At 62.6% G+C, this 57671-nt stretch carries 54 protein-coding genes, 1 tRNA gene and 1 riboswitch (2 of these 56 only partly in view); of the genes, 30 read left to right on the top strand and 25 right to left on the bottom strand.

The window, feature by feature from the left end:
- From P0R31_RS15310 to P0R31_RS15280, 7 genes are all read right to left on the bottom strand, one after another.
- On the bottom strand, positions 1-119 hold the beginning of the coding sequence (locus tag P0R31_RS15310) for a nuclear transport factor 2 family protein (protein ID WP_275496855.1). 397 nt of this gene lie to the left of the window's left edge; only the first 119 of its 516 coding nucleotides appear in the window; it begins with the start codon at positions 117-119; its stop codon lies beyond the left edge, outside the window.
- A 65-nt stretch (positions 120-184) separates the two neighbouring features.
- Positions 185-622: an OsmC family protein gene (locus tag P0R31_RS15305; RefSeq protein ID WP_275514761.1), complete on the bottom strand. Its 438-nt coding sequence runs from the start codon at positions 620-622 to the stop codon at positions 185-187.
- A 50-nt stretch (positions 623-672) separates the two neighbouring features.
- Positions 673-1566: a pirin family protein gene (locus P0R31_RS15300; protein ID WP_275508785.1), complete on the bottom strand. Its 894-nt coding sequence runs from the start codon at positions 1564-1566 to the stop codon at positions 673-675.
- Complete coding sequence (locus P0R31_RS15295; protein WP_275508784.1) at positions 1563-1865, bottom strand: GNAT family N-acetyltransferase; 303 nt, start codon at positions 1863-1865, stop codon at positions 1563-1565. Before P0R31_RS15295 ends, P0R31_RS15300 begins: the two co-directional genes overlap by 4 nt.
- Positions 1862-1996 carry a hypothetical protein gene (locus tag P0R31_RS15290; protein ID WP_275508783.1) on the bottom strand — a complete coding sequence of 45 codons (135 nt, stop codon included), beginning with the start codon at positions 1994-1996 and terminating at the stop codon, positions 1862-1864. The genes P0R31_RS15295 and P0R31_RS15290 overlap by 4 nt, the downstream gene beginning before the upstream one ends.
- Before the next feature lie 226 nt (positions 1997-2222).
- Positions 2223-3803: a Na+/H+ antiporter gene (locus tag P0R31_RS15285; protein WP_275508782.1), complete on the bottom strand. Its 1581-nt coding sequence runs from the start codon at positions 3801-3803 to the stop codon at positions 2223-2225.
- A 413-nt stretch (positions 3804-4216) separates the two neighbouring features.
- On the bottom strand, positions 4217-5116 hold the full coding sequence (locus tag P0R31_RS15280) for a LysR family transcriptional regulator (protein ID WP_275508781.1): 900 nt from the start codon (positions 5114-5116) through the stop codon (positions 4217-4219).
- Positions 5117-5719: 603 nt separating this feature from the next.
- Here P0R31_RS15280 and P0R31_RS15275 point away from each other — a divergent pair.
- The 11 genes from P0R31_RS15275 to P0R31_RS15225 all read left to right on the top strand — a co-directional run bounded on the left by P0R31_RS15275 (position 5720) and on the right by P0R31_RS15225 (position 17363).
- Positions 5720-6409 (top strand): hydrolase, encoded by a 690-nt coding sequence (locus tag P0R31_RS15275; RefSeq protein WP_275508780.1) that lies wholly within the window; start codon positions 5720-5722, stop codon positions 6407-6409.
- A 118-nt stretch (positions 6410-6527) separates the two neighbouring features.
- The gene (locus P0R31_RS15270; protein WP_275508779.1) at positions 6528-6803 is read left to right on the top strand and encodes a XapX domain-containing protein; all 276 of its coding nucleotides are present in this window, start codon (positions 6528-6530) and stop codon (positions 6801-6803) included.
- A 107-nt stretch (positions 6804-6910) separates the two neighbouring features.
- Complete coding sequence (locus P0R31_RS15265) at positions 6911-8788, top strand: amidohydrolase (protein ID WP_430516665.1); 1878 nt, start codon at positions 6911-6913, stop codon at positions 8786-8788.
- 1 nt (position 8789) lies between these two features.
- Positions 8790-9260, top strand: coding sequence for a DoxX family protein (locus P0R31_RS15260; RefSeq protein ID WP_275508777.1), 471 nt, complete (start codon positions 8790-8792; stop codon positions 9258-9260).
- 128 nt (positions 9261-9388) lie between these two features.
- The gene (locus tag P0R31_RS15255; RefSeq protein WP_275508776.1) at positions 9389-10735 is read left to right on the top strand and encodes an alginate export family protein; all 1347 of its coding nucleotides are present in this window, start codon (positions 9389-9391) and stop codon (positions 10733-10735) included.
- Between the two features lie 122 nt (positions 10736-10857).
- Positions 10858-11526: a YoaK family protein gene (locus P0R31_RS15250; protein WP_275496867.1), complete on the top strand. Its 669-nt coding sequence runs from the start codon at positions 10858-10860 to the stop codon at positions 11524-11526.
- A 920-nt stretch (positions 11527-12446) separates the two neighbouring features.
- Entirely contained in the window at positions 12447-12611 is a 165-nt protein-coding gene (locus P0R31_RS15245; protein WP_275496868.1) for a hypothetical protein, read from the top strand.
- Between the two features lie 250 nt (positions 12612-12861).
- Complete coding sequence (locus P0R31_RS15240; RefSeq protein WP_275514760.1) at positions 12862-13803, top strand: hypothetical protein; 942 nt, start codon at positions 12862-12864, stop codon at positions 13801-13803.
- A gap of 10 nt (positions 13804-13813) precedes the next feature.
- Positions 13814-14377, top strand: coding sequence for a hypothetical protein (locus P0R31_RS15235; RefSeq protein WP_275496870.1), 564 nt, complete (start codon positions 13814-13816; stop codon positions 14375-14377).
- Positions 14374-15948, top strand: coding sequence for an AAA family ATPase (locus P0R31_RS15230; protein WP_275496871.1), 1575 nt, complete (start codon positions 14374-14376; stop codon positions 15946-15948). Before P0R31_RS15235 ends, P0R31_RS15230 begins: the two co-directional genes overlap by 4 nt.
- Positions 15949-16088: 140 nt before the next feature.
- Complete coding sequence (locus tag P0R31_RS15225; protein ID WP_275508774.1) at positions 16089-17363, top strand: DUF2130 domain-containing protein; 1275 nt, start codon at positions 16089-16091, stop codon at positions 17361-17363.
- Positions 17364-17407: 44 nt separating this feature from the next.
- Here P0R31_RS15225 and P0R31_RS15220 read toward each other — a convergent pair whose 3' ends face one another.
- The 4 genes from P0R31_RS15220 to P0R31_RS15205 all read right to left on the bottom strand — a co-directional run bounded on the left by P0R31_RS15220 (position 17408) and on the right by P0R31_RS15205 (position 24184).
- On the bottom strand, positions 17408-18913 hold the full coding sequence (locus P0R31_RS15220) for an argonaute/piwi family protein (protein WP_275508773.1): 1506 nt from the start codon (positions 18911-18913) through the stop codon (positions 17408-17410).
- Complete coding sequence (locus P0R31_RS15215) at positions 18903-21680, bottom strand: SIR2 family protein (protein WP_275508772.1); 2778 nt, start codon at positions 21678-21680, stop codon at positions 18903-18905. Before P0R31_RS15215 ends, P0R31_RS15220 begins: the two co-directional genes overlap by 11 nt.
- A gap of 358 nt (positions 21681-22038) precedes the next feature.
- Positions 22039-24009 carry a DUF6538 domain-containing protein gene (locus P0R31_RS15210; protein WP_275514759.1) on the bottom strand — a complete coding sequence of 657 codons (1971 nt, stop codon included), beginning with the start codon at positions 24007-24009 and terminating at the stop codon, positions 22039-22041.
- A 100-nt stretch (positions 24010-24109) separates the two neighbouring features.
- A tRNA-Gln gene (locus tag P0R31_RS15205) sits at positions 24110-24184 on the bottom strand.
- Between the two features lie 243 nt (positions 24185-24427).
- Here P0R31_RS15205 and P0R31_RS15200 point away from each other — a divergent pair.
- From P0R31_RS15200 to P0R31_RS15160, 9 genes are all read left to right on the top strand, one after another.
- Positions 24428-26206: an acyl-CoA dehydrogenase gene (locus P0R31_RS15200; RefSeq protein WP_275514758.1), complete on the top strand. Its 1779-nt coding sequence runs from the start codon at positions 24428-24430 to the stop codon at positions 26204-26206.
- A gap of 127 nt (positions 26207-26333) precedes the next feature.
- The gene (locus P0R31_RS15195) at positions 26334-27995 is read left to right on the top strand and encodes a bifunctional metallophosphatase/5'-nucleotidase (protein WP_275514757.1); all 1662 of its coding nucleotides are present in this window, start codon (positions 26334-26336) and stop codon (positions 27993-27995) included.
- Positions 27996-28118: 123 nt separating this feature from the next.
- Positions 28119-29048 (top strand): histone deacetylase family protein, encoded by a 930-nt coding sequence (locus P0R31_RS15190; RefSeq protein WP_275514756.1) that lies wholly within the window; start codon positions 28119-28121, stop codon positions 29046-29048.
- Between the two features lie 74 nt (positions 29049-29122).
- Complete coding sequence (locus P0R31_RS15185; protein WP_008132970.1) at positions 29123-29374, top strand: exodeoxyribonuclease VII small subunit; 252 nt, start codon at positions 29123-29125, stop codon at positions 29372-29374.
- Between the two features lie 474 nt (positions 29375-29848).
- Positions 29849-31777, top strand: a complete 1929-nt coding sequence (gene dxs, locus P0R31_RS15180) for a 1-deoxy-D-xylulose-5-phosphate synthase (RefSeq protein WP_275514755.1) — start codon at positions 29849-29851, stop codon at positions 31775-31777.
- Between the two features lie 208 nt (positions 31778-31985).
- Positions 31986-32540, top strand: coding sequence for a nucleoside 2-deoxyribosyltransferase (locus P0R31_RS15175; protein ID WP_275514754.1), 555 nt, complete (start codon positions 31986-31988; stop codon positions 32538-32540).
- Between the two features lie 95 nt (positions 32541-32635).
- Positions 32636-33370, top strand: a complete 735-nt coding sequence (locus P0R31_RS15170) for a TlyA family RNA methyltransferase (RefSeq protein ID WP_275514753.1) — start codon at positions 32636-32638, stop codon at positions 33368-33370.
- A complete protein-coding gene (locus P0R31_RS15165) occupies positions 33363-34610 on the top strand; it encodes a class I SAM-dependent RNA methyltransferase (RefSeq protein ID WP_275514752.1) in 1248 nt (415 codons plus the stop codon). Before P0R31_RS15170 ends, P0R31_RS15165 begins: the two co-directional genes overlap by 8 nt.
- Positions 34611-34710: 100 nt before the next feature.
- Positions 34711-35790: an Acg family FMN-binding oxidoreductase gene (locus tag P0R31_RS15160; RefSeq protein ID WP_343299319.1), complete on the top strand. Its 1080-nt coding sequence runs from the start codon at positions 34711-34713 to the stop codon at positions 35788-35790.
- Here P0R31_RS15160 and P0R31_RS15155 read toward each other — a convergent pair.
- The 3 genes from P0R31_RS15155 to P0R31_RS15145 form a co-directional block, all read right to left on the bottom strand.
- Positions 35787-36386, bottom strand: coding sequence for a hypothetical protein (locus tag P0R31_RS15155; protein ID WP_275514751.1), 600 nt, complete (start codon positions 36384-36386; stop codon positions 35787-35789). The genes P0R31_RS15160 and P0R31_RS15155 overlap by 4 nt on opposite strands.
- A 217-nt stretch (positions 36387-36603) precedes the next feature.
- Positions 36604-37239: a hypothetical protein gene (locus P0R31_RS15150; RefSeq protein WP_275514750.1), complete on the bottom strand. Its 636-nt coding sequence runs from the start codon at positions 37237-37239 to the stop codon at positions 36604-36606.
- 196 nt (positions 37240-37435) lie between these two features.
- On the bottom strand, positions 37436-38299 hold the full coding sequence (locus P0R31_RS15145) for a DUF1194 domain-containing protein (protein WP_275514749.1): 864 nt from the start codon (positions 38297-38299) through the stop codon (positions 37436-37438).
- A 261-nt stretch (positions 38300-38560) separates the two neighbouring features.
- Positions 38561-38637: riboswitch (Fluoride riboswitch) on the top strand.
- A 118-nt stretch (positions 38638-38755) separates the two neighbouring features.
- Here P0R31_RS15145 and P0R31_RS15140 point away from each other — a divergent pair.
- The 3 genes from P0R31_RS15140 (at position 38756) to clpS (ending at position 40817) form a co-directional block, all read left to right on the top strand.
- Entirely contained in the window at positions 38756-39958 is a 1203-nt protein-coding gene (locus P0R31_RS15140; protein ID WP_275514748.1) for an MFS transporter, read from the top strand.
- Positions 39959-39986: 28 nt separating this feature from the next.
- Positions 39987-40370 carry a fluoride efflux transporter CrcB gene (gene crcB, locus P0R31_RS15135; protein ID WP_036004076.1) on the top strand — a complete coding sequence of 128 codons (384 nt, stop codon included), beginning with the start codon at positions 39987-39989 and terminating at the stop codon, positions 40368-40370.
- A gap of 141 nt (positions 40371-40511) precedes the next feature.
- Positions 40512-40817 carry an ATP-dependent Clp protease adapter ClpS gene (gene clpS / locus P0R31_RS15130; RefSeq protein ID WP_036004073.1) on the top strand — a complete coding sequence of 102 codons (306 nt, stop codon included), beginning with the start codon at positions 40512-40514 and terminating at the stop codon, positions 40815-40817.
- Positions 40818-40859: 42 nt separating this feature from the next.
- Here clpS and P0R31_RS15125 read toward each other — a convergent pair whose 3' ends face one another.
- From P0R31_RS15125 to fabI, 4 genes are all read right to left on the bottom strand, one after another.
- A complete protein-coding gene (locus P0R31_RS15125; RefSeq protein WP_275514747.1) occupies positions 40860-42050 on the bottom strand; it encodes an adenylate/guanylate cyclase domain-containing protein in 1191 nt (396 codons plus the stop codon).
- 100 nt (positions 42051-42150) lie between these two features.
- Positions 42151-43239: a chorismate synthase gene (aroC, locus tag P0R31_RS15120; protein ID WP_275514746.1), complete on the bottom strand. Its 1089-nt coding sequence runs from the start codon at positions 43237-43239 to the stop codon at positions 42151-42153.
- Positions 43240-43420: 181 nt separating this feature from the next.
- Positions 43421-44020 carry a histidine phosphatase family protein gene (locus P0R31_RS15115; protein WP_275514745.1) on the bottom strand — a complete coding sequence of 200 codons (600 nt, stop codon included), beginning with the start codon at positions 44018-44020 and terminating at the stop codon, positions 43421-43423.
- A 12-nt stretch (positions 44021-44032) separates the two neighbouring features.
- Positions 44033-44848, bottom strand: a complete 816-nt coding sequence (gene fabI, locus P0R31_RS15110) for an enoyl-ACP reductase FabI (protein ID WP_275514744.1) — start codon at positions 44846-44848, stop codon at positions 44033-44035.
- A 172-nt stretch (positions 44849-45020) separates the two neighbouring features.
- Here fabI and P0R31_RS15105 point away from each other — a divergent pair, with 172 nt between their 5' ends.
- Together P0R31_RS15105 and P0R31_RS15100 are read left to right on the top strand one after the other, a co-directional pair.
- A complete protein-coding gene (locus tag P0R31_RS15105; RefSeq protein WP_157284797.1) occupies positions 45021-45509 on the top strand; it encodes an RNA polymerase sigma factor in 489 nt (162 codons plus the stop codon).
- 106 nt (positions 45510-45615) lie between these two features.
- Positions 45616-46386 (top strand): anti-sigma factor family protein, encoded by a 771-nt coding sequence (locus P0R31_RS15100; protein ID WP_275514743.1) that lies wholly within the window; start codon positions 45616-45618, stop codon positions 46384-46386.
- A gap of 317 nt (positions 46387-46703) precedes the next feature.
- Here P0R31_RS15100 and P0R31_RS15095 read toward each other — a convergent pair whose 3' ends face one another.
- On the bottom strand, positions 46704-47666 hold the full coding sequence (locus P0R31_RS15095; protein ID WP_275514742.1) for a J domain-containing protein: 963 nt from the start codon (positions 47664-47666) through the stop codon (positions 46704-46706).
- A gap of 166 nt (positions 47667-47832) precedes the next feature.
- Positions 47833-48240 (bottom strand): RT0821/Lpp0805 family surface protein, encoded by a 408-nt coding sequence (locus P0R31_RS15090; RefSeq protein ID WP_193760407.1) that lies wholly within the window; start codon positions 48238-48240, stop codon positions 47833-47835.
- 113 nt (positions 48241-48353) lie between these two features.
- Between P0R31_RS15090 and pdxH the strand changes: the two genes are divergently transcribed.
- Both pdxH and P0R31_RS15080 read left to right on the top strand, forming a co-directional pair.
- Positions 48354-48995: a pyridoxamine 5'-phosphate oxidase gene (gene pdxH, locus P0R31_RS15085; protein WP_036004041.1), complete on the top strand. Its 642-nt coding sequence runs from the start codon at positions 48354-48356 to the stop codon at positions 48993-48995.
- A 26-nt stretch (positions 48996-49021) separates the two neighbouring features.
- Positions 49022-49774, top strand: a complete 753-nt coding sequence (locus tag P0R31_RS15080; protein WP_036004050.1) for an SDR family NAD(P)-dependent oxidoreductase — start codon at positions 49022-49024, stop codon at positions 49772-49774.
- 177 nt (positions 49775-49951) lie between these two features.
- On the opposite strand, the gene P0R31_RS15075 is transcribed toward P0R31_RS15080, so the two are convergent.
- Positions 49952-50170, bottom strand: coding sequence for a hypothetical protein (locus P0R31_RS15075; RefSeq protein WP_035696491.1), 219 nt, complete (start codon positions 50168-50170; stop codon positions 49952-49954).
- 205 nt (positions 50171-50375) lie between these two features.
- Complete coding sequence (locus P0R31_RS15070) at positions 50376-51353, bottom strand: magnesium transporter CorA family protein (protein WP_275514741.1); 978 nt, start codon at positions 51351-51353, stop codon at positions 50376-50378.
- Positions 51354-51693: 340 nt separating this feature from the next.
- Between P0R31_RS15070 and P0R31_RS15065 the strand changes: the two genes are divergently transcribed.
- The gene (locus tag P0R31_RS15065) at positions 51694-52374 is read left to right on the top strand and encodes a L,D-transpeptidase (RefSeq protein WP_036031037.1); all 681 of its coding nucleotides are present in this window, start codon (positions 51694-51696) and stop codon (positions 52372-52374) included.
- A gap of 36 nt (positions 52375-52410) precedes the next feature.
- Here P0R31_RS15065 and P0R31_RS15060 read toward each other — a convergent pair whose 3' ends face one another.
- Positions 52411-53493 (bottom strand): extensin family protein, encoded by a 1083-nt coding sequence (locus tag P0R31_RS15060; protein ID WP_275514740.1) that lies wholly within the window; start codon positions 53491-53493, stop codon positions 52411-52413.
- A 65-nt stretch (positions 53494-53558) separates the two neighbouring features.
- On the opposite strand from P0R31_RS15060, the gene P0R31_RS15055 reads away from it, so the two are divergent.
- Positions 53559-55187 carry a fatty-acid--CoA ligase gene (locus tag P0R31_RS15055; RefSeq protein WP_275514739.1) on the top strand — a complete coding sequence of 543 codons (1629 nt, stop codon included), beginning with the start codon at positions 53559-53561 and terminating at the stop codon, positions 55185-55187.
- 203 nt (positions 55188-55390) lie between these two features.
- Positions 55391-56245, top strand: coding sequence for a DUF1499 domain-containing protein (locus P0R31_RS15050; protein ID WP_275514738.1), 855 nt, complete (start codon positions 55391-55393; stop codon positions 56243-56245).
- A 105-nt stretch (positions 56246-56350) separates the two neighbouring features.
- Here the strand turns inward: P0R31_RS15050 and P0R31_RS15045 are convergent, their stop codons facing one another.
- Both P0R31_RS15045 and P0R31_RS15040 read right to left on the bottom strand, forming a co-directional pair.
- Complete coding sequence (locus tag P0R31_RS15045) at positions 56351-57268, bottom strand: MBL fold metallo-hydrolase (protein WP_275514737.1); 918 nt, start codon at positions 57266-57268, stop codon at positions 56351-56353.
- Positions 57269-57402: 134 nt separating this feature from the next.
- A protein-coding gene (locus tag P0R31_RS15040) for an acyl-CoA dehydrogenase (RefSeq protein ID WP_036004014.1) crosses the window boundary here: on the bottom strand, positions 57403-57671 show its 3' portion. 946 nt of this gene lie beyond the right edge of the window; the window shows 269 of its 1215 coding nt (coding positions 947-1215); its start codon lies off the right edge, out of view; it ends in the stop codon at positions 57403-57405.

Below are 57671 nucleotides of genomic sequence, written 5' to 3'. Positions count from 1 at the left end.
ACGAAATCCAGATCTGTCGGGTTCGACAAGATCGACTGCAGCACTGCCAAAGGCGATGCCGGCGACGCGGGTTCGGCCGTAGATGATTTCTGCGAAAGAGCGTGCGCGCTAGTTGGCATGGTCAGTTCCTCCTTGGGTTAGATCTTGGAATTGAGGTGTCGGGAAGCCGTCGTCTGGTATCGAGTTATCGGTCACTTATCGCTTTCAGCTCTGACTTTATCGAAGGAGAGCTCTCCAAAACGCGTTGAACCGGGCACTTGGAGGCAACATCAAAAAGCCGCGAACGCTGCTGGTCGGTAAGCTGGGAACCGCGAATGAAGATGGTCTTCTCGAACACATCGACGGGGCTAGAAGCGCCTGCAGGCTGTCTTTTCTCATAATCGACCACCACCGATACATGGTCCACCGGCCAGCGCTGTTGGCGGGCGTACCACCGCACTGTCATCGCCGTGCATTCTGCCAGGGCAGCCGACAGAAGTTCGAAAGGGCTAGGGCCAAGTCCGCCGCCGCCGGCATCCACAGGTTCGTCGCCGGTAAGCACATGATCGCTCATTTCGATGCGAACGGCGAAAGTGCTTCCTCCGGTCTCGGAAGCTGTTACATGTGCGCGCGGCGCAGCCATCATCCTTCTCCACCAATAGCCACAAAGCGGATTTCGCGGTACCTCGCCGCCTAGGAGCTGGCCGAAGCAGGCGGCTCGGGTTGGCTCGGCAATGGGATGAACTCCGCGTCGTCCGCATCCGGCAGCTTCATCCGCCCCGCTTTCCAATCTGCGGCCGCCTGAGCGAGCCGCTCCTTCGAGGATGAAACGAAGTTCCAGTAGATGAAGCGCTCACCGACGGGTTCGCCCCCGAGCACCATCACAGCCGACTTTTCGAATGCCTTTACGCGCGAAATTCCTGCACCGAGCACCAGCATCCTACCTGCCTCATAGCGGCGACTATCCACCTCGACTGCGCCCGTGGCGATGTACAGGGCGCGCTCCTTGTGGCCGATCGGAACCTCTGCCGTTGACCCGGCCGACATGTCGAGATGTGCGTAGAACAGGGGCGAGTGCGTTACGGAGCCGGCCACCAAGCCGTACGCGCTGCCGGCGATGAGATGACCCATGACCCCCGACTCGTTCCACTGCGGCAGATCGACACCGGAATGGTGTGAAAAGGAAGGGGCGACCTCCTCCTGCTCGACTGGCAGTGCAACCCAGGCCTGGATCCCGTGCACGCGATCACCATGCGCCCGGGCATGCTCGAAGCGCTCACTATGGGTGATGCCGCTGCCTGCTGTCATCCAATTGACTTCCTGCGGTCGGATCGCCTGCTCGTAGCCGAGACTGTCGCGATGCATGATCTCGCCAGCGAACAGATAGCTCACAGTAGAGAGGCCTATATGCGGATGCGGCCGGACGTCTAGGTTGTGATCATCGCCCGGCGCGATATCAATCGGTCCAATGTGATCGAAAAAGATGAACGGGCCCACCATGCGCCGCTTGGCGAATGGCAGCACACGTCCGACCGCAAAGCCACCGCCGAGATCTCGGCGCCGCTGTTCGATGACCATCTCAATCATGTCTTTTCCCCTGTTGAGCCGTCATCAACGACGTCCGAATATTCCGGGTGACGTGCGTAGAAAGCGGTCATGAAAGGACAAACCAGGATGGCCTTGCGCCCCGCGGCACGGAGCGATTCGAACACGCCGCGCGCCAGCTGCGAGGCGTGGCCTTGGCCCGAAAATCGCTCGGGCACCTCGGTGTGGGTGAGGACGATACGGTCGCCTTTAGTCCGGTAGTATGCAGCAGCAAATTCACCGCTGCCATCAATAGCCAGTTCGAAACGATGATCGGCGAGGTTATCTTTAACGGAGTTCATGATGTTGTCCGGTCCTCGATGAACGCCAATAGATCGGCATTGATGATATGGGGAGAAGTGGCAAACAGGCCGTGCGAGAGGCCGAAATTCGATGTGCGGTCGGAGGTCGGCAGGTGGCAGACTGTCATCATCAGGGATCTTCAGCACGCAACGCTCCGCTTCCTCACCGGAGTAACATTGTGGCCCGTGCTTACGGTAGGTTCGGAAAGTGAGTAGCTGTGTCGCACAAAGTGGAACGCAATAGCGAGGCTTGTCGACGAGTTCTCGCGCGCGTCCTATTTGAGGTCTGATGTCGAGCTTTGCATCTACCGCAGTTGAAGTGCATAAACTGCGCCAAAATCTCTCGGTCCGCTCAAGTCATACAAACCGCTTTACCGTTATCTCCTCCAGGTCGAGTTCTTGCTCTATTGCGTGGAGCACGCTGTCATGGATCAGGTCTTCACGGTGCATCCGCAGCAGCTCTTTACGGCCGGCAGAAACTGCGGCCAAAACGGCCGCGAAGTGATCAGCGCGATGTGACGTAAGAGCTTCGGTCTCTTCGGAGAACCGCACGGACGCTCGAACGCGGTAAGAATATTGCTCCATCAAGCGAGGATGCCGGTGACTTCCGTCCGAATTTAGCGACTCTTTTTCGACCGCCGCCAGTTGAGCTGCAGCGATGCGAGCCCGTGCCTCCGCCTCGGACAGCTTTGAGGCGGTTAGTGATTTAAGTCCAACTCCGGAAAGCAAACGCACGAGGGGCGCCAACGTTGCGCCTTGGAGCAGGACCGTCACGAGAATGACCGCGAACGTTACCGCTAGAATGAGGTCGCGGCCAGGAAACGCTTCAGGAAGCGAGAGCGCCGCGGCCAGACTGACCACCCCCCGAATGCCCGCCCAGCTCATGATGAAAGGTACGGATAGCGGCGGGTAAGGATCGCGCGCACGCAGCGCCGAGAACAACGCGCGGGGAATGTACGTTGTCGGAAATATCCACACGAACCTCGCGACGATCACGGCTGCAACGATCGCCATCATCGCCGGCAGCAGCCGGAGCACACTTTCCAGTCCGCCGAGCCTTGTCAATATGCCACGTAGCGACAGGCCGATAAGAATGAAAATCAGTGATTCCAGCAAGAACACAGCAACGCCCCAGACGGCCGTCGATCGCGTGCGTGTAAGGGCTGATAGAAGTTCATGCTGGTGCCAGCCCATTACCATTCCGCATGCTACGGTGGACAAAACTCCGGAGACGCCCAACTTCTCCGCCGCAATGTACGAGATCCAAGCGGTCAGAAAACCCCAGACAACGGTAAGGTCGGCATCAGCAATGCGTTTGATGACGAAAATGGATGCGTAGGCGGCTGCCACCCCGAACACCACGCCGCCCAATGCGAGCCAGGAGAACTGGAATACGGCATAGGTCGTGCTGAATGCTCCGGTAAGCGTTGCGCCGACCGCTAGTCGAAAAAGCACTAGCCCGGATGCGTCGTTGACCAAGCTTTCCCCTTCTAGCAACGCAATAATTCTCTGCGGCAAAGGCAGCTTCTGCAGCACCGCCTTCGCTGCGACGGCGTCTGGCGGCGAGACAATCGCACCCAGAGCGAAGCAGGCTCCCCACGGAAGGGCCGGTTGTACCAGGTGTGTTACAACGCCGACGACCAACGTCGTGAAGGCAACAGCTCCAACGGCTAGTTGCATTATGATCCTTATGTCGGCGCGAAAATCCCGCCAGGCAGTGAACCACGCGCTGGACATCAATAATGGTGGCAAGAACAGAATCAGGACCAGTTCGGGATCGAGCTCGATGTTCGGACTTTCCGGGATCATCGCAAGCCCAATTCCGCCCACGATGAGTGCCGCGGCACGAGGAAGCTGAAGCTTTCGCGCGAGGACCTCCAGGACGACGATCATCGCCAACAATAGGAGGATGATCTCAAAGCGCGCGACAGGGGTCATGTATTCCTACTGCCAATTTTGCAGCTCAAGCCATTTGATCGAGCGGTTAACGTGATCTGGCGACTGAGCCTGATGGATGAGGAACCAATCCAGCCTCAGTCACCCAGATGAAATGACGGTGTTCGCACACCCGGACGTGAGTGCGAACGAGTATAACGTGCTCGCACGGAATATCAGGGTTGGAACGCCCAATCAGCGTTCCGTTTGGTGAGACACAGAGTTTCGAATCGCGCGACTACCGCATGTCGTTACGAAACGATATCCGGCTGCCAGCCGTCCTTTTGAATGTTTGCGGGCGCCGCTTGGGTCGATCCTGTCCTTCTCTGCCACCTTAGGAGTCACTGGACAGGATGAAGATTACACATGCGCTCGACCCCCGAAGTGCAGAGGAGACTTTGTAAATCTGATCAAGTTCATTCGGCTGTCGCAGAGGCGGAAAGGGAACTCACTAGGAACTCAGTGAATGCACGCAGCTTGAAGGGCATATACCTGGCCGGCGGAAACATTGCGTAGACAGACATTTCCGGCGCGCGATAGTCAGCCAGTACTTCCTTCAGACTGCCGTCGTGCAGACACGTCTGGACAATGAAGTTTGGAAGAAGAGCGATGCCGCGCCCATCCAATGCCGCGTCCCGTAGTATTTCTCCATTGTTGCTGCACAAATTCCACTCGACTGGGATCCAGTGGTCACCATCCTTCCCGGTGAGCTTCCACTGAGACCCGGTCGCGAGATATCCGTAGTTCAAGCACTGGTGAGTGCGTAAATCTTTCGGCCGCTTGGGAGTGCCGGCTTTCTCCAAGTAGTCGGGAGAGGCGCATATCACCCTCGGCGCAGGAGCGATCTGCCGCGCGACAACGTTGGCTGGCGGCGTATCTGTGAGGCGAATGGTCACATCGAACCCTTCTTGGAGCGTATCCAATTGCTGATCGCTCAGGATCAGCTCGACTTGGAGGCTCGGATTTCGGGCCATGAACTGCGCAATCATTCGCCCGAGGAACCTGGTGCCAAACGACATGGGCGCGTTGACGCGAAGTACGCCGCGTGCCTCGACCTGGAATTGAGATAAGGATCTTTCTGCGTCGTCGATTTCCGCCAGGATCGCAATACATCGCTCGTAGTAGCGGTGGCCTACCTCCGTAGGTGCCGCGTTCTGGGTGTTGCGATTAAGCAGCTGAACGCCCAGCTCGACTTCAAGATCGATGACGTATTTGCTCACGGCCGATCGGGAAAGTCGCAACTCTCGCGCTGCTTCACTCAGGCTGCCGCGCTCTACGACCTTGATGAAAGCCTTCATGTTGGTCAGCTTATCCAAACTCGCCTCCTCGCCTTGCCGAAGGCATGTCGCCATTTCGTGGACACGCCCGCTATACGATTGCGTATTGTCAACTACTACAGACCCCATTACCGTCTGCAGAGATGAATACGGTATTACCGGGACGCAGTCGTGTATTCACGCAAGTACTCGTGCAATATTACTGGTGTTGATCAGTATACATTTGACAGGTACTTGGCCAGTTCTCTGGCGAGCGACATCTCACCTCAGCTCCCCGCTGATTCTCGCAACGAGCAGTCCTGTCCGCCCGCACGGCTCCAGCAAACGACAATATCGTTCGGCCCTGTCGCAATCGACCGCCAAGAACGAGACATAGCTACTCGCTCGTGCAAAGAGCACAGCAATCCGGGAAGTGGTTCACCTCTTCTGGCGAGAGCGCGGCGACGCGGTTGATCCCATGCTTTCCGTTGCGTCACCAACGTCAGGCAACCGCGCACCGCCGCAGTACCGCTGGCCCGCGTCCGCTCGGATGCCAAGACGGCGAGGATGTGTCCCGCACGGCCGCGCGAAACGACCCGGCCCCGATCCCTTTCGTTGGGAGCAACCAATAACCATCCGCTCAGACCACCATGGAGTACAATGATGAGCACACTTCTTGAAGTCCTTACGCCTCAGAACAGCCAGGTAATCTTTATCGATCAACAGCCGCAGATGGCATTTGGGGTTCAGTCCATTGATCGACAGGTCTTAAAGAACAACGTTGTTGGCCTCGCGAAGGCTGCCAAGGCGTTTAACATCCCGACAACCATCACGACGGTCGAAACGTCATCGTTCTCCGGCAACACCTTTCCCGAATTGCTCGCGGTTTTTCCGCAGAACAAGCTTCTCGAACGAACCTCGATGAATTCCTGGGACGACCAGAATGTTCGCGATGCACTCGCCAAGAACGCCAGAGAGGGACGCAAGAAAATCGTAGTCTCCGGTCTGTGGACCGAGGTTTGCAACATCACCTTCGCGCTATCATGCAAGCATGACACCGACTACGAGATCTACATGGTGGCCGATGCCTCCGGTGGCACTTCCGTCGACGCGCATAAGTACGCGATGGATCGCATGGTACAGGCGGGCGTAGTCCCGGTCACTTGGCAACAGGTGCTGCTGGAGTGGCAGCGCGACTGGGCCCGCAGGGAAACCTACGATGAGGTCATGAACATAGTGAAGGAGCATTCCGGCGCCTACGGCATGGGCGTCGATTACGCCTACACGATGGTGCACAAGGCCGACGAGCGCGTTACCCATGGCGAACGGATCGGCCCAAACCCCGCGAAGTAAGATTTTCCGACGCCTCTCTGGTCGCTCGGGTCGCCAGAGACCAAGCATCCGTCACTGACTTTCCGATCCATTCACGAACGCGGATCGGAAAGGCGTGCGGGGATCACGGAGCCATTCCATGCAGCTATATGTCGTGTCATTAGGCGCCGGGCTTTTGGTCGGCGTGATTTACAGCCTCTTGGATGTTCGCTCTCCGGCGCCTCCGATGGTGGCACTCGTCGGCTTGCTAGGCATTCTCATCGGGGAACAGATCGTACCGGTCGGCAAGCAGCTGCTCGCCGGTAAGGCTTTTGCATCCGCTTGCCACAAGTCCCATGCGGTCAAGCATGTCTTCGGCCATCTTCCTGGCCGGCACGTCCCGCAGGCGACGGAAACATCGAAGGAACAAGGCTGATGGTTGGGACCCGACGTAGTTTCCTCGGGGGTGTGTCGAGCCTCGTTCTTCCGCACATCGTTTCGTCAGGACGGGCCGCAGCTCAAGATTCATCCGGAGATGCCGCAGTGCATGCAGACACCATCATTCACAACGCGCGGATCGTGACGCTGGATCGGACGAAGCCGGTCGCCAGCGCGGTCGCGATAAGGGACGGCAAATTCCTTGCCGTGGGCACCGACCAAGAGATTCGGCCTCTTGCCGGCGTTCAGACGAAGGTCATTGATCTCAAAGGCCGGCTTTTGTTGCCCGGACTGATCGATAATCACACCCACGTCATCCGCGGGGGTCTGAACTTTAACATGGAACTGCGCTGGGACGGCGTTCGCTCGCTGGCGGACGCAATGAACATGTTGAAGCGTCAGATCGCCGTGACGCCCGCGCCCCAGTGGGTCCGGGTCGTTGGCGGGTTTACCGAGCATCAGTTTGTCGAGAAGCGCCTTCCGACGATCGATGAAATCAACGCCTTGGCTCCGGACACGCCAGTCTTCTTGCTGCATCTCTATGATCGTGCGCTGATGAATGCAGCCGCCTTGCGGGCGGTTGGCTATTCGAAAGACACTCCAGCACCGCCCGGTGGGGAAATCACGCGTGATGCCAGCGGAAACCCGACCGGCCTGCTGATCGCCAAGCCGAACGCCGCTATTCTTTACGCGACGTTGGCCAAGGGCCCGAAGCTGCCGCCCGAGTATCAGGTCAACTCGACGCGCCACTTCATGCGAGAGCTGAATCGGTTGGGGGTGACCGGCGTGATCGATGCCGGAGGCGGTTTTCAGAACTATCCGGACGACTACGCTGTCATCCAGAAACTCGCGGACGAAAATCAACTGACGGTTCGCCTCGCATACAATCTGTTCACGCAGAAGCCCAAGCAGGAAAAGGAGGACTTTCTCAACTGGACGTCTTCCGTGAAATACAAGCAGGGAAGCGATTATTTCCGGCACAACGGTGCCGGCGAAATGCTCGTGTTCTCGGCCGCTGATTTCGAAGATTTTCGACAGCCGCGCCCAAATATGCCGCCGGAGATGGAAGGAGAATTGGAAGAAGTCGTGCGGCTTCTTGCGCAGAATCGTTGGCCCTGGCGCTTGCATGCCACTTACGAGGAGACGATCTCGCGCTCGCTCGATGTGTTCGAGAAGGTTGACCGGGACGTACCGCTCCGGGGCCTGAACTGGTTTTTCGACCATGCAGAGACGATTTCGGACAAATCCATCGACCGCATTGCGGCGCTCGGTGGAGGCATCGCGGTACAACACCGGATGGCCTATCAAGGCGAATACTTCGTCGAGCGCTATGGCCAGAGAGCGGCTGAGGCCACGCCTCCCATCGCGCGCATGCTGGAAAAAGGCGTCAAGGTTTCGGCTGGCACCGACGCAACCCGTGTGGCTTCGTACAATCCTTGGGTTTCGCTGAGCTGGATGATTACCGGCAAGACCGTAGGCGGAATGCAGCTGTACCCTCGTCGCAATTGCCTGGATCGTGAAACCGCTCTGCGCATGTGGACCGAGAACGTCACCTGGTTCTCGAACGACGAGGGAAAAAAGGGGCGTATCGAAAAGGGGCAGTTTGCGGACCTGATAGTCCCGAGCAAGGATTACTTCACTTGCCCCGAAGACGAGATTTCATTCCTTACCTCGGATTTCACGATGGTGGGTGGCAAGGTCGTCTACGGCGCGGGCGACTTCGCCAAGCTCGACGAAAACAAAGTGCCGCCCGCCATGCCGGACTGGTCTCCAGTGCGCACCTTCAAGGGTTATGCGGCTTGGGGCGAGCCGGACGGAGCGGGCAAGAACTCGCTGCGACGCACCGCGATGTCGTTCTGCGGCTGTCACTCGGCATGCGGCGTTCATGGTCACGATCATGCCCGCGCCTGGTTGTCGCAGCCGCCCGTGTCCGACCTCAAAACATTTTGGGGGGCTCTAGGTTGCTCCTGCTGGGCGGTGTGAGATGTCCTTTTCGCTTAACGAGCATGCATCGGGACCTGCAAGGCTGGCCGCGATTGCCAGGCCGATCCTAGGATCTCCTGCGGTACGCCATATGGCCTATGTCGGGCTCTGTGCGGCCTACATTCAAGGTCCGGTCACCAAGATCTTTGACTTCAATGGCGCCATCGCCGAAATGACCCATTTCGGCCTGTCGCCCGCCCCCACTTTCGCAGTGTTGGTGATCATGTTCGAACTGATGGCCAGCGCAATGATCTTGTTTGGCCCGTGGCGCTGGCTTGCAGCAATCGGGCTCGCCAGCTTCACGCTGATGGCCACCTTCGTCGCGTTACGATTCTGGGAGATCCCGGTCAGTCAAGGACGGACGATGGCGATGAACGCGTTCTTCGAGCATTTGGGCCTCATCGGCGGCTTCCTTCTTGTTGCCATCGATGATCTCACCAGAATGGAAGCAGCGGCAAAACGGATCACCTGAGCGGCCGCTTTCACTCTTGTCGGGCGGTGCTGGCGGTTCGGACTTGGATGTCTAGCCCGAGGCCGGAGCAGCGATCCGCCTTCGGCGGGGGCGCGACCGCAAACCGTCGAGAATAAGGAGCGACTTTCATGGCGCGTCGAACCTGTGCGGTGGTCGCCTTTTGCTGGCTGAGTCTGGCTGGCATGGCGGCGGCGCAGGACAACATCTCCACGAACAGTTCAGAAGTCGATCCATTCGGCTCGCTCAAAAGCATTCCTCTCTCTTCGGACGGCAGCGTCAAGGTCAGTTTGGGCGGACAGCTTCGTATCCGCCCGGAACTGTCAGACCGACCTGTCTTCGGCTTGGCGAAACCGGAACATAACGAAGCTGTGCTCATACGCTCGCTTCTTTCCGCGGATTTTAGTCTCGGCCCATATTTGAGGAGCTTCGTTGAAGTGGGCAGCGGACAGGCTCCCATCTGGAACGGCGTGCCGCCCGCTACTCAGCTTGATCGCTTCGATCTCATGCAAGGCTTCGGCGAGCTGACTTTGCCCCAGGAGTTGGGAGCCCTCACATTTCGCGCCGGTCGGCAGGAGATGAGCTTCGGTTCTTCGCGCTTGGTCTCCGTGCGCGACAGTCCAAACATCCGCCGTGCATTCGACGGTGTTCGCGTTGCTTGGGCAAACTCGCCGGATATTCGTATCGATGCTTTCTTTGTGCGACCGGTGCTTCCTCAGCACGGCGTGTTCGACGACAAGTCGGATCCGGGCCAAGCTTTCTGGGGCGTTTACGCCACCGTTCCCTTGCCTCATCTCTCCCCTCTGAAAGCCGACTACTATTATCTCGGTCTGGACCGCGCCGACGCCACTTTTGCGCAAGGGACTTCCGCCGAGCGCAGACAAACTTTGGGAATGCGTCTGTTCGGGAAAGCAAATAACCTCGATTGGAATGTGGAAGCGGCTTACCAATTCGGTCGCTTCGGAAACGCCAACATCAGGGCATGGAGCGTGTCGGTCGAACTCGGCTATACCTTTGAGGGAGTGCCGCTCTCGCCGCGGATAGGCCTCAATGCCGACGCGATCAGTGGCGATCGAAATCTGCGCGATACCACACTCCAAACATTCAATCCGATGTTCCCGAGGTTGCCCTATTTCTCGGAAGCGAATCTGTTCGCTCCTGCAAATCTCATTGACGTTCAGCCGAACCTTACCGTGACGCCGGCCAAGAACATCACTCTGACGATCGGCTGGAATCCGCTTTGGAAGGAGTCTGAAGCGGACGCGTTTTATGGTCCGGCCATCACTCCTGTTGCGGGTACGGCGGGCGGCGCAGGACGGTACGTTGGGCAGCAGGTTTCAACGACACTTATCTGGAAGCCTACCAGGCATCTGACCTTCGGCGGCACCTATGTGAACTACACACCTGGCGAGAGAATCCAACACGCAGGTGGAACGTCTGGATCCTTCGCCGCGGCCTGGGCCACGATATCGTTCTAATTCCGCGGACGCAACCTTCCCTGGCTCGCGGTGCCACTAGAGCATCGCCACGGCCTCTTCCTCTGCCGGCCTTAAAGGAGCTGTCAGATTTCGTCAGTCGAGTGGAGTACGGAGAATAAGTGATGCTTAGCGGACTTCGCAATAAGGGTAACTCGGCTGTGCTCGCGTTCGTCTCCGGGTTTGTGGATGCTCTATTCTTTATTCACCTGGGAGGGCTCTTTGTCGGATTGGTTACAGGCAATGTCGTGCTCATCGGGCTCGGATTGGTGGGGCACGAGAAGGGCGGCCTGCGCGATCTTCAATTGATGACATTTCCGATCTTCATGTTGGGCGCGGGCGTCGCGACGCTTATGGTCGCCAGGATCAAGCCACTACAACGCGCAACCGTTTGCGTTATCGGCCTCTCGGCCTGTGCCTTCGCGGTGTCTGCCGGACTTGCCATTTGGCACACGCACGTCAATAGCGCATGCGCGCTGTTCACCGTTGCCGCCATGGGGATGCTGACGGCAATCGATCGTCTCGATGCACGACTTGGTCCGCCATTTTCGTTGATGACCGGCAACGTCGCGGGGCTCGCCATCGCGACTACGCGTCGCCTAATCGGCTATACCGAAAGGCCGGACGAATGGGCCCAGTCGCTGACAGCGACCATGCTTGTATTTGCTTTTGTGGCGGGTTGCGCGGCCGGAGCTTTCACCCAGGTAACTGTCGGTGTCGCCGGTATGTTCTTCCCCGCCCTTCTTTTGCTCCTGATCGCCCTGCTCTACTCACCTCAAATCGATCAACAGTAACACGCAACCCGATCGCCTGCCCTTTTTGCAAGGTGTTGTCGTTGCTCCGCAAATGCGCTTCAACAATTCAGATGGTCACCAGCTGGCGTTCAGCAAGGCGCCAACTCGGCCGCGGAAACGTCCGTCGCAATCACAGAGACTTGCGAAGCATTGCCGGGATGTCCTGGGTCGCGAACACCAACGAAAAAACCCAGAGGCCGATGGGTGGGCAGTCGATGCGATACTTGGCGGCTTCGGCATGAGCAGGCAGCAACGGACGAGCTGGTGCGCGGCGTGATCCGGGACCGAAGCCTAAATCCGACGCCGACTACCGCGAATGGAAACAGCTCCTGCGGCCGATGCTTTCAGGCCCCGCACCGCAACCCCTCGATGAACTGCTTGCGCGACTTCGCAGCGCGGGCGCGCGCGTGCACACCGCGACGACCCGACTGCACGACAAGGGACGTCTGTCACGCGTTCCGCCGACCTGCATGGCAGCCTCTCAACCGGCTGTTGGACGCTGACCATGCCATCGAACGACGCTTGTAACCAAGGGTCGCGATGAACTGGATAGGGCTCATCCCCTGATCGCGCACGAGAGCGCGGCGCGACAGCAGTACGTTCTTTGCCTCCGTAAGCTTGGGTTGGAGCTATGATGACAGCCGATAGTCCTTGCCAGCAGAAGGAAAGGAAAGAAACCGCGCCTCGGCGAGGCGGCCGCCGCAGTGAACCCCGCAACCTTCGCGGCCTCTCGGCTCGGCCAGCTTGACCGGATTGCGCACGCGAGTAGGCACACGATTAGCCCACGCGTTAACTATTTCAGCGCGCTAAGACTGGCATCTCGCCGCACGTGTGAGCATATTAAGGGGACTAAGCGGCTGCCGCCCGGTCTGGAACACCGAACGACAGCCTGACCACAACCGATTGTAAGGAAATCGATCATGGCTAAGCACGACTATAGCGCCGATTCGGCGCCACTGCCCCACCCCTCTCTGGCATTCCAGGTCCGGTCCCATTTGACCGAGGTCGGCAGCGCGCTCACCGCCAATACGGCGGCGCTCACGACGGACGTGACCTGCCCCATCACCCAGCTGTCCAACGGCTAAGCCAGATCGCAGCCCCGACGTCTTGTGACGCAGATGCGCCACATGGACTGATCTGGTTTCGTCCTACGCTCCGGCCGAGCCCGCAGATTTAGTGATCTGCTCTCACCGCAGCTGGAAGACGCAGATCGAAAAGCCGATGATGCCGAACACCTTTCACTACGGATTTCCGCGGTGCAGGAGCGACGGCTCAAAGGTTCGGTCCACTTCAAAGACGTTGGTCCCGCGATCTCTCAACCCAGAGAGATATACAATGTCCTTTTTCAGCAACGCCTCCGCGCAGCCCGCCTGCACCAGCAATGTCCACCGCCCGATGGGTGGCATCGCCGGCCCTCGGGAGGTCCACGACGACGTCGGTCGCCTCACCGTGTCGGTCTTCCCGTTCTCGATGGTGAAAGACGTCTCGCTCACCCTCGCCGCTGTGCCGGCCTGCTACATCCTTGCGGATCATGCGACGGCCTATATCGGCGAGACCGGCAATGCTGGCCGCAGGCTCGGCGAGCATTCCGGCGATCCGTTGAAGGCGTTCGCTCGCGAAGTTTACGTCATCTCGGGGTACCAGCGCGCCTGGTTCGACAAGACGGCGGCCATCTACCTGCAGTTCCGCCTCACGCAAATTGCCGAGCAGGCCAACCTGGTCGACATCTTGAAGGGGACGAACCCGCAGGTGTTGGAGCTCCCAAACCACAAGCGCGCTTCGCTCGACCACTTCGTCGAGCACGGCGAGCGCCTCCTGTTTGACGCCGGATGCCGTGTGCTGCGCAGTAACTTCGCGAGCCAGCGACGCAAGCCGGAAGCGGTCGATACCGACATGGCGATGGCGGCAGATGACAACCGACCGATGCAGATCGACGTGATGGATTTGTCGCCGCTGGGCAATGAGCTTGAACTCGACTATTGCGACCTCTGGGCTAGGGGCTACCCGGTCCGCGATGGCTTCGTGGTGACGGCCGGCTCGGAGGTGCGCAGCCTCGTCAACCAGAGCGTCAACCCGATCCTACATACCCGCCGCGCCGAGCTTGCTGCCGCCGACGCACTCTCGCCTATCCCTGGCATCCAGGACCGGGGGCGCCTCCGCGTAGCCGTCTGCTTTCCCTCGGCCGCAATCGCCGCGAAGGTCGTGACCGGGGCCCACGTCAACAGCGGTGTGTGGGTCAATCGCCGTTATCCGAAGCCGATCTTGATCGCCGACTGAGGAGCCAATCATGCTGAAAAAGATGGAAATGCCGGCACACAAGTGCCGGCAACAGGATCTGGCCGTCCTGGCTGGCGACGCTGCGGATCTGGCCCGGAAGAGCATCTGGCCATCCACCTCTGAGTGGCCTTTCGAAGCCCGGGATATCTCACCGCTGGCGTGGTGGCGGACCCTGCCCGCAGATCTCCTGCGCGACGCTGAGCACCTGCTGGTGATCGACACGCTCGGCAGGATTTCGATGTTCGATCGCGATGATAAGCTTCCTGCGGCGGTGCGTGGTGACACCGCCGCCGCCATCGGGGCAGCGCTCTCGCTGCTGCCCGTCGATGAGGTAACGCTTGCTGTCGACATCACTATGACGGCGCTGCTGCGATGCGCCCTTGGAGGTGACGCGACATCAACTGTGGTCCTCGCGAATATCCTTCATCGCATTGAACTCAACTATCCGCTCGCAGCCGAGTTGTCGTTCTCCTGGTACACGCGTCTTGCCCGGGGTTCTTCCCGCTGCGGATTCCGCGCACTCCGACGCTCCGGTTTCCACGACAGGAACGACCACGCGGAGGACAAAGCATGAGCACCACGAGCGATAATGGCGACGACCTCGATCTGCCGCCGGCGGAGGATACGATCTCAACCGGCGCCGCTGCCGATTCGGCCGATTCGGATGAGCGCCTGAGGCGTCTGCCCCGGCTTCTGCGCTACGCAAAGCTCATCATGGATGAGGCCGATCACATTGTGGAGCGGCTCATCGCGGAAGTCGACGAACTCTGCCCACAATTACCACATAACCTTGCATGGGCCACTGGCAGATCGCTCGAGGCCGCATTGGCACTCGCGGATGAACTTGACCGCCTTGCTGCCGCTCAGAATGAGCCGGTGTTTAGGGGTATTGCCGATAGCGTCCGGCTTGTGAGCTTACCGACACCATGCACTGACGAATACTTCGAGCTGCACCGCAGGGTCGGCAAAGCCCTGGTCCAGGCGCTCCGCGTAGGTGTCAGGCACGCCGACGAGGAGCTCTGCAGCGATCTCGAAGGGTTCACTTACGGTTGGGCCGCGCTGCCGGCTTGCACCCACGTTCTGCCGAAGATGGTCTCAGCAGCCGCGAACGCCGATAGGCTTGGATACCGCATGGCTGAGCATCGCATCATTGCAACCAAGGCCGCGCTCCGACGCAAGTTTCAGGAGGAGGAAGAAGAGCGCAGAAAGAGGCAGGAGTCCGAGCGGCGGACCGAAGCTGTCCAGGAACAGTCCAAGGCAGATGCGGACGCCATTCCCGACCACCATCTCGTGGTCGCGCGCCTGTCCGACCTCGAGATGAAGAGCCAGAAGCTCAAGGACATCATCGGCCCACTGAAGAACGCCATCAACACCGCGTTGCCGCTCGTGCAGACGCCATCCCTGCACGACGCGCGCAATGCTCTGCTATTCGAGTTCCCGTACGCCGCCGAAGTGGTTGACTTCGCGCTGGCCGACCTCGTCGGGCGAACCACGGTGAAGCTCCGTCCTATGCTCCTCCTGGGCGAACCCGGCGGTGGTAAGAGCCGGTTCGCGCGCCGAATCGGTGAGGTGCTGGGTCTCCACGTTTGGCGGACCGACGCCAGCCGTTCCGACGGCGCGGTGTTTGGCGGGACTGATCGCCGTTGGCACAGCGCCGAACCATGCCATCCATTTCTTGCTGTCGCGCAAGAGCGCCTCGCGAACCCGCTGGTTCTCATCGACGAGATCGAGAAGGCCGCGACCCGATCAGATTATGGTCGGCTGTGGGATTGCCTTCTCGGTTTCCTCGAAGCCGAAACGAATCGCCGATACCCGGACCCGGCGTTGCAGACCAATCTCGATCTGTCGCAGGTGAGCTACATCGCCACGGCAAACAGTCTCGATCCGCTGCCGAGCCCTATCCGGGACCGTTTTCGCATCGTGACGTTTCCCAAGCCGACCGCAAAAGATCTGAACGCGTTGTTGCCGGCGGTGATCGCTGACCTCGCTAACGAGCGCGGCCTCGACCAGAGCTGGGTGCCGCCGCTCGATGGCGTCGAGCGCGAGGCCGTCGCCAAGCACTGGCCCGGGGGCTCGGTGCGGCGCCTGCGCCGCATCGTCGAGGCCATCCTGCGAGAGCGCGACATCCGCGCATCGAGGAACTGATCATGGCGGACCAGAGCGACGGAAAGACGAGGCCGCTATTGCCGCGGCCGCCGCAATTGCGCGGGATAACCCGCGCGCAGGGCTTAAACGGCGCACCCTCGCCCGGTACTATCGCGGGCAATCCTTAGAGGACCGATGCCGTGACCGATCCCCAGATCGTCTGCCCAAACTGCCGCACCGAAATCAAACTGACAGAATCGCTTGCCGCGCCCCTGATCGCCGAAACGCGCCGCAAGTTCGACCAGCAGCTCGTTGCCAAGGAAGCGGACTTTGGCCGGCGCGAAGCGCTACTCAAGCAGGCTAGCGAAGAAATCGCGAAAGCTCGCGAGACCGTTGACGAGCAGGTTGCGGCTAAGCTGAAGGCAGAGCGGGCCAACATCACCGAGGCGGAAGCAAAGCGAGCGCGTCTGGCGGTCGCCGACGAGCTGAGCACCCGCGACCAGCAGTTGACCGAATTGCAGCGGATGCTTGCAGCCAACAACGAGAAGTTGGCCGCGGCCCAGAAGATCCAGGCGGACATGCTCCGCAAGGAGCGCGAGCTCGACGATGCCAAGCGCGAAGTCGAGCTCACGATCGAAACGAAGGTCCAGCAGGCACTCGCCGCTGTGCGCGACAAGGCCAAGCTGGAGGCCGAGGACGGCTTCAAGGCAAAGGTTGCGGAGAAGGAAGCCCAGATCGCCGGCATGAACCGGCAGATCGAGGAACTCCGCCGCCGGGCCGAACAGGGCTCACAGCAGCTGCAAGGCGAAGCCCTGGAGCTCGAACTGGAATCCCTGCTTCGTAATCAGTTTCCGCGCGATCTCATCGAGCCGGTGCCAAAGGGTGATTTTGGTGGCGACGTCCTCCACCGCGTGTTCGCTCCTGGTGGGCAGGCTTGCGGCAGCATCCTCTGGGAGTCCAAGCGAACCAAGCGTTGGAGCGACGACTGGCTGACCAAGCTCCGAAGCGACCAGCGCGCGGCCAAAGCGGAGATCGCCCTCATTGTCTCCAGCGCGTTGCCGAAGGATATCGAAACCTTCGGACTGGTCGACAATGTCTGGGTCGCGGAGCCCCGGTTCGCCGTTCCGCTGGCGATCGTACTCCGGCATGGGTTGATCGACCTCGCCGGCAGCCGTCAGGCTCAGGAAGGCCAGCAGACCAAGATGGAAATGATGTACGGCTATCTGACCGGTCCCCGCTTTCGCCATCGCATCGATGCGATCGTGGAGAAGTTCACTGACATGCAAGCCGACCTCGACCGCGAGCGGAAGACGATGATGCGGCTGTGGGCCAAGCGCGAGGAACAGCTTCGCGGCGTGCTCGACTCCACCGCCGGCCTCTACGGCGACCTTCAGGGCATTGCCGGTCGGGCAATGCAGGAGATCGAGAGCCTTGATTTGCTGATGATTGAGACGAAGGGCGAAGCGGCAGAGTAGCTTGGAGCCCAGAGCTTATCAGTCAGCGAAGTGCCCCCTTCGCTTCAAACGAAATATCGGAAGGATGTGACCGGTTCGCCCTCATCCTCACCGTATTCGTCCAGAATGCCCCCAACCCGACGGGCAAAGGAAAGTGTCACTGGCCACTTGCCCCGAATATCGGCTGTGTTCCAGTTCATCCGAGTTAGGTTAAGAACGTCCTGCGCTGCCGAAATATGATCCCCGTCGCCAATGCGACGGATTTCAAAGGGTTGCGGGACATGCGGTCCAGGATATGTGCCGAGCTCAGGCATGTAACCGGATGTAAAAAGATAGCTTCGGGCATCGTTGACAGAACATACCGTGCCGACCTTGGGCGGGTAGGCGCCAAACCGGATCAGCCGAAACGCGCTGGGCACAAGCGTCACCATTTCAACGATAGGAATGTCTCGCAGCGCCTCGGAGAACCCCTTCTGCTCGGCCTGATCGAAGAAAGTCGTTTTATGCACGACCATGCGCAGGGGTGCGCCGCCAGTTCGCTTTTCATATTCGACAAGAACGTTCTTGCAGAGATTGAAAGCTTGATCTTCAGACAAATGAAGATTTCGTCTCTGATCGGCGTCCGCCGGCACTCCTTGCCCTCGGATAGCAAAGCCTTCCCCCTCGCTCGAAAACGCTTGAGCGAGAGTCGACTGCACGATATGGCGTTGCGTCGTTCGAAAATGATGAAAGCTGATGCCGACGAAACAGGTCTCGGGTCCATCGGTAGGCAGTCGCCAAGGCACATTGCCGGCCTTATAGTAAAGTCCGACGGTAAAATTCCAGGCGCGGGTTGCGGGATCTTCGTTGTAGGGACCGTCTACCAATAGTCGCTCAGTGACAATCTGTATGGGCAGCTTGTTTGCCATGGCGCGGGCCTTCAGGGCGTGCCGAAGGTCGCGCTTCAGAAAATCCTCTTCGGTTTGCTCGACCTCTTGCAACATGTCGAACATGTCCATCTGTCGACTTTCGCGCGATTTCGCGATCGCTTTTGCTTTCTTCTTTTCCTCGGCCGTCAAGTCGCGTTCTACCGAGCGAACCTTTTTGAGCACATCGTCGGAGATGCAAACGATAACCACATCGGGCCGATTGGTGTCCCGTTTTGCGAGACGGGCATGGGCATCACTGTACAGATCGACAACCTTCTGGAAGCTTCTGAATAGATCATCGTCATCCAGCGCCTCCTCAAGCGGATTCCGGCGTTCGCCGTCGAGATGCACCGACCATCCATCGGAATCGACGAGTGACATGTGAAACGTCTTTGCGAACCCCGGAAACGGCTTTTGTAACAGTGATGGCGTACCAAGCACTGGTACAGGCGCGCGGCACCGCTCAAGCCAGCGCCGGGTCTGCTCAACGAGCTGGCGTGGACCAATGATACCGACCTTGACCTGGGTCTGACGGGCCGCGCCAAACCGCAGGTCGAAAGGCCCGGCGAGATCGAGTCCGACCTTCGGATCGGACGTTGTCACCGCGCCGCCAAACTGGAGTTGTGGTGGCCTGAGTTCCCGAACGGCGAGCCTAATCGTCATTATCTTGATCTCGCTCGTCGTCTTCCTCTTGATCGCGATCTTCTGACTGCGCCTCCTCCTCCGCGAGTGCGCTCAGTTCGTCGTCCAGATTCTCGAGATCGGCCTCTATCTCGCTATCCAGTTCCTCGGATTCACTGAAGGCAGTGGAACTGAATGCTACGGTCGGCTGACTTCGAGACAGCAATATCGTCGGCGCATAACTGGAAAGATCGTTCTGACGCTCAAAGGTGAGGGCAAAGACTCCGTCCGCATCTTCAGAAAGGATGGACGCCCAGAACGTGACATCGTGGTGAACGGTTGGATTAAAATCGCGTGCAGCTCGACGTGTCGACAAAATATTGATCTTCTCGCGCCCTATCGGCTTGCCAACGCCGTCGCGAGTGAAGGCATAACCGGGCGTCAGCAGGACTGCCCAATCGCCTCCAAACGGCATCACGGTAAAGCCAAAGGCTTTGTGCTCATAGTAGAGAACGTCATCGGTACCACGACGAACACGAGCCTTCACGACGGTGCGTGTTGCTCGCTTGAGGCGCCCCTGATAGGTGATTTTCCGCTCGCCCCGCTCCTCTTTCGGAAAATAGGCTCGGCGGCGGCTGTAGTCGATCGCCAGTCCGAGTTTGCGCAGATGCTCGAAAATCGCCTCGTTCATAAGCTTTAGCAGGATGTTCTCGCCGTTTGGCTGATCGAGGAGTTCGCGAAGCGTGAGCGACTCAACTTCTCCCTCGTCGAAGGGCGATACAAGCTCGCGCGCGATTTTCTCCAGATCATAGAGGGTGAAGAAGCGGCGATCATGGACATGACCCGGTGGCACGGCCAAACCGGCGGCTTCTTTCTTGAGCCGCCATGCCGCGGTGGAACTGGTGGCTGTGTGCCAGATCTTGGCCGGCATTTCCTCGATCGGCAGAAGGTTGGTCGTATAGCGCACGGTATCCGTAACAGCCGGAACGGCAGTATTGGTGACCTCATCCACCGCCTCCGGCCGCGCGTGGATGGTAACAACGAAATTCTCGTTGTTCGCGTCAGGCCCGAAATGGACCTCCCCGTTGTTGTTCAACGTGAGTGACCAAACGTCGCCAAGCCCTGAGCCCGAGCGGTCCATTTGGCCGCCGCCATAAAACAAGTCGGTGATGACTGGATTGCGATAGCCCTTGATGCCTCGACTACCGCTCCTGACGACTGTCTCGAGTGTCTTACCGGCCATCTGGGCTGCAACTTCAGCAATGATGCCGCCCGGACTCGAGACGCGTATCTCGCCGGGCGTCACCTCAATCCTAACTGGTGCCTCACGGTCGTAGTCGCGGTGGACAAGCGCATTCACCACGACCTCCTTGAGCGCAAGACTGTCGTAAGGATAGGCAGTTCGGGAGATCTCCTCCTTTAAACGAAACGACACGTTGACCAGAGCAAGCAGATCAGTGAGCGCGTTCAGCTGCGACCAGAGATTTCCGGATATATCCTGTTCAACGGAAATGAAGCCGTCCTTGTCAGGCTTGTCGGTGGCGGAGTCATCGCCGAAACACCGCTTGATCCAATGGACGGGTCCTCGGGCCGAGAACGCCACGGTGGCTTGAGCCGTCTTGCGTTCGGGCGAAGGTGCAAACAAGAGCCACCCCGCGAGCGTCGGACGCAGATCGTTGCCCACGCTCCTGAGAAGATTTCGAACCCTGGCCTCCTCTCTGAGCCAAGCGCGATCGGGATTTTCTGGCGCGTTCAGGCCGAGTCGTTTGGCATATTGCGTCAAGCGCTCACGCAACATCTTGTCGTCGAGATCGTCGGCGTCGACCGTCTCCAGAGCTCGCATATCAGACGGCAAATCGGTTTGGCCGTAGGCATGGCTCCGCCGTATCGGCTGCGCGCCTTCGGAACGCAACCGATCCCATAGGTCGTACTGGAGCAATTCGTCGAACCCAACGATCGGGACGATCTGAAAATTGGTGCCTATTGCTGCCGCGAGTTCTTTGACCAACGGCGAAAGCGGCTGTTGCATGTCGCTTTCGCGAACACACCAGTACACCCCCTGCGCAAAGGTATTTGTGGCATTGATCTGCTCGAGCAGAAGCCCCCTCATGACGGATGGCTCATTGCCCCGATATCCCACGACGATCAGCGGATGATCGCGCAGCAGCGGGACCAGCCGCTGGACGATCGGCGCATCCAGCTGATCCACTTCGTGGTCGAGGTTTTTATCCGAGTAGTGTTCGACGGATCCGTGCAAATAGACGAGTTGAGGATCGGGCGAGGCGGCATTGAATCTGACGAGATCATCGGACGTCTTGATCGAAACCAAGAAGTGCGGCTTGTTCTCGAGGACTTTCGCCTCCTCGATACAATGATCGAAGTTGGTCGTTAGGACGGTGTTGATCCAGCCCTCGTTGAGAATGCGCACGAGCGCGCGATAACCGCTCTTTGGAGCCACGCCTGGCGAAATTAATCGCTCGAAGAAATCACGACGTTGCTTGCGGACTCCAAGGAGCTTTTCGATGATCTTGGGATATTGATCGGCGAGCGGAGCGTGCTCCGAAAACCATGGCTGGCGGCAAAGCCAAGGCCAATAGTCAGACCGTTGAATCCGGATATCCTCAGGTGAACGGCCGGCCTCTCTACACCAGGCCCATCGCGCTGCCTTTTCCGCCGTGGCAGCAGCAACTGGAATCCCTGATGTGACCGACGCCCCGGCGCCCAGCAGGAGTACTGGGCTTGATCCGTCAAGCAGCAGCGAACGGATATGACCTGGCGTTGACGTCTGAAATGTCGGTTCGTCCGGCACACTCTACCCTTGCTGCCGCAGCGAGACCGCCTCTCGATGCCGCGGCCTGTGGATGGGATATCCGACATTTAAGATGATTCGCTTGCTTCTAGCCCGCCGTCCCGCAACCTTTGGTATGGTTGTACGCGCTATGCACAGCAGGGGAGCCATGGTGAACAGCTCACGCCCGGAACTATAAGAGTATGATTTTACGATACATTTCCCCGAAGTACCATCAGAGCTTCGCATTACGCGGCATTCCCAAACGGTGCCCGTCGGCGGCAGTGAAGACCCATCCGACCGATCGAGGTGACGACAGCAGAATTGGAGAAGCCACATCGTGCACTATCAGCGATCAAAGAAAGTATCCCGGAGCTGCTCAGACCCTGCGCTTTGAGCGCGACGGCTGAGAAAACGGCGCGACCTTCTTTTCCGCTACCCACGGTATCAGCTGTACCTCACGAGGCTCCAAATGGCCCGTTACGACCGGGAGCTTCTGCACAAATTCGTATAGTGCCGCGATCTCGTGCGGCTCGCAGTACCGCTCGCTGGTCTCGCTCTTGCCGCCGTGTCCGAGCAGATCGGCACGATCCTCCTCCACCACGGACTTCTTCTTGAGCTGCGCGCCGAACAAGTGGCGCACCGCGTGCGACCCAAGCCCCTCCTCCGTCACGCCAGCGGACGTCAAAATCGGCTTGAACTCCTTATAGAAGCGATCACCCAGCGGGGAACGGCTGGAGGGAGAATACAGATCAGGGAAAAGCAGCTCATAGCCGAGCGACTTGATGGCCCTCACGTATTCCGCGAATTTGAGCCGCAAGACTTCGGGATTGAGCGGGACATTGCGCTGGGATTGCGGATTCTTGATCCGCCGCCGCTTGTTCTTGCCGATGTGGATGTAGGGGATCGGGCCGTTGTCCAGAACGACGTCATCGACCATCAACCCGCACAATTCCTCCCGGCGGCAGCCGGTATAGTAGATTAGGATCGGCACGAAGTAGAGAGCGCAATGGAATATCTGGCGCAGGGTCTCCGGCCCGGATTCCGCCAGCCGATTCCAAGCTGCACAATTGTTAAAGGGAGGCGTCCGGAAGATCGCCTCGGCCTTCTCGATGGGCAGCTTGGCTCTTTCGTCGCGGGCGCGCTTTTTCTTGCCTTTCGAGCGCAGTTTAACGAGATCGATCTTTTCCAGGCTAGTCACGCCACGCGCAGCTGCGTGCCGAAAAATCTGACCAAGGAACGTAAGGTGACGATTGAGCGTGTCGCCGCCGATCCCACGGCTCTTCGCATCGCGTGCCGACGCGTCGGCGCGCAGCTCGGCGATGGTCCGATGCTCATCCTTCGGCGATTTGCCGTAATGCTTGTAGACCTCCGAACGCATGAAATCGACGAACTTACCGACGCGTTGCTGATCAAGCTCATCTAGTCCCTGGACCAGCTGGTCCTGCAGCATGAACTTGACGAACAAGTTCGAGATGCTCCGAGCTTGCCTTTGAGTTTTCTCGTCCCAGTGACCATCCTTGGCGTTTTGCTGGATGACATTTTCAGCGAAAGTGGAGAGGTCCGTCATCGAGAGGGACGTTGCGGCGGGACGATCCACGGCCTTCGGTGGATCGTTTCTCCGGAGGTTGATGCCAGGCTCGGGTGATTCAACTTGCTGCGGTGGATCGTTCATGGCCATGAGCATGCGATCCACAAAGCCCACATCTTCTATGCGCCTGCCTCCGTAGCGTCGATCGATTTCGGCCAGGGCGAGCTTCATTCCCCGGAAATACGTGCCCTGCGCAACGTCGATATTCATCGCGGTCGGGGCACCGCCCACTGCACCGATCATGCGCCCGAGCACATGCTGATTGGTCGGCACGATATCCTGAAAGCGGAGCGTCATCAGATGGTGTTGTACGGCTTCGATATCGGCCTCCGATAGTCCGTCGGCAGCCATGCGGAGGCGATCCTCGGCACGCACGACAGCGGCCACGCCCTGAGCATCGAGCAGAGCGTAGCTCCAGAAGGCCCGCTTGTCGGCCATCCGTTCCCGCTCGAAGTCGAAGCCGGGTGCACTCTTGGCAGCGTGCGCGACCCGCTCGAGCTTCGTCAGATGGGTATCGACGACGCCGCGGAGCATTGTCTCAATTTGGGACTTCGACATGTGCAGGTCGGCACGTTCGGCGAGCATCGCGGCATCTTCCAGGATCAGATCGAGCTGAGCACCCATCCGACGTGCCACGACAGGGCTGGTCGTTCGGAGGCTCAGAAAAACATGCGATCGATCCAGAATATTGGCAAGGGAACGCGGCGCGCGACGGCGCCAGTAGTACACGGCTTCCCGGCGAAAGATGTGGACAGCCATTGCGAACACCACCCTGTGCAGCAGCAGTGTGTCGCAGAGCTGTGCAGCAGCTCCCCAGCCAGGCCGGTTTCGCGAGTGATTTCAGGCGGAGCGGGCAATCTGGCTGGGGCGGGAGGGATCGAACCTCCGAATGGCGGAATCAAAATCCGCTGCCTTACCGCTTGGCTACGCCCCAACTGACGACGAACGGAACGGGTAGAACCGGTACCCGCAGATTCCCGTCGGTCGCAGCCGGTCTATAGGGAGCGGCGCGGCATTTCAACCGCCTGGAGGGGTAAAAACGGGCCCGGCGGCCGACACTCTGTTCTGGACCCCAACGGCCCTCCCCGTTCCGGCCAGGCCATCGGCATCCCGGCAGTTGAGACCGCTCCCGTTTCATGGGAATACGGCGCCAATATCTGTTCTCGGGGAGTGAGCCATGACCTACCGCGCGCCGATTTCTGACATGCTGCTGTCGCTCAACCATGGCGCGGGCCTCAAGGCCGCAGTGGAGGCCGGCCATTACGGCGATTTCGACGCTGACCTCGCGGCCGCCGTGCTGGAGGAAGCCGGCAAGTTCGCATCCGACGTGCTGGCGCCGCTCAACAAGGTGGGCGACGAACACGGCATCAAGCTCGAGGGCGGCAAGGTCACGACCGCGCCGGGCTGGCCTGACGCCTACAAGCGCTGGACCGAGGGCGGTTGGAACGCGGTGTCCGGCCCGGAGGATTTCGGCGGCCAGGGCCTGCCGCTCGCGATCAACGCCGCCTGCACCGAGATCTGGAGCGCGGCCAACGTCGCCTTCGGCCTCTGTCCGCTGCTGACGGCGTCGGCGATCGAGGCGCTGGACGCCCACGGCAGCGACGAGTTGAAGCAGATCTATCTCGAAAAGCTCGTCTCCGGCGAATGGACCGGAACGATGCAGCTGACCGAGCCGCAGGCCGGCTCCGACGTCGGCGCGCTGCGCACCCGCGCCGAGAAGCAGGCCGACGGCACCTATCGCATCAAGGGGACGAAGATCTTCATCACCTATGGCGAGCACGACATGACCGACAACATCGTGCATTTCGTGCTGGCGCGTCTGCCCGATGCGCCCGCCGGCACCAAAGGGATTTCTCTCTTTCTTGTTCCCAAGTTCATGGTCAATGCGGACGGCTCGCTGGGGCAGCGCAACGACATCTATGCGAGCGGCGTCGAGCACAAGCTCGGCATGCATGCTTCGCCGACCTGCACCATGACCATGGGCGATCATGGCGGCGCGATCGGCTATTTGATCGGCGAAGAGAACCAGGGCATGCGCTGCATGTTCACGATGATGAACCAGGCCCGCCTCGGCGTCGGCCTGGAGGGCGTCGGCGTTGCCGACCGGGCCTACCAGCAGGCCCTGTCGTATGCGCAGGAGCGCCGCCAAGGCCGCGCGGTCGGCAAGACAGGCGACGGCTCGGATGCGATCTTCGTGCATCCCGACGTCAAGCGCATGCTGATGCGGATGCGGGCCCAGACCGCGGCCGCGCGCACCATCTGCTATGCGACGGCCGTTGCGATCGACGTCTCGACCCGCGCCAAGGATCCGAAGGTGCGCGCTGAAGCCGCCTCACGCGCGGCGCTGCTGACGCCGATGGCCAAGGCCTATTCCACCGACATCGGCAACGAAGTCGCCTATCTCGGCGTGCAGGTGCATGGCGGCATGGGTTTCATCGAGGAGACCGGCGCGGCCCAGCACTACCGCGATGCCCGCATCACCGCGATCTACGAGGGCACCAACGGCATCCAGGCCATCGATCTCGTCACGCGCAAGTTAGCTGCCAATGGCGGCGCATCGGTGTGGGCGCTGCTCGACGAGCTCTCGGCAACGGTCAAGCAGGTGGAGGCCTCCAACGATCCCGCTTTCGGCACCACCGGCACCAAGCTGCGCGAGGCGCTGGAGGCGCTCACGCGCACCAGCAAATGGCTGCTGGAGCGCGTTGCCTCCGCGCCGAACGACGCGCTTGCGGGGGCGACGCCCTATCTGCAGCAATTCGGCGCGACGCTCGGCGGCTGCCTGCTCGCCTCCGAGGCACTCGCCGCTAAGGCCGAAGGCCTTGGCGATGCGCCGCGCTACGTCGCGCTGGCGCGCTTCTTCGCCGAGAACATCGCCGTGCAGGCCGGCGCGCTCGAGCGCACCGTGACCGAGAGCGCGGAGTCGGTCGCATCGGCGGATGCGGCGTTGCTGGGGTGAATGGCTGATCCGGACGAGGCGGCGGCGTTCGGTGGATGAATGGATTCCGGGCTCGCGCTCCGCGCGCCCCGGAATGACGAAGAGAAACCTTCGTGAAATCTTCGCGCCGAACGAATAGTCTCATTCTATGCGACATCTGCTCCGCCTGACTTGCTTCGCCCTCGCTCTCACCAGCGCCCTCCCCGCCGCGGCCCAGACCGCAGCTCCCATCGAGCTGCGCGTCCTCGCCATCAACGATTTCCACGGCAATCTGCGGCCGCCGCCGGGCGGCATCCGCATCAACGACCCCGAGGACAAATCCAGGAAGGTGACGGTGGCCGCCGGGGGCGCCGAGTACGTCGCGACGCTGGTGAAGCAGCTGCGCGAAGGACACAAGAACACCATTTTCGTCGCCGCGGGCGACCTGATCGGCGCGAGCCCGTTTCTCTCAGCGATGTTTCACGACGAGCCCTCGATCGAGGCGCTCTCGATGATGGGCCTTGCGATCAGCTCGGTCGGCAATCACGAATTCGACGAGGGCACGACCGAACTGCTGCGCATGCAAAACGGCGGCTGCCATCCCGTCGACGGCTGCCAGGGACCGCATCCCTTCACGGGCGCCAAATTCCACTATCTCGCCGCCTCCACCGTCGAGACCGCGACCGGCAAGAGCGTGCTGCCGCCCTACGAAATCAGGGAGTTCGACGGCGTTGCCGTCGCCTTCATCGGGCTGACCTTGAAGGAGACCGCCGGCATCGTCTCGCCCGCGGGCATCGCCGGCCTCGAATTCCGCGACGAGGCCGAGACGGTGAACGCCCTGGTGCCGCAGCTGAAGGCGCGCGGCGTCGAAGCGATCGTGGTGCTGATCCACCAGGGCGGCGAGCCCGCCGGCGACTACAACGAATGCCCTGCCATTACGGGGCCGATCGTCGACATCGTCAGGAAATTCGATCCCGCCGTCGACGTCGTCGTCAGCGGCCACACCCACCGCGCCTACATCTGCAATATCGACGGGCGGCTCGTCACCAGCGGCGACAAATACGGCACGCTGGTCACCGCGATCGACCTCAAGCTCGATCCCGCAACGCGCGACATCGTCGGCGCCAAAGCCGAGAACGTCATCGTCGCCAATGCTTCGCTGGCCAGGGATCCCGAGCAGACTGCTTTGATCGACGCTTACGACAAGCTCTCCGCGCCGATCGCCAACCGGCCCGCCGGGTCGGTGACGCAGACATTGTCGCGCGTGCCGAACGAGGCCGGAGAAAGCGCGCTCGGCGATATCATTGCCGACGCGCAATTGCTCGCAACCCGCGATGCGAAGGATGGCAGCGCTGTCATCGCGCTTACCAATCCCGGCGGCATCCGCACCGACATCGTTCCGAAGGAGAACGGCGCGATCACGTTCGGCGACGTCTTCGCCAGCCAGCCGTTCCGCAACCGTCTCGTCACCATGACGCTGACGGGCAGCCAGCTCAAGGACATGCTCGAGCAGCAATGGCTGGACCCGAAGCGGCCGCGGATTCTCCAGGTCTCGAACGGCTTCAGCTATACTTGGGATGCTTCAAAGCCGTTCGGCGAGCGCGTCAGCCTCGAGAAGATGACGCTGGGCGGCAGGCCGATCGAGCCTGGAAGCGGCTACCGCGTCACGCTCAACGATTACCTCGCCGTCGGCGGAGACGGGTTTACCGTCGCCAAGCAGGGCACGGCCTTGCAATATGGCGGCTACGATGCGGACGCGCTGTTCGCGTTCTTCCGGGCGCACGGGCCGGTCGGTCCGCTGCCGCCCAGGCGCATCCTCCGGGTGAATTGATCCGGATCAAGCGGGCGGCCCTTTGCCATTCCCGGCCAGGCGCTTAGATTGGGTTTTGCATTGCGTTTTGGCGCCGGATGCGCCAACGACGGCAAAAGCCCGTTTTTCCGTGAGGCCGACCTGATGAGCACGCTTCTCCTTTCCCACAAGGCCTGCCTCGACCATGTCACGCCGCCGGGACACCCTGAGAGGCCGGATCGCCTGCGCGCGGTGGAAGAAGCCTTGTCGCATGAGCGCTTCCAGTTCCTGGCGCGCGAGGAGGCGCCGGAGGGCGATCTCGATCTCGTCACGCTCTGCCACAACGAGCATTACGTCACCGAGCTGCGCCACATCGCGCCCACCAGCGGTCAGGTCTACATCGACGGCGACACCTCGATGTCCCCGGGCACGTGGGAGGCGGTGATGCGCGGCGTCGGCGGCGCGGTTGCGGCGACCGAAGCGGTGATGGCCGGCGAGCATCGCAACGCCTTCGTCGCGGTCCGCCCGCCCGGACATCACGCCGAGATCGGCAAGCCGATGGGCTTCTGCTTCTTCGACAACGTCGCGATCGCCGCGCGCCACGCCCAGCGCAAATACGGCATCAAGCGCGCGGCCATCGTCGACTTCGACGTGCATCACGGCAACGGCACGCAGGACATCTTCTGGTCGGACCCGACCGTGATGTACTGCTCGACGCACCAGATGCCGCTGTTTCCGGGCACCGGCGCCAGAAGCGAGCGCGGCGATCACGACACCATCGTCAATGCGCCGCTCGCCTCCGAGGACGGCGGCCCGGAATTCCGCATCGCGTTCGAGAACCTGATCCTGCCGCAGCTCGAGAAATTCAGCCCCGAGCTCTTGATCATCTCGGCCGGCTTCGACGCGCATTATCGCGATCCCTTGGCTTCGCTGAACCTGCGCGCGGAGGACTATGCCTGGGTGACGCGCAAGCTGATGGATCTCGCCGACAAGACCGCCGGCGGCCGCATTGTTTCGGTGCTCGAGGGCGGCTATGACCTGCAGGGACTGAAGGAATCTGTTACGGCGCATGTCGGCGCCCTGATGGGCGCTTAGACAGACCCGCCACATTACGCCCGTAAAACTCTGCTTTCTCCAAGGTGAAGCGAATCGGGCAATCGGAAACGGATATGGCCGAAAACACTCAAGTCGACGTCTCCAGGCTCACCTTCGAGCGCGCGATCGAGGAACTCGAAACGATCGTGAAGCGGCTCGAGGACGGCAAGGTGCCGCTCGAGGAATCCGTGACGATCTACGAGCGCGGTGAGGCCCTGAAGCGGCGCTGCGAGGAACTGCTGCGCCAGGCCGAGGCGCGCGTCGACAAGATCACCACCGATGCCAGCGGCCAGGCCACCGGCACCGCGCCGCTCGACGTCCAGTAAGGTACGTCCGCGCCCGAATCCGGGCATCGAGGCCGAGAAAAGCTCCTGTTGAGGCGAAAAGCCTGCCAAGGAACCGAGCGAGGGCGGAACCCGCTGACCCGGGCCGAGGTTAACTACTCTGGCCCGCGAGTTGCACCTGCATACCCCTAATCGGTCCAGCGGGTTGGCTTTGGCCCAAGCTTTGGTGTAAAGCTGCGCGGAGTGTGGCTTTTTGTAAGCCTTGCGTGGGCACCGATTACCGACGACAAGTGCTTCAAACTGCTGATGAAATTGGCTTGGGACGGACGAAGCCGATCTAAGTGACAGGGATCACAGAGACTGAACCGGAGCACACTTAAGCTTACCTAAGCTTGAAGGCGGGGCCTTGCCCCGTGCAGGTGGCTCCGACGGTTATAGGACTCGCGCTGCGCCGATATTGTGCAAACCCATCGCGCACCGGAATGACCTTCCGGTGCTGACAAATTGGAAATCGCCGTGAACGCATACAGTAAGACGCCGCTTCTCGACACCATCCGGACGCCGGAAGATCTGCGCAAGCTCAAGGTCGAGCAGATTCGCCAGGTTGCCGACGAGTTGCGGCAGGAGACCATCGATGCCGTCTCGGTGACCGGTGGTCACTTCGGCGCGGGCCTCGGCGTGGTCGAGCTCACCACCGCGATCCATTACGTTTTCGATACGCCGCGCGACCGGCTGATCTGGGACGTCGGCCACCAGGCCTATCCGCACAAGATCCTCACCGGCCGGCGCGACCGCATCCGCACGCTGCGCACCGGCGGCGGCCTGTCCGGCTTCACCAAGCGCAGCGAGAGCGACTACGATCCGTTCGGCGCGGCGCATTCCTCGACCTCGATCTCCGCCGGCCTCGGCATGGCCGTGGCGCGCGACCTCTCCGGCGGCAAGAACAACGTTATCGCCGTGATCGGTGACGGCGCGATGTCGGCCGGCATGGCCTATGAGGCCATGAACAATGCCGGTGCGATGAACTCGCGCCTGATCGTCATCCTCAACGACAACGACATGTCGATCGCGCCGCCGGTCGGCGCCATGAGCGCCTATCTGTCGCGCCTCTACTCCGGCAAGACCTATCGCACGTTGCGCGATGCGGCCAAGCAGATCAACAAGCGCCTGCCCAAGATCCTCGCCAACCGCGCCAATCGCGTCGAGGAATATTCCCGCGGCTTCATGATGGACGGCGGCACGCTGTTCGAGGAGCTCGGCTTCTACTATGTCGGCCCGATCGACGGCCACAACCTCGACCATCTCCTGCCGGTGCTGAAGAACGTCCGCGACATGGAAACCGGCCCGATCCTGGTCCACGTCGTGACGCAGAAGGGCAAAGGCTACGGCCCGGCGGAAGCCTCCGCCGACAAGTACCACGCCGTCGTCAAGTTCGACGTCGCGACGGGCACGCAGGCCAAGGCCAAGCCGAACGCGCCGGCCTATCAGAACGTGTTCGGCCAGAGCCTCGTCAAGGAAGCGCAGAAGGACGACAAGATCGTCGCCATCACCGCGGCGATGCCGTCGGGCACCGGTGTCGACATCTTCAACAAGGCGTTCCCGGACCGCACCTTCGACGTCGGCATCGCCGAGCAGCACGCGGTGACCTTTGCCGCGGGCCTTGCGACCGAAGGCTACAAGCCGTTCTGCGCGATCTACTCGACCTTCCTGCAGCGCGGCTACGACCAGATCGTCCATGATGTCGCGATCCAGAGCCTGCCCGTCCGCTTCGCCATCGACCGCGCCGGCCTCGTCGGCGCCGACGGCGCGACCCATGCCGGCTCGTTCGACAACGCCTATCTCGGCTGCCTGCCCAACATGGTGATCATGGCGGCGGCCGATGAAGCCGAGCTCGTGCACATGGTGGCGACCCAGGTTGCGATCGACGACCGTCCGAGCTCGCTGCGCTATCCGCGCGGCGAAGGCCGCGGCGTCGAGATGCCCGAGGTCGGCATTCCGCTCGAGATCGGCAAGGGCCGCACGATCCGCCAGGGCAGCAAGATCGCCCTGCTTTCCTTCGGCACCCGCCTCGCCGAATGCGAGAAGGCCGCCGACGAGCTCGCCGCCCACGGCCTGTCGACCACGATCGCCGATGCGCGCTTCATGAAGCCGCTCGACACCGAGCTGGTGCTCAAGCTCGCGCGCGACCACGAGATCCTGATCACGATCGAGGAAGGCTCGGTCGGCGGCTTCGGCTCGCATGTCGCGCAGTTCCTGACCGACCAGGGCGTGCTCGACAGCGGCATGGTCAAGTTCCGCTCGATGGTGTTGCCCGACGTGTTCCAGGACCACGACACCCCGGCCGCGATGTACGCCCGCGCCGGCCTCGACGCCAAGGGCATCGTCGCCAAGGTCTTCGAGGCGCTCGGCAAGGATGTGAAGACCGAGACGGTCAAGCTGGCTTGAGCTGGTTAACCTCTCCGGCTTGCGGGAGAGGTCGGACGCTCCTGGCGATTCGAAGCATCGTCCAGTGCGATCCGGGTGAGGGCTTTGTCCTCTTGGGGGTTCTCGCCCGTGGAGACACCCCCTCCCCAACCCTCCCCCGCAAGCGGGAGAGGGAGCAGAGCAGGCGCCGTCGCACGCACCTCGACCTAAATTTCTTCGGCTTCACTCGATGAAAATCTATCTGGCAGGCCCCGACGTGTTCCTGCCGGATGCCGTCGAGATCGGCCGGCGCAAGGTCGATATCTGCGCCGCTCATGGCCTCACCGGGCTCTACCCCCTCGACAACGCGATCGACCTCACCGCGCGTGACGCCTCGCGGCAGATTTTCTGCGGCAACGAGGCGATGATGGACGCGGCCGATGCCATCATCGCCAATCTCACGCCGTTCCGCGGCGCCGGCGCCGATCCCGGCACCGTCTATGAGCTTGGCTACATGGCCGGCCGCGGCAAGTTCTGCCTCGCCTATTCCAACGACGGCGCCGCCTATGCCGACCGCGTCTCGCGCTTCATGGAGGTCATCTCCGAGAACGGGCGGCTGGTCGATGCCCAGGGGCTGACGGTCGAAGATTTCGGCCTTGTCGACAACCTCATGATGATCCATGCGCTGGAGCTGCACGGCTGCCCGCTGGTGACACCAGCCGCGATGCCGATCGACGTCTGGCACGACCTCACGGCGTTCGAGACTTGCGTCCGGATGGCGGCCGCGCGATTGATCGCTACATAGAGCATGATCCGGACCCGAAGGGCCGCGTTAGCGCAAAGTGTGCGCGGTTTTCCGATAGGATCATGCTCACCAAATAAGCCTTCTCGAGTGAACCGATGCCCCCTGCCCGCAAGCGCGCGGATGTATTGCTGGTCGAGCGCGGCCTGTTCGAGAGCCGGGCGCGGGCCCGCGCGGCCATCGAGGCCGGCCTGGTCACGGCCGACGACAAGCAGGTCTCAAAACCGTCGGAGACGATCGCAGAGGATGCGGTGATCCAGGCCGAGCCCGCGCACCCTTACGTCTCTCGCGGCGGCGTCAAGCTCGCCGGCGCGCTGGAGCGGTACAGAATCGACATCGAGAACCATGTCTGCCTCGACGTCGGCGCCTCCACCGGCGGCTTCACCGAGGTGCTGCTGGCGAACGGCGCGAGCCTGGTGTTCGCCATCGATGTCGGCACAAGCCAGCTGCATCCCTCGCTGCGCGATCATCCCAAGATCGTGTCGATGGAGGAGACCGACATCCGCAGCTATGAGGGCAAGCGCCTGCCGGCGCGCCCCGATGTCGTCGTCATCGACGTCAGCTTCATCTCGCTGAAGACGGTGCTGCCGGTGGCGCTGTCGCTGGCGGCCGCGCCGATGAGCCTGCTGGCGCTGATCAAGCCGCAATTCGAGGCGGAGCGGAAGCACAACAAGAAGGGCATCATCCGCGATGCCGCCGTGCACCGAGAGATCTGCGACGACATCGCGGCCTTTGCGGCGTCGCTCGGCTGCACCGAGATCGAGGTATTCCCCTCGCCGATCACGGGCGGCGACGGCAATATCGAATTCTTCCTGGGCGCGCGCCGTGGTTGAGCGCATCAAGATCGATCACGTCGGCCATCGCGGCGACGGCGTCTGCCTCGCCGCTGGCGAGGCAATCTATGTGCCTTACACGCTCGGCGGCGAGACCGTCGAGGTCGACCACGTCGCAGGCCATCATCCCGACCGCCGCAAGCTGCTGGCGGTGGAGGTCGCAAGCCCGGAACGCGTCGAACCATTCTGCCCGCATTTCGGCGTGTGTGGCGGCTGTGCGATCCAGCATTGGGCAACCGAGCCGTATCGGGCCTGGAAGCGCAATATCGTGATCGAAACGCTGGCGCAGGCCGGCATCGATTGCGAGGTGGCGCCGCTGGTCGACGCCCACGGCGCCGGGCGCCGGCGCATTACGTTGCACGGCCGCTTCGGCACGCACGATATCCTCAAGGTCGGCTTTTCGGCTGCGAGCTCGCACGACGTCATCCCGATCCACCGCTGTCCGATCCTCGATCCCGCGCTCGAGGGCGCGCTCGATGCCGCCTGGGCACTGGCCGAGCCGCTGACGTCCAAGATGCCGGTGACCAAGCCATTGGACATCCAGGTCACCGCGACCGCCAATGGCCTCGATGTCGACGTGCGCGGCTCGGGCCCGCTGCCGACGGCGCTGGTCACAGCGCTGTCGCGCGTCGCCGAGCAGCACCGCCTGGCGCGGCTGACCCGGCATGGCGAGCTGGTGCTGCAGCGCCTGCCGCCGACGGTGAGGATGGGCCGCGCCGAGGTGACGCTGCCGCCGGGCTCGTTCCTGCAGGCGACGGTGGCGGGCGAGGAGACGCTCGCCGCGCTCGTCGCCGAGCGCATCGGCAAGGCCAAGGAGGTGCTCGACCTCTTCTGCGGCGTCGGCCCGTTCGCGCTCAGGCTCGCGGAGAAGGCTCGCGTCACCGCCTATGACAGCGACGCCGGCGCCATCGCGGCGCTGGCGAAAGCTGCGCGCACACCTAGCCTGAAGCCGATCAAATGCGAGCCGCGCGATCTGTTCCGCCGCCCGCTGGTGCCGCAGGAACTGCGGGACTTCGACGCCGTGGTGTTCGACCCGCCGCGCCAGGGCGCGCAGGCGCAGGCGCTCAAGCTTGCGGCGAGCAAGGTGCCGGTCGTGATCGCCGTGTCCTGCAACGCCGCGACCTTTGCCCGCGACGCACGGCTCTTGATCGACGGCGGCTATCGGCTGGAGTCCGTGGTGCCGGTCGACCAGTTCCGCCACACGCCGCATGTCGAGCTGGTGGCGCGGTTCGTGCGGTAGGCTGAAAATGCGTCGCCGGCAGCCTTGATGTCGGTCAATCGCTCCGCCCTCGGCCGGCGCTAAGAATGCCCTCGCGCAATCGAAGCGGAGCGGAGCAGGCGTGGCTAACCGGCGACAATTCATCACGACCGCGCTCGGGCTTTCTGCGGCAGCGATCAGCGGCCCCTCTGCCGCGCTGGCGGCGATGACCTATGACGAGGCCATCAACGCGTCACGGGCTCCGCTGCGAGCCACGCCGAGGGATCGCGAGCTCGTCCGGTTTGCGACGCTTGCGGCCAACAGCCACAACACCCAGCCGTGGATCTTCTCCGTCCGCGGCAATGTCATCACGATTGCGCCTGATGTCGCGCGGCGCTGCCCGGCCGTCGATCCCGACGATCATCATCTCTTCGTCAGTCTCGGCTGTGCCGCCGAAAACCTCATCCTCGCCGCGGCCACGCTGGGCTGGCGCGCCGATCCGGTCGTCGACGGCGATCGCATCGTGATCACGCTCGACGAGGCCGCTCCTGCCGCATCGACCCTCACTGAAGCAATTCCCGTCAGGCAATGCACCCGCGCGGCCTTCGCCGGCAAGCCTGCCGCGCCCGAGATCCTGCGCAAGCTCGAGAACGCCTGCCGGCAACCCGGCGTCGCTGCGATCCTGATCACCGAGCGTGCCGGGATGGCCGATGTCACCGACTATGTGCTCGAAGGCAATTCGGCGCAGATGCGCGACAAGGCCTTCATGCGCGAGCTCGTCGACTGGATCCGCTTCAACGAGGCAGAGGCGGTCGCGACCATGGACGGACTGTTCGCGCCCGCATCGGGAAATCCTGCGCTGCCGTCCTGGATGGCACGGCCGCTTCTGAAGCTGTTCTTTACCGAGAGCGGAGAAAACAAGAAATACCGCGAGCAGCTCGACAGCTCCGCCGGTGTCGTCGTGCTTGCGGCCGATCGCAGCGACACCTCGCACTGGATCGCGGTCGGCCGCGCCTGCCAGCGCTTCGGCTTGCAGGCGACCGCGCTCGGACTGAAATATTCCTTCGTCAACCAGCCGGTCGAGGTCGCAGCACTGAGGCAACAATTCGCGACCCGGCTCGGTCTCGGCGAACGACGCCCCGACATCGTGATGCGCTTCGGCGCCGGCCCAAGCCTGCCGAGATCGCTGCGGCGTCCGCCGGAGCTGGTGATGCGATCCTAACGCCGAAGGCCGCTCAGGGCCGGCGATTCGCCGGGCAGCATGTTCGATCTGATATCGCTGTCCATCCGGCCCGAATCCTGCTGGGAGTAGCCGACGCCGAACGACAGGCTGAGATTTGAGGTCGGCTTGAATTCGACACCCGCAAACCCGCCATAGCCGGGCGCGAAGCCGGAAGTGAGCGGCGCCAGCGAGCTGCCGATGCCGTTGCCGTATTTCAGCGTGTCGAAGCCGGCAAAGAAGGTGACGGGCATGCCGCCGCCGGTCTTCATCTGATAGCCGAATTGCGTGCTGTCATAAGAGAGCGCGCTGAAATTGCCGAGCGAGCCCGCCTGGTTGAAGCCGCTCACTCCGAGATTGCCACGTTCGCGACCGATGAAGAAGCCGTTCGCAGAGCTCGCACGCCAATCGGCCTCTCCGGCGTTGAAGCCCGCAAAGTTGCCATAGGTGTCGGAGCTCAGGCCGGCGGCGCCGCCGAGGCCGAACGGCCCGCCGGGAATCCAATATCGCAGCGGCGCCACTTGCGCGTGAACCGGCGCTCCGTCCAGGCAGAACACGGCGAGAGCTGCGAGAGCGCATGAGCGTGCAAGGTCGAACATTCTGGCTACCATCTAAAAACCCTTAAAATTATACTCCTCGACCATCATCAATGCCAGCGGAGTGACCGCGCCGGCATCGCAGGGCTCGCCTGCGCCGCACGGGTGCTATTCGAATTGGAGAGCGCTATCTGGTGAACGAGAAGGGGCGCTGCAGGAGACACGCGGGCTTGACTCTCGCGATCCCACATTTGAACCCAACGGAACCGCGCCGTGAGCGCTATGCCGTCTTGTCGACGGACGACGACGAATCCGCCGGCGGATATTTCGTCACCGGCACCATGAAGGATTTGGTGCCCACCTGGTAGATGATCTTGCCGTTCTGCCCGTCGTCGGTCGCGATCTGCGTCTGCCCGAACATGATGACGTTCTTGTAGACGTAGCCGGTGCCCTGGCGCGTGATGCCGTCGGTGGTGACGCTGACCTGCGCTTCCTTGCCATTGACCGCAAGCACCTTGAAGCTCGCGCTCTTGCCGTTCTCGCTGGAATAGCCGCCCCAGCTTCCCATCAGGCGGCTGTCGGACGCCGGCGGGTCCTGCTTCTGGAGATTGGCGGTCTGCTTGCCGACGCCCCCGAACGAGAACAGCATCACCATGTTCTTGCCGTCCTTGGTGCCGACCGTGACGCCGCCGAAGGTGATGAGCGTGCCCTGAACCTCGCCGAAGCCGCGCTCGGTGCGTCCGTTGTGGGTGTACTCGACCTGCGCCCGGGCCCCGCGGATGTTGACGACCTTGAAGCCGACGGGCTGGTTGTTGCCCACCCAATTGCCCTTCCAGTCACCGAGCAGTGCGCTCTGGCGATACAGCCGCTCGTTGGCGGGCGAAATCTGGCTGGTGCTCGACGTGACGATGGCCATTGGATTGCTCGGACGGGCCTGACGAACCCGCTTCCGCTCGCTTTGGGCAGGTCAGGATGCCAGCGGGAACGAACATTAACGATGCGATTAGGGCCACGCACCCGTTAACGAGCCGTTAAGCGCGCGCGTCGGCCGGGCGGGCAAAAGGTCTCAGCCGGAACTGGCGGGCGTGATACCGCCGGAAAAAACCGCCCCCTCACCGTCCCCAGCGATCGGACCAGATCTTCTCGCCGATGAGGCAATTGACGCGCGGCTCCTTGTCGGCGACGCGCATCACCGGGCGCTCCGGCGTGCGGCCGGCGACTTCCATCAGCAGCTTGGTGCGGATCGCTTCCTTGAACTTGTCGCGCTCCTTGATCGTGATGACGAAGGACCCCGGCCCTCCGATGACGCAGTCCTCGTAATAAAGATCGAGATTGTCGATATCCATGGTCGAATAGGACGGCTCCTTGACCATGATCGGCAGGCCGTTGATGACGATGCCTTTCTCCAGCGCGGCGTCACGCGCCATCGTAACCGGGCCGCCATTGTTGTTCGGACCGTCGCCGGAAATGTCGATGACACGGCGCAGGCCGCGATAGGGATCCTCGTCGAACAGCGGCATCGCGAAGTTGATCGCGCCTGATATCGAAGTGCGCGAAGCGCGCCGGATCGGCGTCTTCATGATCTCGGCGGCAACCGCGTCCGCCGTCTCAGGACCATCGATCAGCCGCCACGGAATGATGATCTTCTGGTCGCTGGAGGCGGCCCACTCGAAATAGGTCACTGCGATGCGGCCGTTCGGGCCGAGCTTCAGGGCCTGCAGGAACTCCTTCGACTGGATCGCCTGTGCATAGCCCTCGCGCTGGATCGCGAGCTCGTCCATGTCCATCGAGTAGGACACGTCGACCGCGAGGATCAGCTCGACATCGACGCTCTGCGCGTCCTTGTCGGCCGCAAGCCGCTGCGGTTGAGTTCTGGGCGCTTCGAATTTGGGTCCTGGTGCCGCGATGCCCGCGACGTCCCCTCCGGCGAACATGCCGGCCACCAGCACAGCCCCGATCGAGAACAGCAAACGCATCGCAGTCTCCCGTCGTATGACGCGATGGTGACATGCAATCGGCTTGCCGCAAAGGCCGAAGATCGCTTGTGCTTCACATTCGAGTTAGGAATTCACACGTTACGCAAGTCTGCCGCCATGTTGCCGCGCTTGCGTCAGGAACAGGGGCGATCTCAAGAGCCGTCGTTCCGGGACTCGCGAAGCGAGGGCCCGGAATCCAGCTGCCGGCGGAGGCACGCGACCCCGCCCACTTGTCCGGCACGATTTCCATGCTAGGCTGGTCGCACAGATGGGGATGGAGTCCCCCGACAACCGCCCGGCGGTCTATGACCTCATGGGCTGATGACTCCTGCTCGAGGAGAGGCAATCTTAGGCCTCTGCCTTTGGCGGGAGCATGGACGTACCCGCCGATGGCGGGTTTTTTATTGCCTGCTGGCGGCCGTCAGGCGAATGCGAGGGGACGACGAAGACGTGACGATGACGACACCGAATGCCGTACGTACCACGCTGCCCAGAGGGATCTGGGTGCTCGGCTTTGTCTCGATGTTCATGGACATCTCCTCCGAGATGATCCACGCGCTGCTGCCGGTCTATCTCGTCACCGTGCTCGGCGCCTCCACCCTCACCGTCGGCTTCATCGAGGGCGTCGCCGAGGCGACCGCCTCGATCACCAAGATCTTCTCCGGTGCGCTGTCGGACTGGCTCGGCCGCCGCAAGCTGCTCGCTGCGCTCGGCTATGGGCTGGCCGCCATCACCAAGCCGCTGTTCCCGCTCGCGCCCAGCGTCGGATGGCTGGTGGCGGCGCGCTTCATCGATCGCGTCGGCAAGGGCATTCGCGGCGCGCCGCGCGATGCGCTGATCGCCGATATCGCCCCCGTCGGCCTGCGCGGCGCGAGCTTTGGCCTGCGGCAATCGCTCGACACGATCGGCGCGTTCGTCGGGCCGCTCGTGGCAATCGGCCTGATGTGGTGGACGGCAGACAATTTTACCCTCGTGTTCTGGGTGGCGGTGCTGCCGGCCTTCCTGTCCTTCGGGCTTATCGCGTTCGCGGTGAAGGAGCCGGAGCCCGATCCGACCCGGAAACGTGCGGAAAATCCGCTCAATCTCGCCGCAATGCGCCAGCTCGGAACGGTCTATTGGCGCGTCGTCGCCGTGGGCGTCGTGTTCACGCTCGCGCGCTTCAGCGAGGCCTTCCTAATCTTGCGCGCACAGAACATCGGGCTCGACGTGATGTGGGTGCCGGCTGTACTGGTGCTGATGAACGTCGCCTATGCACTGTCGGCCTATCCGGCCGGCGTGCTGTCGGACCGGATCAACCGGACCGGCCTGCTCGCGTTCGGCCTGGTCTTCCTCGCCGCGGCCGACCTCGCGCTGGCGCTGCTCCCGAGCCTTGCGGGCCTCGCGCTCGGAGTCGTGCTGTGGGGACTCCATATGGGACTGACGCAGGGCCTGCTCTCGGCCATGGTCGCCGATGCCGCCCCGCCAAGCCTGCGCGGCACCGCCTTCGGCTATTTCAACCTGTTCACCGGGCTTGCCTTGCTGGCTGCGAGCGTGATCGCGGGTGCGCTGTGGGACGCCTATGGACCGGCGGGAACGTTTCTTGCCGGGCTTGGATTCGCGCTGGTTTCGCTGGTGGGGCTGCTCGCCGTCGGCAAGGGTCTGGCCACGGAGGGCAAGTGAAGCAAATGGCGAAGTGGGGAACGAGACATTGAACATTCAATACATTCTCGCCGTCGCCGGCGGCGGAGCGCTCGGCGCGGTCATACGCTATCTCGTTGCGATCGGGTCGGGCCGCGCGTTCGGTACGGATTTTCCGTGGGGCACGCTGATCGTCAACGTCACCGGATCGTTCCTGATCGGCATTTTCACCGCGCTGTTCGCGACCAAATGGAACCTGCCGCAGGCCGCGCGGATCTTTCTGACGGTCGGAATTTGTGGCGGATACACGACGTTCTCGACGTTCTCGCTGGATGCCTGGTATCTGATCGAGCGCGGCCAGACCTGGGCATCCGCCGCCTACATGATTGCGTCGGTCGTGCTGTCGGTGGGCGCTCTGATCGCCGCGTTACAGCTCGTTCGCGCACTTCCGTAACTCGAGCAGGCGCAAGTCGTGCATTCCTGCCCAGCCGCGACGGCATAGTGGCGAGCGGCCGCATAGCTTGGAGCGCTCTCCGCTCCTGCGGTATGATGGGTCGGCTGGTGGCTCATCCGAGCCAGGGCGTTTCGGGACACGATGAACGACACCGTCACCAAACCGAAAACCAGGACCAGGACCAAGGTCGAGCGGCCGAAGCTCCACAAGGTCATCCTGATCAACGACGACTACACGCCGCGTGAATTCGTCACCATGGTGCTGAAGGCCGAATTCCGCATGACCGAGGATCAGGCCTACAAGGTGATGATCACCGCGCACAAGCTGGGCGCCTGCGTGGTAGCCGTATTCACCAAGGACGTCGCCGAAACCAAGGCAACGCGCGCCACCGACGCCGGCCGTGCCAAGGGCTATCCGCTGCTGTTCACGACAGAGCCGGAGGAATAGGCTTCATCCTGCGACGATGAATGACCTTCAGCTCAGTGCACATCACGCCATCACGACCGACGTCTCCTCCGCCAGCCCATACACGCGCTGCGCCTTGGAAAATCCTGCGATCGGAAACTCGCCGAGCTGGTGCCAATCATGGCGGCAGACATTGGCAAACCCCTCCGAGGCGACGACGGTCCGCCCCAGGCGCCCCGTGATCTTCTCCAGCCTTGCCGCGAGATTGACCGCCGGGCCGATGCAGGTGAAGTCGAGGCGGTTGCCGCCGCCGATGTTGCCGTAAAGGATGTTGCCGACATGCAGCGCGACGCCGAAACGGAAGCGCTCGACGACGTCGCCGACCGGAAAGGCCAGCGCCTCGACGCTGGCGCGCGACTCGCGCGCCGCCTCCAGCACGTGCGCGCAGACATGAGCGGCATCGCCGACATATTCGTCGATCGGGAACACGGCGAGCAGGCCGTCGCCCATGAACTTCAGCACCTCGCCGCCATGGTCTCGGATTGCCGTGACCTGGCAGTCGAAATAATGATTGAGGATCTGGACAACTGTCTCGGGCGGCAGCCGGTCCGACAGCGCGGTGAAGCCGCGCAGGTCCGACAACCAGATCGCCGCCTGCATGGTGTCGTTGTGGCCGCGGCGGATCTGGCCGCCGAGGATGCGCGCGCCGGCGCGGTTACCGACATAGGTGTCGAGCAGCATTTCGGCGGTGCGGCGCATAGTGATGATCTCGCTGATGCGCGCGAGCGGCGTCACGAGGGAGCGAATCGCCGCGATGTCGTCGTCGCTGAAGCCGCCGGGCTGCTGCGTGATCCAGCTCGTCGCGTGAATGGAGCCGTCGAGAAAGGGCACCGGCACCGCGATATAATCAGTCGCGCCTTCGGCGCGCATCTCGTCGAGGAACGGAAATCGCTTGCTGTCCGGATCGCTGGCGCGGCCTCTAACCTCGATGCCCTGCTCGAACACGACGCGAAGCGGGCTGCGGGCGAATTGGGGCGTCTCCAGAACCTCGAAATCGACGGCACCGATTTCGACTTCCTCGCCCTGCCGCCAGATGAAGTTGCGGCCGAAGACTTCGGGATGCAGCGTGCGGATGAAGATGCCGAAACGCGTCAGCGGCAGGCCGGCCGCGACCAGACGTTCGCAGAAATCCGCAATCCCTGCGGCCGGCTCCTGAGCCGCCCAAGTGCCGTCGATCAGCCAGTTGGAGATGCGCTGAAGCTCGGAGCTGTTCATGTCCGCATTTGCGGACGAAGTTGCGGGGCCGTCAAGCTGCGCGGAGAGCTAGTGCCGCGACGGCAAGTTCACCTCTCCCCGACGGGGCGAGGTGAAGCAACTAACGTCCCACCTGCCCGCGATCGCGCAGGAAGTGATCGGCCAGCACGCAAGCCATCATGGCCTCGCCGACGGGGACGGCACGGATGCCGACGCAGGGGTCATGGCGGCCCTTGGTGAAGATCTCGGTGTCGGTGCCTTGCCGATCGACGGTGAGACGCGGCTGCAGGATCGACGAGGTCGGCTTCACCGCGAAACGCACCACCACGGGCTGTCCGGTGGAGATGCCGCCCAGCACGCCGCCGGCGTGGTTGGAGAGGAAGCGCGTGCCGTCATTGCCGGAACGCATCTCGTCGGCGTTCTCCTCACCGGTCAGTTCTGCCGCACCAAAACCGGCGCCGATCTCGACGCCCTTCACCGCGTTGATGGTCATCATCGCGCCCGCCAGATCGGAATCGAGCTTGGCGTAGATCGGCGCACCAAGACCTGCCGGCACGCCTTCGGCGACGACCTCGATCACGGCGCCGATCGAGGAGCCGCTCTTGCGGATGCCGTCGAGATAGGTCTCGAAGAACGCGGCCTTGTCCTTGTCCGGGCAGAAGAACGGATTGTTGGCGACCTCGTCCCAGTCCCACTTGTCGCGATCGATCTTGTGCGGGCCGATCTGCACCAGGGCGCCCCGCACCTTGACGTCGGGCAGCACTTTCCGGGCGATGGCGCCGGCCGCAACGCGCATCGCGGTCTCGCGCGCCGAAGAGCGCCCGCCGCCGCGATAGTCGCGCAGGCCGTACTTCGCCTCATAGGTGAAGTCGGCGTGACCGGGACGAAACTTGTCTTTGATCTCGGAATAATCCTTCGAGCGCTGGTCGGTGTTCTCGATCAGAAGGCCGATCGGCGTGCCCGTCGTCACCTGAACGCCGGTCTCGGGATGGGCCAGCACGCCGGAGAGGATCTTCACCTGGTCCGGCTCCTGGCGCTGGGTGGTGAAGCGCGACTGGCCGGGACGGCGGCGGTCGAGATCCCGCTGGATGTCGGCCTCGGTGAGCGGGATCATCGGCGGGCAGCCGTCAACCACGCAGCCGATTGCCACCCCATGGCTCTCGCCGAAGGTGGTGACGCGGAACATGTGGCCGAAAGTGTTGAAGGACATTCGTCTCTGGCTCGTAAGTCAGTTCTGACTTGTGGTAGCGCCCGCTGGGCCGAGGGTCAAACCAGTTACTCCGTCATTCCGGGATGGTCCGCAGGACCAGACCCGGAACCTCAAGATTCTCAGGTGCGCAGGGCGCACCGGAGTTCGGTGCTGCGCACCGCCCGGAATGACGGTGAGGAGCCTAACTAAACTTCTCCAGCCGGCCGTCGCCGAACACGTAGACGGCGCCCTGCTCGATATAGAGCTCGGCAGCGCTGGCCGGTGTCTCCAGCCCCAGGGACACCATCAGGGCCCGGCAGGTCCCGCCATGGGCCACCGCGACGGTGTCGGTCCGGAGCTGGTCGTACCAGGCGCGCACGCGAGCCTGCACGTCGGCGTAGGTCTCCCCACCCGCAGGCCCCACCGTCCATTTGTCGGCGAGGCGCCTTGCATAGATGTCCGGATCCTTCGCCTCGCTCTCGGCCAGCGTCAGCCCCTCCCAGGTGCCGTAGCCGATCTCGCGCAGACGATCGTCGAGCGCGTAATCGGCAGGCGGCAATTCGAGCCTGCCACGCGCGAGCTCCATGGTCTGGCGCGCACGCCCGAGCGGGCTCGACACATAGGGCAGCGCCGCCTTGTCCTTCCCATCGCGCGCGAACAGATCGGCCAGAACTTCGGCAGCGTGCACGGCCTGGCTGCGGCCGCGCGCGTTCAGCGGAATGTCCCGGGTGCCCTGAAGCCTGCCGAGCGCATTCCACTCGGTCTCGCCGTGGCGAAGATAGTAGATCGTAGGCCTGGGCATTTCAGCTAGAGGCTAGTCTTTCCCGCCAAGCGAGATATCAGGCGCATCCGGCCGCTTCATGCCGAGCACGTGATAGCCGGAATCGACGTGGTGCACCTCACCGGTGACGCCGCGCGAGAGGTCGGAGAGGAAATACAGCGCGCTGCCGCCGACGTCTTCGGTGGAGACGTTGCGCCGCATCGGCGCGTTGGTCTCGTTCCACTTCAGGATATAGCGGAAGTCGCCGATGCCGGACGCCGCCAGCGTCTTGATGGGACCTGCCGAGATCGCGTTGACGCGAATGTTCTTCTCACCGAGATCGGCAGCGAGATAGCGCACGCTGGCTTCCAGCGCCGCCTTGGCCACGCCCATCACGTTGTAGTGCGGCATCCACTTCTCGGCGCCGTAATAGGAGAGCGTGATCAGCGAGCCGCCATCGGTCATCAGCTTCTCGGCGCGTTGCGCCACCGCCGTGAACGAATAGCAGGAGATCAGCATCGACTTCGAAAAATTCTCCTGCGTGGTGTCGACGTAGCGACCATCGAGCTGCTCGCCATAGGCGATCGCATGCACCAGGAAGTCGATCTTGCCCCATTTCTCCTTCAGCACCGCGAAGGCGGCATCGATGGTCTCGGCATCGGTGACGTCGCAATGGCCGAGCACGAGGCCGCCGATCTCGGCGGCGAGCGGCTCGACGCGCTTCTTCAGCGCATCGCCCTGATAGGTGAAGGCGAGCTCGGCGCCCGCGGCGTGGCATGCCTTGGCGATGCCCCAGGCGATCGAGCGGTTGTTGGCGACGCCGAGGATGACCCCGCGCTTGCCTTGCATCAGACCCGAATTCTGCGCCATTTTTGCACGTCCCGTCGAACTCTCGTTGAGGTCTGGAGGTACACCAGCCCTCCCCCGCGGTACAGCCCTAATCCGCAGCATTAACGCTGTTTCGAGTGCCGGAATAGCCGCTCCGCTTGGGTGTTATGATCGCTATAGGCGCGCGCCGAACGCCAGTGATGTCAGGACCGCAATGAGTGCGTTTCGCCAGAGTGTTGAAGCCATGATCCCGGCGTTGCGCCGCTACGCCCGCGCGCTCACACGCGATGCGGATGCGGCCGACGATCTGGTCCAGGATACGTTGGTACGCGCGCTGCGTTCGGAGCGGCTGTTTCTCGGAGGCGACGTCAGGAGCTGGCTCTATACGATCCTGACCAACCTCAATAAGAATCGGCGGCGCTCGTTGGCAAGGCGACCGCAATTCATGCCGCTGACGGATAACAACCCCGATGCCAGCGGGACCGAGGCCGAAGGACGTGACATCGAGAAGGCGCTGACCACCCTCGTCGAGGAGCAACGTTCGGTGCTGCTGCTGGTGATGCTGGAAGGCATGAGCTACCGCGAGGTTGCCGACATCCAGGGCGTGCCGATCGGCACCGTGATGTCGCGCCTGGCGCGCGCAAGAGCCCACGTCAAAGCCTCGCTGGAGGGCGAGCGTACGGCGCTCAGGCGGGTGAAATGATGGCCGGGTCGATGCATCGAACGATGTCCGCCCGCAGCCGGACGGTGAGCTGCGCGAAGCTAACTCGCAGAAGATATTTTGGGCCGCAGAGCCAGAGACGACCGAGATGAACGACCGCAACATCCCAGTGACCGAGGACGAATTGCACGCCTATGTCGACGGCGAGCTGCCGGCCGAGCGACGCGCCGACGTCGAGGCGTTTCTTGCCGCCCACCCCGAGGACGCCGAGCGGGTGCAATCCTGGCGGACCATGGCCGAGATGCTGCACGCCCGTTACGATTCGGTCGCCCATGAGCCGGTGCCCGCACGGCTCGAGCTCGAGCGGCTGGAGCGCCGCCCGCGGCAATGGCTCTATGGCGCCGCCGCGGCCGTGCTGGTTGCCTTCGTCGCCGGCGGCACCGCCGGCTGGGTGGCGCATGGCGCCGCCAGCGCGCCCTCGACCTTCCGTAGCTTTACTGCGGACGCGCTCGATGCCCACCGCCTCTATGTCGTGGAGGTCCGCCACCCCGTGGAGGTCGGCGGCAATGAGCGCGATCACTTGCAGGCCTGGCTGACCCGGCGCTGCGGCTGGACCGTGTTCGCGCCGAACCTGGAGGCGAGCGGGCTGAAGCTGGTCGGCGGCCGGCTTCTGCCGGGACCGAACGGTCCGGCGTCGTTCCTGATGTACGAGAGCGTTTCGGGCGAACGGTACACGATCTACAGCGCCAAGACCGAGAATGGTGCAACGCAAATGCGCTACGCCAAGACGGACAAGGACGGCGCGTTGTTCTGGGCCGAGCGCGGCGTCGGCTACGTCGTCAGTGGCAGCAGCGATCGCGAGCGGCTGACCAAGGTGGCGCAGGCCGTCTACGACCAAGCAGAGAAGAACGGCACCTAGACAACCGCACAAGCGCAGTGCCCAGATTCCGTCATCGAAAATTTGGAATCAGGACATCGACACGTCTCATTATCGCACCGGGTGCTCACGCGATTATGAGTGGCGTTCGATCCGCCGATCGACGCGGGCGGCCTCGATTGGGGTTTTTGGTACCGCGCTGGTCCCCCTCTCGAGGCCGCACCTTTTTATCGGCTGCCCCGCCGGACAGCCGACACGTCGAAACCATGAAGCGCTTCCACGCCTCAGGCGTATGATGTGCATCATCTCCAGGACGATGCCGTGGTCCTTTAGGAGAACCCCTTCAGTTCGCTCTCGCCCTAACCGACACCGCTACGTGGATTGTAGGGGTGTTGGTCCCGCCACTTCTCCATCAATGCTTCAAGCTCGGCGTCGTTCCCGTCCGGTAGCATAATCCTGATGATGACGAAGAGATCCCCGGTTCCGCCGGCTTTCGGCAGGCCCTTGCCCTTGAGGCGGAAGGTCCGGCCGCTGGACGTGTTCTTGGGGACGGAGAGCTCCACGGCATTGCCGAGGGTCGGCACGCGGACCTTGCCGCCGAGCACCGCCTCATAGAGCGTGACCGGCAGGTCGATCCTGAGGTCTGCGCCTTCGACCTTGAAGAACGGGTGCGGTGCAATGTTGATGGTGATCAGGAGATCGCCGGGCGGATGGCCCTGCGCGCTTTCTCCCTGCCCCCGCAGCCTGATCTGCTGGCCCTCGGTGACCCCGGCCGGGATCTTGACGTTGAGTTCTTTGCCCGTGGGCAGCCGGACACGCTTCTCGCCGCCGTTGACCGCCTCTTCCAGAGAGACGCTCATGGCGACGTTGACGTCGAGATCGAGCCCGATGCCACCGGTGTCGAACTCGAACTGGGCGCCGCCGCCGGCTCCGGGCCGCGCGCCACGCATCCCGCCGCCGAACATGCTGTTGAGGATGTCCTCGAACGCGCCGCCGCCCGGGCCGCCCGCACCGCCGCTTCGGAACGTATAGCTTTCGAACCCGCCAGGGCCCGCGCGGCCGCGAGGACCGCCGCCGCCCGGAAAACCTTGGAAGCGCGGCTTGCCCTCTGCGTCGATCTCGCCGCGGTCAAACTGCTTGCGCTTGTCCTCGTCGCCGAGGATCTCGTTGGCCGAGTTGATCTCGGCGAAGCGTTCGGCAGCCTTCGGATCACCCTTGTTGCTGTCCGGATGGTGCTTCTTGGCCAGCTTGCGATAGGCGCTCTTGATCGCGGCAGCGCTGGCGCTCCGCGGCACCCCCAAGACCTCATAGGGGTCGCGCATTCGTCACGTCTCCTTCAAGAAATCGAATTGTTCAAAGGGCTCCCCGCCCCACCTGCCGGTGATGTGGGAAGAGAGTGGCATTTTTGCAACTAGGAACGCGAACTGACGCTCTATCTTTGGAGCACGGTCTGATCGGAAAACCGGTTCCCACGTTTCCGGATCATGCTCAGCTCCGCCACGGCTTTAGCGTATGAATCTCCCAACGGCCACGGCCGCTTTGGCAGCCGGCGCCCTGGAGCCAGCTTTCGGTATTGCCGTTGACGTAGCTCGCCAGGAAGTCGCGGCATTTGCGCCCGTCCTCGGCGGCGTAGGACTGGGCGATGGGCGTCACCGAGCCGCGCGCCCCGGTCTCCGGATTCTCCCAATGCTGGCTGGAATCCTTGTCGCCCTTGCTGAGGACGTCGGAGGCGGCGTTGCGGGTGAAGGCGAGATCGGTCTCGGTCGGGGGAGCGTCCTTCGCCGGCCGCGCGATCGAGCCAGTGAGGTCGCTGTCCTCGGCCTTGGCATAGGCGCCGCCGTCGTTGCGGGAAAAGCTGCAGCCGCCGGCACCAAGCCCGATCAGAATCATCGTCATGACGAAGCCGGACGGCCGGATCGCCGATAGGCCAACGCGTCCCCATGCCCTATATAGGGCGGTAGCGGACAACAGCGCGTTTTGGGCCGCGGGACGCAACTCGGACTCCGGACATGACCGACACGACCTCGATGAAACACCAGACACCCTTAACATCCGGTGATTTCACCGCCGCCGACGAGCCATTTGCGTTGTTCGAGGCCTGGCTGAACGAAGCGGTCAAGAGCGAGCCGAACGATCCGAACGCCATGGCGCTCGCAACGGTCGATCCCGACGGGCTGCCGGATGTGCGCATGGTGCTGATGAAGGGCTTCGATACCGAGGGTTTCGTCTTCTACAGCCACATCGCCAGCCAGAAGGGTCGCGAACTCGCCGCAAATCCTAAGGCAGCGTTACTTTTTCACTGGAAGTCGCTGCGCCGTCAGGTCCGCATCCGCGGCAACGTGACGCCGGTGACCGACGCGGAGGCCGACGCCTATTTCGCGACGCGACCGAAGCAGGCCCAGATCGGTGCCTGGGCGAGCAAGCAATCGCAAGAGCTGGAGAGCCGCTTCGCGTTCGAGCAGGCCATCGCCAAGGTCGCGGCCAAATACGTCATCGGCGAAGTGCCGCGGCCGCCGGGCTGGAGCGGCTGGCGCATCACGCCGGTGCGGATCGAGTTCTGGCACGACCGCCCGTTCCGCCTGCACGACCGCATCGAATTTCGCCGTGACGCCGCCGGCCAACCGTGGTCCAAAACGCGGATGTATCCGTAAGCTCTGGGCCGACCTGAAAGATGTCCATGCCGCATTCGTCCAATGCGCCGCGCCGTACGCTGCTCCTGACCGGAGCCAGCCGCGGCATCGGCCACGCCACCGTGATCCGCTTCTCCTCGGCCGGCTGGCGCGTCATCACCTGCTCGCGACATCCTTTCCCCGAGGACTGCCCCTGGGACGCAGGCCCGGAGGACCACATCCAGGTCGACCTCGGCGATCCCAAGGACACCGCGCGCGCGATCTCGGAGATCCGCAACCGGCTCGAGGGCGGCACGTTGCATGCGCTGGTCAACAACGCCGCGATCTCGCCAAAGGGCGCCGGCGGCTCGCGGTTGGGTTCGGTCGACACCGACCTCGATACCTGGACCCACGTCTTCCATGTCAACTTTTTCGCGCCGATCATGATGGCGCGGGGGCTGATCGAGGAATTGAAGGCCGCCAAGGGGTCGGTCGTGAACGTCACCTCGATCGCGGGCTCGCGCGTGCACCCCTTCGCAGGCGCGGCCTACGCCACCTCGAAGGCCGCGCTCGCCGCGCTGACGCGCGAGATGGCCTCCGACTTCGGCCGCATCGGCGTGCGTGTCAACGCGATCGCCCCGGGCGAGATCGACACCTCGATCCTGTCGCCGGGCACCGAGAAGATCGTCGAGCAGCAGATCCCGATGCACCGCCTCGGCACGCCCGACGAAGTGGCAAAGATCATCTACGTGCTGTGCACGGACACCAGCTCCTACGTCAACGGCGCCGAGATCCACATCAACGGCGGCCAGCACGTGTAGGCGGGCACTGTCATTGCGAGCGAAAGCGAAGCAATCCAGACTGCCTCCGCAGAGACAGTCTGGATTGCTTCGTCGCTTCGCTCCTCGCAATGACGGAAGTGGAAATGGCCGCTCAGGGAAGCAAGGCGATCCAGACAACGCCGCCGCAAGGCCTGGATCGCCCTTACCTTCCGTTCCTCAATCGAGTCGAATCCGACGTGACCGCTCGCGCGGCCGCGGAGCGGCCGTGCTGAATGCAGTCGAGCAGTCGTCGTCGTTCTCACCATCGAGCAGCGGAGCACCACAGTGCCGGCACATGCGTGCCGACATCGACGGCGCCTTGCCGCTCGCCAGGACCTGACGGTAGTTCGCCAGATCGATGACGTTGCGGGGCGACGTTATGTGTTTCTCAACCATGGCTGTTCCTCGCGGCTACGCCCTGGTTATCGCAGACAAGTTTCGCGCAAACGTTCAGCCCACCGCTCAAATTTTACCGGAGGAATTGCGGCGTGACACACACATCACCGCGTCGCCGCAATGCCGATCTATTCTGCGACACGATTGATCGTGTCTGTGCGAGCGACGTAAGGTCTCGGTAGGTATCTTTGCTCGCGCACGATTCCTACAGCCACTTCTTCCACTTGAAGATCCAGTATGGGACGATGGCGGCGATCAGCATCAGCACCAGCGCCATCGGGTAGCCGTGCACCCATTCGAGTTCCGGCATCACCTTGAAGTTCATGCCGTAGATCGAGGCGATCAGGGTCGGCGGCATCAGGACAACGGCCATGACCGAAAACAGCTTGATGATGTTGTTCTGCTCGAGATTGACGACGCCGAGCATGGCGTCGAGCACGAAGGTGATCTTGCTGGAGAGATAGGAGGCGTGATCGGTCAGCGAGGCGACGTCGCGCTGCATGGTCTTGAGCTGCTCGCGCATGTCCTTCGACCACTTCACGCCCTCGACCACGGCGGACAGGAACGTCACGACGCGGCCGATCGACACCAGGCTCTCGCGAACCTTCGAGGTCAAGTCGCCCTTGCGGCCGATCGAGATCAGAATCTGGGAATATCGCTTGGCGTGGCCGTGGCGCTCGCTCTCCGGCTCGAAGATCTCGTGGGAGACCTGGTCGATCTCGGCGCCGCAGCGCTCCAGAATGTCGGCGCAGCGGTCGATCACGGCGTCCAGGAGCTCCATCAGCACCATCTCGCCGGTGATCGAGGGCGTGCAGTAGCGGGCGAGCTTGGCCTCGACCAGCGCAAAGGGCTTGGGCAGGTCGTAGCGGACCGTTACCAGGCGGTGGTCGCCGAGGATGAAGGTCACCGCCGTGGTCCGGGGCATGTCGGTATCGGAGTGGCACATCAGCGTCGCGGTCATGTAGCGCGCGCCGTTCTCCATATAGAGGCGACTGGAGATCTCGATCTCCTGCATGTCTTCCCGGGTCGGGATGGCGATGCCCGCCAGCCGCTCGACCGCCTTGTCCTCGGCAGCCGAGGGGTTGACGAGGTCGATCCAGACTGCGTTCTCCGGCAGCGCTGTGAGATCCTCGACAACCGCCTTCTTGAGGGAGGTCTCGGAGGGAACGAACACCGAAAACATCAAAAGCTCCAGAGATCCTGCGACAGAACGACAGCCCTTAGCGCGATTCTGACAGGTTCACGATGACAACAACATTAACAGAGCGTTTGCATCTGCGGCGGCCCTGGGGCTCAACTGTGGCGCCGGAGGAACAGTCTGGCGCGTCTTACCAAAAAAACCCGCACGACACCCCCAAATTTGCGGCAGAAAAGCCACAGCTACGGTCTCACAGCCCTGGAAAACGGCTTCAGCGCTGGAATTGTGGCAGATTTCAACGATAATGAGACTTAACGGAGTCGAGGAACACGAGCGCTACGCTCAGGTCGCTTCCGCACGGTATTGTTTTGATTGGAACCAAACCATGTCGTCGCTGAAAATTATGTTTGGGATTTTGGCCGCCGGCCTGATGCTGTCGGGCTGCATGCAAGCCACCACGCGTTACGAGGCGACGGACACCAAGGCGTTCAAGCCTAAGGACAAAGAACTCCTTGCCAAGGTGAAATACGAGAATACCGCGGTCGCAGAACCGTTCCGCCGCGCCATTGTCGAATTCCACCGCAAGGAAGCGCCGGGCTCGATCGTGGTCGATTCCGACAACCATTACCTCTATTACGTGCTGGAGGGCGGCAAAGCGATCCGCTACGGCATCACTGTCGGCGAAGAGGCCATGGCCTGGTCGGGCATCGCCAAGGTGGCCAGCAAGACCGAGTGGCCGGCCTGGCACCCCACCCCCGGCGAAATCTCGCGCCTCGGCGTGCCGACCTATGTCGCACCCGGACCGGACAATCCGATGGGCTCCCGCGCGCTGTACCTCCATTCTGGGGGCAAGGACACGCTGTTCCGCATCCACGGCACCAACCAGCCGGAATATATCGGCGCCTCGATCTCGTCTGGCTGCATCCGGCTGACCAATGAGGACGCGATCGATCTCTATGATCGCGTCAAGCTCGGCACCCTCGTCGTGGTGCTCGAGCCCAAGCACGGCGATTCCCCCTACAAGCCGCGCCTCGCGCTCCAGGGCGGTTCCAGCTCACCCTACTGAGCAGGCCTTGCCCGAGCCTTTTCAAAGGCGCCGGTTTCACCGGCGCTTTTTTGTTGCCGGCTCGCGTGATCTGGCTTTGTTGCGATCGGCCGCCGGCTTGTCCGCAGGCGCAGGAGGCGCCTCCGCCCCACCGTCGTCGGCGCCCTCCTTTGCCTCGGGCTTGGCTGCGACCTCGGGCGGAGGTGCCTCCTCAGGACGTTCCGCCGGCAGCAGCGGTGCGACCTGAGGCAGCGGATCCCACACGTTCCATTGGCAAATCCGGTAGTCGTTGCGCCGCTGCGCGAGATCGAGATGGATGTGGTCCTCGTGGTACCAGTCCGAACCCGGGCCGAGCACGGTGGAAAAGCGAGTGCAGACCGAGTGCAGCACGCGCTCGCGCACCTCGCGCGAGGCGGTGCGGTCGGTCAGGCCGATCGACTGCCCATTGGCGAGCTTGACGGCGCGGATGTCGATGGCATTGGCCTTGCCGTGCTCGGACAGCATCGCGCCGGCCACGCGGTTGCGGCCGCGGCACTCGAAGCTGTCGAAATTGTCGAGCTCGCTGACGGCGGAGCCGAGGCTGGTCGCCAGCGGCGCCATGTCCTTGCGCATCCAATCGGCGAGCGCGGACGCCATGGTGCAGCGGAGGATCGCCGCCGGCTTGACCGTCACCTTGCGCTTGTCCGGCAACACGATGGCCTCCAGCCGCACCAGATCCTCGCCGCCGCAGGCACCGGGACCGCGGATATCCGGAATGGACGGCGCGATCGCGATCTCCTCGGTCAGCGCCAGCCGGCAGGCCGAGGCCTGCTTCTCGGGCGGCGGCGCGGCCTCGGCGGGCTTGTCCGCGCCTGGCTTGTCGGGGGACGGCTTGCCGTCTGCCTGCGCCGCCCCCTCATCCGACGCTTTGGGGGCCTCCTCGGGACGCGGCTTCGGCAGCGGAATCCTGGCGGCGCGAACGGTTGCGCGGGGCTTCGGTGCTCCAAGGTTGAAGATATCGAGCGGCGCATGATATTTCCGCGCCTCTGCCCTTTCGGCGAGCAGCAACAGCCCCGCCGCAGCGGTAACCATTGCCGCCCCGGCGGACATATAGCCGCGACAAGACCATTTGCGACGAAAGTCCGGCAGGCTAAAACTCATGGCAATTCTTTGGCCCAACGCTGAGAGCGATAACGCGCCCAGCGACTTCTCGGAGGAACGTCGGAATGCTTGGTTTGATGCAAGATTGGCCCCTGCTCTGCCACCGGATCATCGAACACGCCGCCAGGATTCATGGCAAGCAGGAGGTGGTCACACGCTCGGTCGAGGGACCGATCCATCGCACCAACTACGCCGAGATCCACAGGCGCGCGCTCAAGGTCTCGCAGATGCTGGAGCGCGACGGCATCAAGCTCGGCGATCGTGTCGCAACGATCGCCTGGAACACCTGGCGCCATCTGGAGGTCTGGTACGGCATCATGGGGATCGGCGCGATCTGCCATACCGTCAATCCCCGCCTTTTCCCCGAACAGATCGCCTGGATCATCAATCATGCGCAGGATCGCGTCGTGATGACCGATCTCACCTTCATTCCGATCCTGGAGAAGATCGCGGACAAGCTGCCCAGCGTGGAGCGCTACATCGTGCTCACCGACAAGGCTCACATGCCGGAGACCACGCTGAAGAACGCGGTCGCCTACGAGGACTGGATTGCGCAGGCCGACGGCAAATTCAAATGGAAGGACTTTGACGAGAACACGGCGGCGGCGATGTGCTACACCTCCGGCACGACCGGCGATCCCAAGGGTGTGCTGTATTCGCATCGCTCCAACGTGCTGCACGCGCTGATGGCCAACAACGTCGACGCGCTCGGCACCAGTGCGTCCGAGACAATGCTGCCGGTGGTTCCGCTGTTCCATGCCAACAGCTGGGGCATCGCCTTCTCCGCGCCCTCGCAGGGCACCAAGCTGGTGATGCCGGGCGCCAAGCTCGACGGCGCCTCGGTCTACGAACTGCTCTCGACCGAGAAGGTGACGCACACCGCCGGCGTGCCGACGGTGTGGCTGATGCTGCTCCAGCACATGACCGCCAACAATCTCAAACTGCCGGATCTGAAGATGGTGATCTGCGGCGGCTCGGCAATGCCGCGCTCGATGATCAAGGCCTTCCTCGACATGGGTTCGAACGTCCGCCACGCCTGGGGCATGACCGAGATGAGCCCGATCGGCAGCGTCGCGGCGCTGAAGCCGCCGTTCCAGAATGCGACCGGCGATGCCAGGCTCGACGTGCTGCAGATGCAGGGTTATGCGCCGTTCGCCGTGCAGATGAAGATCACCGACGATGCCGGCAAGGAGCTGCCCTGGGACGGCAAGACCTTCGGCCGCCTCAAGGTCTCCGGGCCCGCCGTCGCCAAGGCCTATTACCGCGTCGATAGCAACATCCTCGACGAGGATGGCTTCTTCGACACCGGCGACGTCTCGACCATCGACGAGGACGGCTATATGCGGATCACCGACCGCTCCAAGGACGTGATCAAGTCCGGCGGCGAGTGGATCTCCTCGATTGACCTCGAAAACCTCGCGGTCGGCCACCCCGCCGTGGCGGAAGCCGCCGTGATCGGCGTGTTCCACCCCAAATGGGACGAGCGGCCGCTGCTGATCGTGCAGCTCAAGCAGGGCCAGCAGGCCACGCGCGAGGACATCCTCAAGTTCATGGAGGGCAAGATCGCCAAATGGTGGATGCCCGACGACGTCGCTTTCGTCGACGGCATTCCGCACACCGCGACCGGCAAGATCCTGAAGACGGCGCTGCGCGACCAGTTTAGGGATTACCGGTTCCCGAACGCGGCGGCGTAAGGCTCGGACACGGCGTCATTCGGGGGCGATGCCAACGGCATCGAACCCGGAGTCTCGAGATTCCGGGTTCGCCCTTCGGGCGCCCCGGAATGGCGGGCCAGTAACAGTCCGGTCTCCCTTGAATTTGCTCCTCGGCCGTGGTCTCAACGGCGCATCGTCGCGCCAGATCGGCCGGCATCGCCAACCCCGGCAGAGCTCACCCGATGGCCCGCAGGTTTTCCGCTCCCTACCAGTCGGAGCCCGTGTCCAGCCTCGCGAGCTGGGCGCGCAATCTGGCCGTGTTCGCGGTTCTGGCGGTGGTGGTGTCGATCATCGTCGTCCGTTTCGATTTCCTGGAGCCCAAGCCGGCGCTGGCGACGTTCATCGGCGGGCTCGCGATCGCCGGCCTCTCGATCCTGTTCGGGCTCGCCGGCTTTGCCGCAATCTGGCAGAACGGCTCGCGCGGCATGGCGCGCATCCTGCTCGCCTTCCTGATCGACGGGGCGATCCTCGCCTATCCCGCCTATCTGGCCTTTCAATATCGCAAGCTGCCGTCGATCTACGACATCACCACCGATCCGATCGATCCGCCGCGCTTCGATGCGCTGGCGCGCCTGCGCACCGGCGAGGGCACCAACACCGCGGTCTATGCCGGCCTCTATTCGGCGGAGCAGCAGCGCCATTTCTATCCCGAGATCGAGCCCGTCGAGCTCGAGATCTCGGCCGACCGCGCCTATGCGATCGCGCTTCAGCTCGTCCACAAGCGCAAATGGATCGTGATCGACGAGCGCGCACCGCAGCCGCCGCGCCGCATCGGCCGCATCGAGGCGGTGGCGCGCACGCCGATCATGGGTTTCCGCGAGGACGTTTCGATCAGGGTCGTGCCGGATGGCGATGATTCCCGCGTCGATATCCGCTCTGCGTCGCGCAATTTCGACAGCGACCTCGGCAGCAACGCCGCACGCGTCAAGACATTCATCGACGACCTCAACACCGCCGCCGACGCCGATGCACTCAAGCCGGTGAAGAAGACGCCGGTGACGCCGCCCAAGCCGCCGGCGAAGACGGTGAAGAAGTGACGCGATAGAGCGTCATTCCGGGGCGCGCATTAGCGCGAGCCCGGGATCTCGCGCCGCAACCTCTGGATTCCGGGGTCGCGCTGACGCGCGCCCCGGAATGACGACTTAAGCCATCCGATAGGTCCCGCCGATCACGGGATCGCCATCCGTCGCCACCACGCCGCGGGCGACCAGATCTTCCAAATGCGCCAGCACGGAATAGCCGGCAGCTGTCGTCAGGCGCGGATCGATACCGATATAGATCGCGCGGACCATGGTCGGGATGTCGGTCTCGCCCTTGGCGAGGCGGTGCAGGATCGAGGCCTCGCGTGCCTTGCGGTGGCGGATCAGGAAGCGCACGAAGCGCTGGCCCTCGGGAATCTCGGGGCCATGGCCAGAGAAATAGAGATCCTCCTCGCGGGCGGCGAGCCGGTCGAGCGAGTCCATGTAGTCGATCATCGAGCCGTCCGGCGGCGCCACGATCGAGGTCGACCAGCCCATCACGTGATCGCCGACGAAGTTGAACTTCCGCTCCGGCCAGGCGAATGCCAGATGGTTGGCCGTGTGGCCGGGCGTCGCGATGGCCTCGAGCCGCCAGCCGTCGCCTTCCACGACGTCGCCGTGCGCGAGATTGACGTCCGGGGCAAAATCGCGGTCGGCGCCGGATTCCGGATTGTGCTTCTCGCTCTCGAATCGCGGCCGCGAGGCGCGATGCGGGCCTTCGGCATAGACCGGCGCAGCCGTCGCCTGCTTGATCCGCGCGGTGTTCGGCGAATGGTCGCGATGGGTGTGGGTGACGAAGATGTGCGTCACGGTCTCGCCGCGCACGGCATCGAGCAGCGCCGCCGCATGCGCCGCATCGTCTGGACCGGGATCGATGATCGCGACATTGCCTTTGCCGACGATGTAGCTGACCGTGCCCGTGAAGGTGAACGGGCTCGGATTGTTGCAGAGCACGCGCCGCACGCCGGGGCGGACCTCCTCGACGATGCCGGGCTTCAGCGGAAAGTTGCGGTTGAACGGGACGTCGTCGTTGTCGGACATGGCTTCTTCTTTGTTCTTTGACGTCATTCCGGGGTGGCCCGTCAGGGCCACCCGGAATCTCGATTGAACAGGAATAATGCGGCCCGAGATTCCGGGTTCGCGCTTCGCGCGCCCCGGAATGACGGAGAACCAAATCAGAAGAACGCCTGAATGCCCGTGATCGCGCGGCCCAGGATCAGGGCGTGGACGTCGTGGGTGCCCTCGTAGGTGTTGACCGTCTCGAGGTTATGGACGTGGCGCATGACGTGATACTCGATCGAGATGCCGTTGCCGCCGTGCATGTCGCGGGCGGTGCGCGCGATGTCGAGGGCCTTGCCGCAATTGTTGCGCTTCATGATCGAGATCATCTCGGGCGCGAACTTGCCCTCGTCCATCAGGCGGCCGACGCGAAGCGAGCCCTGCA

Source organism: Bradyrhizobium yuanmingense, from assembly GCF_029167105.1.
GTDB lineage: Bacteria > Pseudomonadota > Alphaproteobacteria > Rhizobiales > Xanthobacteraceae > Bradyrhizobium > Bradyrhizobium yuanmingense_A.
This window is presented reverse-complemented; position numbering and strand designations above follow the sequence as displayed.

Coding starts and splice junctions, on each gene's coding strand:
- P0R31_RS15105 (WP_157284797.1), top strand. CDS start 45,021: ATGAGTGCGTTTCGCCAGAGTGTTGAAGCCATGATCCCGGCGTTGCGC.
- P0R31_RS15210 (WP_275514759.1), bottom strand. CDS start 24,009: ATGGCTGTCCACATCTTTCGCCGGGAAGCCGTGTACTACTGGCGCCGT.
- P0R31_RS15065 (WP_036031037.1), top strand. CDS start 51,694: ATGTCGTCGCTGAAAATTATGTTTGGGATTTTGGCCGCCGGCCTGATG.
- P0R31_RS15185 (WP_008132970.1), top strand. CDS start 29,123: ATGGCCGAAAACACTCAAGTCGACGTCTCCAGGCTCACCTTCGAGCGC.
- P0R31_RS15270 (WP_275508779.1), top strand. CDS start 6,528: ATGCAGCTATATGTCGTGTCATTAGGCGCCGGGCTTTTGGTCGGCGTG.
- P0R31_RS15050 (WP_275514738.1), top strand. CDS start 55,391: ATGGCCCGCAGGTTTTCCGCTCCCTACCAGTCGGAGCCCGTGTCCAGC.
- fabI (WP_275514744.1), bottom strand. CDS start 44,848: ATGGCGCAGAATTCGGGTCTGATGCAAGGCAAGCGCGGGGTCATCCTC.
- P0R31_RS15090 (WP_193760407.1), bottom strand. CDS start 48,240: ATGACGATGATTCTGATCGGGCTTGGTGCCGGCGGCTGCAGCTTTTCC.
- P0R31_RS15140 (WP_275514748.1), top strand. CDS start 38,756: ATGACGACACCGAATGCCGTACGTACCACGCTGCCCAGAGGGATCTGG.
- P0R31_RS15175 (WP_275514754.1), top strand. CDS start 31,986: ATGAAAATCTATCTGGCAGGCCCCGACGTGTTCCTGCCGGATGCCGTC.
- P0R31_RS15255 (WP_275508776.1), top strand. CDS start 9,389: ATGGCGCGTCGAACCTGTGCGGTGGTCGCCTTTTGCTGGCTGAGTCTG.
- P0R31_RS15095 (WP_275514742.1), bottom strand. CDS start 47,666: ATGCGCGACCCCTATGAGGTCTTGGGGGTGCCGCGGAGCGCCAGCGCT.
- P0R31_RS15275 (WP_275508780.1), top strand. CDS start 5,720: ATGAGCACACTTCTTGAAGTCCTTACGCCTCAGAACAGCCAGGTAATC.
- aroC (WP_275514746.1), bottom strand. CDS start 43,239: ATGTCCTTCAACACTTTCGGCCACATGTTCCGCGTCACCACCTTCGGC.
- P0R31_RS15150 (WP_275514750.1), bottom strand. CDS start 37,239: ATGGCCATCGTCACGTCGAGCACCAGCCAGATTTCGCCCGCCAACGAG.
- P0R31_RS15100 (WP_275514743.1), top strand. CDS start 45,616: ATGAACGACCGCAACATCCCAGTGACCGAGGACGAATTGCACGCCTAT.
- clpS (WP_036004073.1), top strand. CDS start 40,512: ATGAACGACACCGTCACCAAACCGAAAACCAGGACCAGGACCAAGGTC.
- P0R31_RS15190 (WP_275514756.1), top strand. CDS start 28,119: ATGAGCACGCTTCTCCTTTCCCACAAGGCCTGCCTCGACCATGTCACG.
- P0R31_RS15300 (WP_275508785.1), bottom strand. CDS start 1,566: ATGATTGAGATGGTCATCGAACAGCGGCGCCGAGATCTCGGCGGTGGC.
- pdxH (WP_036004041.1), top strand. CDS start 48,354: ATGACCGACACGACCTCGATGAAACACCAGACACCCTTAACATCCGGT.
- P0R31_RS15080 (WP_036004050.1), top strand. CDS start 49,022: ATGCCGCATTCGTCCAATGCGCCGCGCCGTACGCTGCTCCTGACCGGA.
- P0R31_RS15235 (WP_275496870.1), top strand. CDS start 13,814: ATGCTGAAAAAGATGGAAATGCCGGCACACAAGTGCCGGCAACAGGAT.
- P0R31_RS15295 (WP_275508784.1), bottom strand. CDS start 1,865: ATGAACTCCGTTAAAGATAACCTCGCCGATCATCGTTTCGAACTGGCT.
- P0R31_RS15195 (WP_275514757.1), top strand. CDS start 26,334: ATGCGACATCTGCTCCGCCTGACTTGCTTCGCCCTCGCTCTCACCAGC.
- P0R31_RS15070 (WP_275514741.1), bottom strand. CDS start 51,353: ATGTTTTCGGTGTTCGTTCCCTCCGAGACCTCCCTCAAGAAGGCGGTT.
- P0R31_RS15170 (WP_275514753.1), top strand. CDS start 32,636: ATGCCCCCTGCCCGCAAGCGCGCGGATGTATTGCTGGTCGAGCGCGGC.
- P0R31_RS15230 (WP_275496871.1), top strand. CDS start 14,374: ATGAGCACCACGAGCGATAATGGCGACGACCTCGATCTGCCGCCGGCG.
- P0R31_RS15055 (WP_275514739.1), top strand. CDS start 53,559: ATGCTTGGTTTGATGCAAGATTGGCCCCTGCTCTGCCACCGGATCATC.
- P0R31_RS15045 (WP_275514737.1), bottom strand. CDS start 57,268: ATGTCCGACAACGACGACGTCCCGTTCAACCGCAACTTTCCGCTGAAG.
- P0R31_RS15200 (WP_275514758.1), top strand. CDS start 24,428: ATGACCTACCGCGCGCCGATTTCTGACATGCTGCTGTCGCTCAACCAT.
- P0R31_RS15220 (WP_275508773.1), bottom strand. CDS start 18,913: ATGACGATTAGGCTCGCCGTTCGGGAACTCAGGCCACCACAACTCCAG.
- P0R31_RS15075 (WP_035696491.1), bottom strand. CDS start 50,170: ATGGTTGAGAAACACATAACGTCGCCCCGCAACGTCATCGATCTGGCG.
- P0R31_RS15125 (WP_275514747.1), bottom strand. CDS start 42,050: ATGAACAGCTCCGAGCTTCAGCGCATCTCCAACTGGCTGATCGACGGC.
- P0R31_RS15240 (WP_275514760.1), top strand. CDS start 12,862: ATGTCCTTTTTCAGCAACGCCTCCGCGCAGCCCGCCTGCACCAGCAAT.
- P0R31_RS15115 (WP_275514745.1), bottom strand. CDS start 44,020: ATGCCCAGGCCTACGATCTACTATCTTCGCCACGGCGAGACCGAGTGG.
- P0R31_RS15250 (WP_275496867.1), top strand. CDS start 10,858: ATGCTTAGCGGACTTCGCAATAAGGGTAACTCGGCTGTGCTCGCGTTC.
- P0R31_RS15145 (WP_275514749.1), bottom strand. CDS start 38,299: ATGCGTTTGCTGTTCTCGATCGGGGCTGTGCTGGTGGCCGGCATGTTC.
- P0R31_RS15155 (WP_275514751.1), bottom strand. CDS start 36,386: ATGTTCGACCTTGCACGCTCATGCGCTCTCGCAGCTCTCGCCGTGTTC.
- P0R31_RS15305 (WP_275514761.1), bottom strand. CDS start 622: ATGGCTGCGCCGCGCGCACATGTAACAGCTTCCGAGACCGGAGGAAGC.
- P0R31_RS15245 (WP_275496868.1), top strand. CDS start 12,447: ATGGCTAAGCACGACTATAGCGCCGATTCGGCGCCACTGCCCCACCCC.
- P0R31_RS15285 (WP_275508782.1), bottom strand. CDS start 3,803: ATGACCCCTGTCGCGCGCTTTGAGATCATCCTCCTATTGTTGGCGATG.
- P0R31_RS15260 (WP_275508777.1), top strand. CDS start 8,790: ATGTCCTTTTCGCTTAACGAGCATGCATCGGGACCTGCAAGGCTGGCC.
- P0R31_RS15060 (WP_275514740.1), bottom strand. CDS start 53,493: ATGAGTTTTAGCCTGCCGGACTTTCGTCGCAAATGGTCTTGTCGCGGC.
- P0R31_RS15290 (WP_275508783.1), bottom strand. CDS start 1,996: ATGATGACAGTCTGCCACCTGCCGACCTCCGACCGCACATCGAATTTC.